General features: G+C 68.8%; 59 protein-coding genes. 35 read left to right on the forward strand and 24 right to left on the reverse strand.

The genetic code is table 11. The features are described 5' to 3' along the window. Positions 1-12: 12 nt before the first annotated feature. The 3 genes from IEY60_RS06410 to IEY60_RS06420 all read right to left on the reverse strand — a co-directional run bounded on the left by IEY60_RS06410 (position 13) and on the right by IEY60_RS06420 (position 1768). Complete coding sequence (locus tag IEY60_RS06410) at positions 13-360, reverse strand: hypothetical protein (protein WP_189025051.1); 348 nt, start codon at positions 358-360, stop codon at positions 13-15. An 86-nt stretch (positions 361-446) separates the two neighbouring features. Beyond that, on the reverse strand, positions 447-1544 hold the full coding sequence (locus tag IEY60_RS06415; protein ID WP_189027311.1) for an SPFH domain-containing protein: 1098 nt from the start codon (positions 1542-1544) through the stop codon (positions 447-449). Between the two features lie 2 nt (positions 1545-1546). Continuing rightward, a complete protein-coding gene (locus IEY60_RS06420; protein WP_189025053.1) occupies positions 1547-1768 on the reverse strand; it encodes an NfeD C-terminal domain-containing protein in 222 nt (73 codons plus the stop codon). A gap of 114 nt (positions 1769-1882) precedes the next feature. Between IEY60_RS06420 and IEY60_RS06425 the strand changes: the two genes are divergently transcribed. From IEY60_RS06425 to IEY60_RS06435, 3 genes are all read left to right on the forward strand, one after another. Then, positions 1883-2515 carry a type 1 glutamine amidotransferase family protein gene (locus IEY60_RS06425; protein WP_189025055.1) on the forward strand — a complete coding sequence of 211 codons (633 nt, stop codon included), beginning with the start codon at positions 1883-1885 and terminating at the stop codon, positions 2513-2515. Beyond that, complete coding sequence (locus tag IEY60_RS06430; protein ID WP_189025057.1) at positions 2512-2970, forward strand: MarR family winged helix-turn-helix transcriptional regulator; 459 nt, start codon at positions 2512-2514, stop codon at positions 2968-2970. Before IEY60_RS06425 ends, IEY60_RS06430 begins: the two co-directional genes overlap by 4 nt. A gap of 146 nt (positions 2971-3116) precedes the next feature. After that, the gene (locus IEY60_RS06435; protein ID WP_189025059.1) at positions 3117-3776 is read left to right on the forward strand and encodes a chymotrypsin family serine protease; all 660 of its coding nucleotides are present in this window, start codon (positions 3117-3119) and stop codon (positions 3774-3776) included. An 8-nt stretch (positions 3777-3784) separates the two neighbouring features. On the opposite strand, the gene IEY60_RS06440 is transcribed toward IEY60_RS06435, so the two are convergent. From IEY60_RS06440 to IEY60_RS06460, 5 genes are all read right to left on the reverse strand, one after another. Continuing rightward, positions 3785-4333: an FHA domain-containing protein gene (locus IEY60_RS06440; RefSeq protein ID WP_189025061.1), complete on the reverse strand. Its 549-nt coding sequence runs from the start codon at positions 4331-4333 to the stop codon at positions 3785-3787. A 338-nt stretch (positions 4334-4671) separates the two neighbouring features. Next, positions 4672-5220: a YceI family protein gene (locus IEY60_RS06445; RefSeq protein ID WP_189025063.1), complete on the reverse strand. Its 549-nt coding sequence runs from the start codon at positions 5218-5220 to the stop codon at positions 4672-4674. A gap of 35 nt (positions 5221-5255) precedes the next feature. Beyond that, positions 5256-5876 (reverse strand): FMN reductase, encoded by a 621-nt coding sequence (locus IEY60_RS06450; protein WP_189025065.1) that lies wholly within the window; start codon positions 5874-5876, stop codon positions 5256-5258. Further along, the gene (locus IEY60_RS06455; protein ID WP_189025067.1) at positions 5873-6964 is read right to left on the reverse strand and encodes an LLM class flavin-dependent oxidoreductase; all 1092 of its coding nucleotides are present in this window, start codon (positions 6962-6964) and stop codon (positions 5873-5875) included. The genes IEY60_RS06450 and IEY60_RS06455 overlap by 4 nt, the downstream gene beginning before the upstream one ends. A gap of 81 nt (positions 6965-7045) precedes the next feature. Then, the gene (locus IEY60_RS06460) at positions 7046-7804 is read right to left on the reverse strand and encodes an HAD-IIA family hydrolase (RefSeq protein ID WP_373291699.1); all 759 of its coding nucleotides are present in this window, start codon (positions 7802-7804) and stop codon (positions 7046-7048) included. Positions 7805-7968: 164 nt separating this feature from the next. Here IEY60_RS06460 and fgd point away from each other — a divergent pair, with 164 nt between their 5' ends. Continuing rightward, positions 7969-8979 carry a glucose-6-phosphate dehydrogenase (coenzyme-F420) gene (gene fgd, locus IEY60_RS06465; protein WP_189025071.1) on the forward strand — a complete coding sequence of 337 codons (1011 nt, stop codon included), beginning with the start codon at positions 7969-7971 and terminating at the stop codon, positions 8977-8979. A gap of 134 nt (positions 8980-9113) precedes the next feature. Here the strand turns inward: fgd and IEY60_RS06470 are convergent, their stop codons facing one another. Together IEY60_RS06470 and IEY60_RS06475 are read right to left on the reverse strand one after the other, a co-directional pair. Further along, positions 9114-9497: a MerR family transcriptional regulator gene (locus tag IEY60_RS06470; RefSeq protein ID WP_189025073.1), complete on the reverse strand. Its 384-nt coding sequence runs from the start codon at positions 9495-9497 to the stop codon at positions 9114-9116. Positions 9498-9575: 78 nt separating this feature from the next. Next, positions 9576-10082 carry a nitroreductase family deazaflavin-dependent oxidoreductase gene (locus tag IEY60_RS06475; protein WP_189025075.1) on the reverse strand — a complete coding sequence of 169 codons (507 nt, stop codon included), beginning with the start codon at positions 10080-10082 and terminating at the stop codon, positions 9576-9578. Positions 10083-10155: 73 nt separating this feature from the next. Between IEY60_RS06475 and pta the strand changes: the two genes are divergently transcribed. Both pta and IEY60_RS06485 read left to right on the forward strand, forming a co-directional pair. After that, the gene (pta, locus tag IEY60_RS06480) at positions 10156-12234 is read left to right on the forward strand and encodes a phosphate acetyltransferase (protein WP_189025077.1); all 2079 of its coding nucleotides are present in this window, start codon (positions 10156-10158) and stop codon (positions 12232-12234) included. Next, positions 12231-13427 (forward strand): acetate kinase, encoded by a 1197-nt coding sequence (locus IEY60_RS06485; protein WP_189025079.1) that lies wholly within the window; start codon positions 12231-12233, stop codon positions 13425-13427. Before pta ends, IEY60_RS06485 begins: the two co-directional genes overlap by 4 nt. Here IEY60_RS06485 and IEY60_RS06490 read toward each other — a convergent pair. From IEY60_RS06490 to IEY60_RS06500, 3 genes are read right to left on the reverse strand one after another with little or no spacing between them, the layout of a single operon-like run. Continuing rightward, entirely contained in the window at positions 13424-15919 is a 2496-nt protein-coding gene (locus tag IEY60_RS06490; RefSeq protein WP_189025081.1) for a tetratricopeptide repeat protein, read from the reverse strand. The two genes, IEY60_RS06485 and IEY60_RS06490, sit on opposite strands and share 4 nt — an antisense overlap. Before the next feature lie 5 nt (positions 15920-15924). Further along, positions 15925-16887, reverse strand: coding sequence for a glutamate ABC transporter substrate-binding protein (locus IEY60_RS06495; RefSeq protein WP_189025083.1), 963 nt, complete (start codon positions 16885-16887; stop codon positions 15925-15927). Next, positions 16884-18365, reverse strand: a complete 1482-nt coding sequence (locus IEY60_RS06500; protein WP_229739616.1) for a GlnX family signal transduction membrane protein — start codon at positions 18363-18365, stop codon at positions 16884-16886. The genes IEY60_RS06495 and IEY60_RS06500 overlap by 4 nt, the downstream gene beginning before the upstream one ends. A 129-nt stretch (positions 18366-18494) precedes the next feature. Here IEY60_RS06500 and IEY60_RS06505 point away from each other — a divergent pair, with 129 nt between their 5' ends. Next, complete coding sequence (locus IEY60_RS06505) at positions 18495-19127, forward strand: NUDIX hydrolase (RefSeq protein ID WP_189025085.1); 633 nt, start codon at positions 18495-18497, stop codon at positions 19125-19127. Positions 19128-19162: 35 nt separating this feature from the next. Here IEY60_RS06505 and thiE read toward each other — a convergent pair whose 3' ends face one another. Next, on the reverse strand, positions 19163-19864 hold the full coding sequence (gene thiE, locus IEY60_RS06510) for a thiamine phosphate synthase (RefSeq protein WP_189025088.1): 702 nt from the start codon (positions 19862-19864) through the stop codon (positions 19163-19165). A 78-nt stretch (positions 19865-19942) separates the two neighbouring features. Between thiE and thiO the strand changes: the two genes are divergently transcribed. The 6 genes from thiO (at position 19943) to IEY60_RS06540 (ending at position 24868) form a co-directional block, all read left to right on the forward strand. Next, positions 19943-21025, forward strand: a complete 1083-nt coding sequence (gene thiO, locus IEY60_RS06515) for a glycine oxidase ThiO (protein ID WP_189025090.1) — start codon at positions 19943-19945, stop codon at positions 21023-21025. Continuing rightward, positions 21022-21237 (forward strand): sulfur carrier protein ThiS, encoded by a 216-nt coding sequence (gene thiS, locus IEY60_RS06520; protein WP_189025092.1) that lies wholly within the window; start codon positions 21022-21024, stop codon positions 21235-21237. The genes thiO and thiS overlap by 4 nt, the downstream gene beginning before the upstream one ends. A gap of 49 nt (positions 21238-21286) precedes the next feature. After that, positions 21287-21991 (forward strand): thiazole synthase, encoded by a 705-nt coding sequence (locus tag IEY60_RS06525; RefSeq protein WP_229739739.1) that lies wholly within the window; start codon positions 21287-21289, stop codon positions 21989-21991. A gap of 83 nt (positions 21992-22074) precedes the next feature. Further along, positions 22075-23007, forward strand: a complete 933-nt coding sequence (locus IEY60_RS06530; RefSeq protein WP_189025096.1) for an ABC transporter ATP-binding protein — start codon at positions 22075-22077, stop codon at positions 23005-23007. Continuing rightward, entirely contained in the window at positions 23007-23762 is a 756-nt protein-coding gene (locus tag IEY60_RS06535) for an ABC-2 transporter permease family protein (RefSeq protein ID WP_189025098.1), read from the forward strand. Before IEY60_RS06530 ends, IEY60_RS06535 begins: the two co-directional genes overlap by 1 nt. A 344-nt stretch (positions 23763-24106) precedes the next feature. Beyond that, positions 24107-24868: an adenylate/guanylate cyclase domain-containing protein gene (locus IEY60_RS06540; RefSeq protein ID WP_373291700.1), complete on the forward strand. Its 762-nt coding sequence runs from the start codon at positions 24107-24109 to the stop codon at positions 24866-24868. Positions 24869-24874: 6 nt separating this feature from the next. On the opposite strand, the gene IEY60_RS06545 is transcribed toward IEY60_RS06540, so the two are convergent. Together IEY60_RS06545 and IEY60_RS06550 are read right to left on the reverse strand one after the other, a co-directional pair. Further along, entirely contained in the window at positions 24875-25189 is a 315-nt protein-coding gene (locus IEY60_RS06545) for a hypothetical protein (RefSeq protein WP_189025100.1), read from the reverse strand. Between the two features lie 50 nt (positions 25190-25239). Then, entirely contained in the window at positions 25240-25392 is a 153-nt protein-coding gene (locus tag IEY60_RS06550; protein ID WP_505826614.1) for a CG2302 family histidine operon protein, read from the reverse strand. 76 nt (positions 25393-25468) lie between these two features. Between IEY60_RS06550 and IEY60_RS06555 the strand changes: the two genes are divergently transcribed. The 10 genes from IEY60_RS06555 to IEY60_RS06600 all read left to right on the forward strand — a co-directional run bounded on the left by IEY60_RS06555 (position 25469) and on the right by IEY60_RS06600 (position 36316). Continuing rightward, positions 25469-27184 (forward strand): acyclic terpene utilization AtuA family protein, encoded by a 1716-nt coding sequence (locus tag IEY60_RS06555; protein WP_189025102.1) that lies wholly within the window; start codon positions 25469-25471, stop codon positions 27182-27184. Next, a complete protein-coding gene (locus IEY60_RS06560) occupies positions 27181-28332 on the forward strand; it encodes an acyl-CoA dehydrogenase family protein (protein ID WP_189025104.1) in 1152 nt (383 codons plus the stop codon). Before IEY60_RS06555 ends, IEY60_RS06560 begins: the two co-directional genes overlap by 4 nt. After that, on the forward strand, positions 28329-29927 hold the full coding sequence (locus IEY60_RS06565; protein WP_189025106.1) for an acyl-CoA carboxylase subunit beta: 1599 nt from the start codon (positions 28329-28331) through the stop codon (positions 29925-29927). The genes IEY60_RS06560 and IEY60_RS06565 overlap by 4 nt, the downstream gene beginning before the upstream one ends. A gap of 11 nt (positions 29928-29938) precedes the next feature. Next, a complete protein-coding gene (locus tag IEY60_RS06570) occupies positions 29939-31933 on the forward strand; it encodes an ATP-binding protein (protein ID WP_189025108.1) in 1995 nt (664 codons plus the stop codon). Between the two features lie 71 nt (positions 31934-32004). Continuing rightward, positions 32005-33165: an acyl-CoA dehydrogenase family protein gene (locus IEY60_RS06575; RefSeq protein ID WP_189025110.1), complete on the forward strand. Its 1161-nt coding sequence runs from the start codon at positions 32005-32007 to the stop codon at positions 33163-33165. A gap of 208 nt (positions 33166-33373) precedes the next feature. Then, the gene (locus tag IEY60_RS06580; protein ID WP_189025112.1) at positions 33374-34156 is read left to right on the forward strand and encodes an enoyl-CoA hydratase family protein; all 783 of its coding nucleotides are present in this window, start codon (positions 33374-33376) and stop codon (positions 34154-34156) included. A 4-nt stretch (positions 34157-34160) separates the two neighbouring features. Then, positions 34161-34784 carry a TetR/AcrR family transcriptional regulator gene (locus IEY60_RS06585; RefSeq protein WP_189025114.1) on the forward strand — a complete coding sequence of 208 codons (624 nt, stop codon included), beginning with the start codon at positions 34161-34163 and terminating at the stop codon, positions 34782-34784. A gap of 57 nt (positions 34785-34841) precedes the next feature. Continuing rightward, complete coding sequence (locus tag IEY60_RS06590) at positions 34842-35048, forward strand: type II toxin-antitoxin system VapB family antitoxin (RefSeq protein WP_189025116.1); 207 nt, start codon at positions 34842-34844, stop codon at positions 35046-35048. Next, positions 35039-35470 (forward strand): PIN domain-containing protein, encoded by a 432-nt coding sequence (locus IEY60_RS06595; RefSeq protein ID WP_189025118.1) that lies wholly within the window; start codon positions 35039-35041, stop codon positions 35468-35470. Before IEY60_RS06590 ends, IEY60_RS06595 begins: the two co-directional genes overlap by 10 nt. Before the next feature lie 66 nt (positions 35471-35536). Further along, positions 35537-36316, forward strand: a complete 780-nt coding sequence (locus IEY60_RS06600; protein WP_189025120.1) for an SDR family oxidoreductase — start codon at positions 35537-35539, stop codon at positions 36314-36316. A gap of 284 nt (positions 36317-36600) precedes the next feature. Here the strand turns inward: IEY60_RS06600 and IEY60_RS06605 are convergent, their stop codons facing one another. Both IEY60_RS06605 and IEY60_RS06610 read right to left on the reverse strand, forming a co-directional pair. After that, positions 36601-38676 carry a glycosyltransferase family 39 protein gene (locus tag IEY60_RS06605; RefSeq protein ID WP_189025122.1) on the reverse strand — a complete coding sequence of 692 codons (2076 nt, stop codon included), beginning with the start codon at positions 38674-38676 and terminating at the stop codon, positions 36601-36603. Continuing rightward, positions 38673-39950, reverse strand: coding sequence for a bifunctional glycosyltransferase family 2/GtrA family protein (locus IEY60_RS06610; protein WP_189025125.1), 1278 nt, complete (start codon positions 39948-39950; stop codon positions 38673-38675). Before IEY60_RS06610 ends, IEY60_RS06605 begins: the two co-directional genes overlap by 4 nt. 149 nt (positions 39951-40099) lie before the next feature. Between IEY60_RS06610 and IEY60_RS06615 the strand changes: the two genes are divergently transcribed. Then, complete coding sequence (locus IEY60_RS06615) at positions 40100-40591, forward strand: DUF6790 family protein (protein WP_189025127.1); 492 nt, start codon at positions 40100-40102, stop codon at positions 40589-40591. On the opposite strand, the gene IEY60_RS06620 is transcribed toward IEY60_RS06615, so the two are convergent. Then, on the reverse strand, positions 40588-41217 hold the full coding sequence (locus IEY60_RS06620) for a class I SAM-dependent methyltransferase (protein WP_189025130.1): 630 nt from the start codon (positions 41215-41217) through the stop codon (positions 40588-40590). The genes IEY60_RS06615 and IEY60_RS06620 overlap by 4 nt on opposite strands. A gap of 131 nt (positions 41218-41348) precedes the next feature. On the opposite strand from IEY60_RS06620, the gene IEY60_RS06625 reads away from it, so the two are divergent. Then, positions 41349-42074, forward strand: coding sequence for a TetR/AcrR family transcriptional regulator (locus IEY60_RS06625; RefSeq protein ID WP_189025132.1), 726 nt, complete (start codon positions 41349-41351; stop codon positions 42072-42074). Positions 42075-42195: 121 nt separating this feature from the next. Here IEY60_RS06625 and thiD read toward each other — a convergent pair whose 3' ends face one another. Further along, the gene (gene thiD / locus IEY60_RS06630) at positions 42196-43044 is read right to left on the reverse strand and encodes a bifunctional hydroxymethylpyrimidine kinase/phosphomethylpyrimidine kinase (RefSeq protein WP_189025134.1); all 849 of its coding nucleotides are present in this window, start codon (positions 43042-43044) and stop codon (positions 42196-42198) included. A 77-nt stretch (positions 43045-43121) separates the two neighbouring features. On the opposite strand from thiD, the gene IEY60_RS06635 reads away from it, so the two are divergent. Beyond that, the gene (locus IEY60_RS06635) at positions 43122-44270 is read left to right on the forward strand and encodes a GTP-binding protein (protein ID WP_229739617.1); all 1149 of its coding nucleotides are present in this window, start codon (positions 43122-43124) and stop codon (positions 44268-44270) included. 104 nt (positions 44271-44374) lie between these two features. Here IEY60_RS06635 and IEY60_RS06640 read toward each other — a convergent pair whose 3' ends face one another. Then, a complete protein-coding gene (locus tag IEY60_RS06640) occupies positions 44375-45520 on the reverse strand; it encodes an epoxide hydrolase family protein (RefSeq protein WP_189025136.1) in 1146 nt (381 codons plus the stop codon). Between the two features lie 89 nt (positions 45521-45609). Between IEY60_RS06640 and IEY60_RS06645 the strand changes: the two genes are divergently transcribed. The 9 genes from IEY60_RS06645 (at position 45610) to IEY60_RS06685 (ending at position 52511) form a co-directional block, all read left to right on the forward strand. Then, a complete protein-coding gene (locus IEY60_RS06645; protein WP_189025138.1) occupies positions 45610-46257 on the forward strand; it encodes a TetR/AcrR family transcriptional regulator in 648 nt (215 codons plus the stop codon). Positions 46258-46333: 76 nt separating this feature from the next. Further along, a complete protein-coding gene (locus IEY60_RS06650) occupies positions 46334-46756 on the forward strand; it encodes a VOC family protein (RefSeq protein ID WP_189025140.1) in 423 nt (140 codons plus the stop codon). 45 nt (positions 46757-46801) lie between these two features. Next, positions 46802-47608, forward strand: a complete 807-nt coding sequence (locus IEY60_RS06655) for an ABC transporter permease (protein WP_189025142.1) — start codon at positions 46802-46804, stop codon at positions 47606-47608. A gap of 97 nt (positions 47609-47705) precedes the next feature. After that, positions 47706-48452 (forward strand): ABC transporter ATP-binding protein, encoded by a 747-nt coding sequence (locus IEY60_RS06660; RefSeq protein ID WP_189025144.1) that lies wholly within the window; start codon positions 47706-47708, stop codon positions 48450-48452. Positions 48453-48478: 26 nt separating this feature from the next. Next, positions 48479-49474: an ABC transporter substrate-binding protein gene (locus tag IEY60_RS06665; protein ID WP_189025146.1), complete on the forward strand. Its 996-nt coding sequence runs from the start codon at positions 48479-48481 to the stop codon at positions 49472-49474. A gap of 157 nt (positions 49475-49631) precedes the next feature. Beyond that, a complete protein-coding gene (locus tag IEY60_RS06670; RefSeq protein WP_229739618.1) occupies positions 49632-51152 on the forward strand; it encodes an MFS transporter in 1521 nt (506 codons plus the stop codon). 79 nt (positions 51153-51231) lie between these two features. Next, on the forward strand, positions 51232-51663 hold the full coding sequence (locus IEY60_RS06675) for an SRPBCC domain-containing protein (protein ID WP_189025154.1): 432 nt from the start codon (positions 51232-51234) through the stop codon (positions 51661-51663). Further along, positions 51653-51982 carry an ArsR/SmtB family transcription factor gene (locus IEY60_RS06680; RefSeq protein ID WP_189025156.1) on the forward strand — a complete coding sequence of 110 codons (330 nt, stop codon included), beginning with the start codon at positions 51653-51655 and terminating at the stop codon, positions 51980-51982. The genes IEY60_RS06675 and IEY60_RS06680 overlap by 11 nt, the downstream gene beginning before the upstream one ends. A gap of 16 nt (positions 51983-51998) precedes the next feature. Then, positions 51999-52511 carry an SRPBCC family protein gene (locus IEY60_RS06685; protein WP_189025158.1) on the forward strand — a complete coding sequence of 171 codons (513 nt, stop codon included), beginning with the start codon at positions 51999-52001 and terminating at the stop codon, positions 52509-52511. Here the strand turns inward: IEY60_RS06685 and IEY60_RS06690 are convergent, their stop codons facing one another. From IEY60_RS06690 to IEY60_RS06700, 3 genes are all read right to left on the reverse strand, one after another. Next, positions 52512-53306 carry a thioesterase family protein gene (locus IEY60_RS06690; RefSeq protein ID WP_189025160.1) on the reverse strand — a complete coding sequence of 265 codons (795 nt, stop codon included), beginning with the start codon at positions 53304-53306 and terminating at the stop codon, positions 52512-52514. Between the two features lie 89 nt (positions 53307-53395). Further along, a complete protein-coding gene (locus tag IEY60_RS06695) occupies positions 53396-54421 on the reverse strand; it encodes a linear amide C-N hydrolase (RefSeq protein ID WP_189025162.1) in 1026 nt (341 codons plus the stop codon). Between the two features lie 92 nt (positions 54422-54513). Continuing rightward, positions 54514-54726: a hypothetical protein gene (locus IEY60_RS06700; RefSeq protein ID WP_189025164.1), complete on the reverse strand. Its 213-nt coding sequence runs from the start codon at positions 54724-54726 to the stop codon at positions 54514-54516. Between the last annotated feature and the right edge of the window lie 67 nt (positions 54727-54793).

Below are 54793 nucleotides of genomic sequence, written 5' to 3' on the forward strand. Positions count from 1 at the left end.
GTTTCGGTGGCGTCAGGAAGGCGGTGTGGCGGCGAGTTTCGCGATCACCTCGTCGATCTTGTTGACGACGAAGAGTTCGGTGCCTGTGTCGGTGTCGATGCGCAGGCGGGTACGGAGGCCGCCGCTGAATATGCCACCGTCCGGACTTTGCTGCCCGACGGCGCGCAGCTGGGCCAGTGGAGTTTCCCAGCGCTTGCCGCCGGTGATCGCATCGATGTGGGTGGGCACGAAGAGGAGACGGGTCTCGGTCAGGTAGAGGCAGCCGCCCACGGCTCGGCTGCCCTGTGTTCGATTGGCGAGCTTGCGCCAGACGATGTTCTCGGATGCGCCCAGCGCGGGGCTACCGATCCACAATCCCATCAGTCATTCCTTCTCGATCTCGGCGTTCGTCACAGTGGATCGACACCCGGCCGAGCATCGTTAATCGTGCCCGGCCGGGTACCGGATCAGACCTTGTCGGCCTCGCCGTTGGACAACGCTTTCTGCAGCGAGTTGAAGACCGTGAGGCCCTGGCCGACCATGCCGTTGACGAGTTCGCCGACGCCGTCGGGGCCGTTGAGGACGGTGAGGTTGGCTCCTGCGAGGCCGTTGGAGGCCTGCTTGACGATTTCGGGGAGCTGTTCGATGAGCAGCTGGTCGAGGGCGATGCGGTTGTTGGAGGCGGCGGCTTCGGCTTGGATGCGGGTGCGGTCGGCTTCGGCCTCGGCGAGGATGCGGACACGTTCCGCTTCGGCCAATGCAGGTTTCACGACTTCGGCCTGGAGTTCCTGCTCGCGCAGTTCGGCGTTCTTGCGGGCCTGCTCGGCCTGGGCGGTGAGGACCGCCTGCCTGGCGATGGCGTCGGCGAGCGGACCCGCCTGTGCCGCTTCGGCATTGGCCTTGTCGATGTCGCGCTGATACTGCGCCTTGAGGATCGAGGTCTCGCGTTCGTATTCGGCGCGGCGGCGCAGCGACTCCTGTTCGGCCTCGGCGGCGCGCTGGGCGGCCTGGGCCTGGGCGATCTGGGCGTCGCGCTGCACGGCCGCATTGTGCGGTGCGGCAAGGGCATTGATGTAGCCGAGGTTGCCGTCGTCGATGGACTGGATCTGGAACGAGTCGACCCACAGGCCGATATTGCTCATCTCCACCTTGGAGGCGATGAGCACCTCGTCGGCCAGCTTCTGGCGCTCGCGGATGATCTCCTCGACCGTCATCGAGCCGACGATCGAGCGCAGGTGGCCGGAGAAGATGCGGCCGGTGAGTACCGACATCTCCTGCTCCTGCTCGGACAGGAACCGTTGTGCTGCATTGACGATCGACTGGGTGTCGTTGGCGACCTTGAACGCGATCACCGCGCGCACGTCGAGCTGGATGGCCTGCTTGGTGACGCAGCGCTCCCTGATCTCGGACTCGAACATGGCCAGCGAGAGGTAGCGGACCTTGCGGAACAGCGGCACCACCCAGGTGCCACGGCCGATGACCACCTTGAACGGCGCGTTGTCCTTGGTCTTGGCACCGCTGACCAGCATGGCTTCGTCGGGATCGGGAACGTGATAGCCCAGCATGTTCATTTCTCCTCTGTGAGCGGAATCCAGGCGACGACGTCGACCAGCCGGCCCGGATGGACCGCGACGATCAACACGGTCGAGCCGGCGGCGAGCGGTTCGTCGGCGCGGGCGAGGTAGGTCTCGGTGCCCCCGCGGATTGCGACGAGGACCTCGCCCAGCGCACCGGCCGCCCGGATCGGTGAGGTGAGGGTTCCCGTCAGGCCGTGCACGGGGTCGATCATCGCGCTGAGTCTCCTTGTCTCGCACCGAATGACGTCAGCGTACGACGCGCGGCCTGTCGGCGGGTTTCGATTTCCTTATTGACAGCATTCTGTCAAATATGACAGGATGCTGTCATGTCGATCTCAACAGTTCACGTAGCCGTCTACGACACTCTCGCCGACTGGGAGGTGGGCGCCGCCACCGCGCACATCGCCAACGGCAACTGGCACCGCGAGCCGGGAAAGTTCCAGGTGAAGACGGTCGGGCTGAGCGCCGAACCGATCACCACGATGGGCCGGATGCGGGTGACGCCCGACCTGGCGGTCGCCGATCTCGACCCCGCCGACAGCGCGATGCTGATCCTGCCCGGCGCCGACCTGTGGGTCGGTGAGGAGCTGATTCCCCTCGCGCACAAGGCAAGGCAGTTCGTCGAGGCAGGCGTGCCGATCGCCGCGATCTGCGGCGCCACCTTCGGGCTGGCAAGGGAGGGGTTGCTCGACGACCGCGCGCACACCTCCAATGCGGCCGAATACCTCGTCTACAGCGGATATTCGGGCGCCGATCGCTATGTGGAGGTGCCTGCCGTCACCGATCGCGACGTCATCACCGCCGACGGTATGTCCCCGTTCGAGTTCGCGCGGGAGGTCTTCGCCCGCCTCGACCTGTACGAACCGCGCGTCCTCGACGCCTGGTACCAGTTGTACGCACAGAAGGACCCGGCCGGGTACGCCGTACTCGCCGACTACGAAGGGAGCCTCGCCGGTTGAACGAGGAACAGGACTTACTCGACGGCGCCGCGCTCACCGTCTACCGGCTCAACGGCCAATTCCTCACCATCGGTGACGGATTGGCCGCGCCGGCCGGGATCTCCGTCGCCTGGTGGCAGGTGATGGCGGCCGTGCAGGAGCAACCGCTGCCGGTCGCCGGGATCGCCCGCGCCATGGGCATCACCAGGCAGAGCGTGCAGCGGGTGGCCGACCTGCTCGTCGCCAAGGGGATGTGCGAATACCGCCCCAACCCGGCGCACAAGCGGGCCAAGCTGGTGGCGATCACCGCGGCGGGGGAGGCGGCCATCCGGCGCATCGATCCGCAGCACGCGGTGATGGCGTGGCGGCTCGCCGACGCCCTCGGACCTGCGGCGTTCGCCGAGACCGTCGCGGTGCTGACGCGCCTGTCCGCCGCCCTCGACATGATCATCGCCGCCGACGAGTCGGCTGGTTGAACATCGCGACACACCCGCGGTCGAAGTCGAGCAGGTTCCCCGCCGCGGCGACCTTGGTGTGATGTTGACTTGCTATGGTTTCGATCTAGCAAACGCGCAGCGTTTCGCGCCAAAGAGATAGCCGCGTCCAACGGAACGGATCGGATATGTCAAGAGCAATCGCAGCAATAGGCGCAGTACTGGCAGCACTCGGCGTGACGATGGCCGGGCAGATCGGGACGGCGAACGCCGCGGATCCAGCCGTCCTCGGTGGCGGTTCCGGCATCGGCGTGAACGACGCCACCTGCACGCTCACCACGATCGGACACGATTCCGGCGGTCGGCTGGTCGGGCTCACCGCCGGGCACTGCGGTCCCCTCGGCGCCGACATCACGGCCGAGGCCAATCGCGGTGCGGGCGTCGTCGGCAAGGTCGCCGTCCTCAACGAGAACATGGACTACGCCGTGATCACCTTCGACCCGAACATGGTCGTCCCGGTGAACCGTGTAGGCAACACCACGATCACCGGGATCGGCGGACCAGCACAGTTCCCCGCCATCGCCTGCAAAGAAGGCCGCACCACCGGCCAGACCTGTGGCATCACCTGGGGTGACCCGCTGCAATCCAAGATCGCGACCGTGACGCAGATCTGTGTCATCTCCGGCGACTCCGGTGGCCCTGTCGTGGTCGGCACCACCCTGGTCGGCATGGTCAACGGCTACATATACGTGCCGTGCATCGGACCGGAGGTCGGCATGAACATGACCGACATCCTCGGCGACATCGACGCACGCGGTGGCGTCGGAGCGGGCTTCCGCCCGATCTGACCGGGATGTCAGTCGGCGACGCCGGGCTTGCGATCGGCCAGCACGCCACTGGCGAGGGCCCGCTCGACCAGCTCCACCCGCTTCTGGTTCTGCGGGAAATCGTCGACCTGGAACGTTCGGCACAGTGCCCGCAGATGGGTCTTCACGGTGGCGATGCTGAGGCACAGATCCTGTGCGATCCGGCAGTTCGACGCCGGGTAGCAATGCGCGAGCTCACCCTCGCGCGACCCGCACAGTGCCTCCAGAACCAGGTATTGCGCATCGGTGAGTGAACTGCGTGATACCCGCAGGACGGGCGTCGTCGGCACCTCCTCCACCGGCGAGTGGCCGTCCTCGCTGAACGTGAACACCGTTTGCCCGACTTTGAGGGTGTCGCCGGATTCGAGGGTCCGGCGACCGCCGATCCGCTCCCCATTGACAAATGTCCCATTTGTCGACATTCCGTCGTCGACGACGACCCAGCAGTCACAGATCTGCTCGATGACGGCGTGCAGTCGCGACACCGTCGAATCGTCGGAAACCACGATGTCGGCGGCATCCGAGCGCCCGATGGACACCGTGCCCCCGTAGTGATCAAGACGGTACTCGCGGCGACTCCCGTTCCCGAACGCCGAGGTCAGCGTGCAAACACCGGGCGGTCGCGGCCACACATGCCAGTCCACCGCCGTACTCACGTTGTTCCCGAGTGCCCTCGCCCCGCTCGCTCTGGCCATGACCTGCCCTCATTCTGCTGCCATGAATCCAGTGTGCGCCGCCGCGCAAACGATCACATGAGTAGTCGACCACTCGAATGTGCCGCCGCGAGGGATGAGGGTGGCAGTCCCGGGCTCGGGTAGCCGGACAGCACGAAGCCCGCGCCGACCGGTAGGTGGCGCGGGCTGCGTGGGTGTGTGGGTCAGCTCTGGAGGGCGACCTCGATTTCGAGGGTGAGGGTGATCTTGTCGCCGATGACGGCGCCGCCGTCGGGCAGCGGCATGTCGATGTCGAGGCCGAAGTCGCGGCGGGAGACCACGGTCTTGGCTTCGAAGCCGGCGACCGGGCCGTTGCCCATGCCCGGGTTGACGCCGAGGAACTCGACCTCGAGCGAGACCGGCTTGGTGTTGCCGCGCACGGTGAACTCGCCGTCGACGACGAAGTCGCTGCCATCGCCCCGGAATCCGGTGGACTTGAAGGTCATCACCGGGAACTGCTCGGCGTGGAAGAAGTCGGCGGTGCGCAGGTGACCGTCGCGCTGGGCGTTGTCGGTGGTGAGGGAGTCGACGCGGATCTCGGCGTGCGCGGAGGCCGTGCCGTCTTCGCCGATGACGAGGGCGCCGTCGAAGTCGGTGAAGCGGCCGCGGACCTTGCTCACCATCAGGTGGCGTACGGAGAAGCCGACGGTGGAGTGGGTGGGGTCGATGGCCCAGGTGCCCGCGGTGAGGCCGGTGGCGAGTGCGGTGGTCATGGGAACTCCTTATGGGGGTTGGTGTTTCGGAGGGTCTAGCGGGGGAGGTTGGCGGCGAGCAGATCCGCGAACGGGGTCGGCTCGTCGTACGGGTCGGCAGGTCCGGTGGCGGGCTTGCCGAGGATCTGGGTGGCGAATTCGCCTGCGGCGCGGTCTATCCGGTTGTTCAGCGCCTGGTCGGCGCCGCGGGCGCCCCAGTCCGACGATGCGGCGTACACGGCGGTGGGTACGACGATCGAGCGCAGGTAGGCGAACAGCGGACGCACCGCGTGCTCGAGCGCCAGCGAATGACGTTCGGTGCCGCCGGTGGCACCGGCCAGCACCGGTTTGCCGGCGAGCGAATCCGGTTCGAGCACATCGAAGAACGTCTTGAACAGGCCGCTGTAGGAGGCGCTGAAGATCGGTGTCACCGCGATCAGACCGTCGGCGCCGACGACCTGATCGATCGCGGTCCGCAGCGCCGGTGCCGGAAACCCGGTGAGCAGGTTGTCGGCCAGGTCGCGGGCGTGGTCGCGCAGGTCGACGAAGTCCAGTTCGACCTCGGCGCCCGCGGCCCGCAGCTCCCGCGCGGTGGCGGTGGCCAGCCGGTCGGCCAGCAGCCGGGTCGACGAGGGCTGCGACAGCCCGGCCGACACCACCGCGATACGAGTGGTCATGCGGTCACCTCCGTCGCGGTCTTGGCGGCGAGGAGCGAGGCGTGAGTCGGCGCGTCCGGCACCTGTGCGGGGCGTCGGGCCGCGAATTCCTTGCGCAGCACCGGAATCACTTCCTCGCCGAGCAGATCGAGCTGTTCGAGCACCGTCTTCAACGGCAGGCCGGCGTGGTCGACGAGGAACAGCTGGCGCTGGTAGTCGCCGAAGTGCTCGCGGAAGGTGAGCGTCTTCTCGATGACCTGCTCCGGGCTGCCCACGGTCAGCGGGGTCTGCTCGGTGAACTCCTCCAGCGACGGGCCGTGTCCGTAGACGGGCGCGTTGTCGAAGTACGGCCGGAATTCCCGGACCGCGTCCTGAGAGTTCTTGCGCAGGAACACCTGTCCACCGAGGCCGACGATGGCCTGGTCGGCGCTGCCGTGGCCGTAGTGCTCGTAGCGACGGCGGTACAGGTCGATCAGCCGCTGGAAATGGTCGGTGGGCCAGAAGATGTGGTTGGCGAAGAAGCCGTCACCGTAGTAGGCGGCCTGCTCGGCGATCTCCGGGCTGCGGATCGAGCCGTGCCAGACGAACGGCGGGACGTCGTCGAGCGGACGCGGCGTCGAGGTGAACGACTGCAGCGGCGTGCGGAACTTGCCCTCCCAGTCCACGACGTCCTCGCGCCAGAGCCGGTGCAGCAGATGGTAGTTCTCGATGGCCAGGGGAATGCCGTCGCGAATGTCCTTGCCGAACCAGGGATAGACCGGGCCGGTGTTGCCGCGGCCGAGCATCAGGTCGACCCGGCCGTCGGCCAGGTGTTGCAGCATCGCGAAGTCCTCGGCGATCTTGACCGGGTCGTTCGTGGTGATCAGCGTGGTGGAGGTGGACAGCAGGATGTTGTCGGTGCGGCCCGCGATGTAGCCGAGCATGGTGGTCGGCGAGGACGGGACGAAGGGCGGATTGTGGTGCTCGCCCATCGCGAACACGTCCAGACCCACTTCCTCGGCCTTCTGCGCGATCGCGACCATCGCCTTGATCCGCTCGGCCTCGGTCGGGGTGCGGCCGTTCGTTGGATCGGTGGTCACGTCACCGACGGTGAAGATTCCGAACTGCACGGGCCCTCCTTTGGTTGCCATGGCAACTATAACCGGCGAAGGGTGGAACCTATTCCGGTGAGGCGCAGCTCACATCTGGAGTCAGTCCAGGAACGGGGTGCGGGTCCGGCCGATCAGGTCGGCGACCGAGTCGACGACCAGGGTGGGGCGGAACGGGTACTTCTCGACCGAGGCCTTCGTGGAGATGCCCGAGGTGACCAGGACCGTGCGCATGCCCGCTTCCAGGCCCGCGATCACGTCGGTGTCCATCCGGTCGCCGATCATCACGGTGGACTGCGAATGCGCGCCGATGCGGCGCAGGGCCGAGCGCATCATCAGCGGGTTCGGCTTGCCGACGTAGTACGGTTCCTTGCCGGTCGCGCGGGTGATCAGCGCGGCGACCGAGCCGGTGGCCGGCAGCACCCCGTCGCGCGAGGGCCCCGTGGCGTCGGGGTTGGTCGCGATGAACTTGGCGCCACGGTCGACCAGGCGGATCGCGGTGGTGATGGCCTCGAAGGAATAGGTGCGGGTCTCGCCGAGCACCACGTAGTCGGGGTCGCTGTCGGTGAGCACGTAGCCGATCTCGTGCAGGGCGGTGGTGAGCCCGGACTCGCCGACCACGTAGGCGGTGCCGTTGGGGCGCTGGTCGTCGAGGAAGGTCGCGGTGGCCAGCGCCGAGGTCCAGATGGACTCCTCGGGGATGTCGAGGCCGGTGTGGCGCAGACGGGCCTGCAGGTCGCGTGGGGTGCGGATCGAATTGTTGGTCAGGACGAGGAACGGGGTCTCGTTCTCACGCAGTTCGGCCAGGAACTCGTCGGCGCCGGGGATCAGCTGATCCTCGTGCACCAGCACGCCGTCCATGTCGGTCAGATACGACAAGATCTGGTCATCCTTGGCGGTCACCAGCTAATCATCCGCTAAAACCCGTGCGGGTGCGAGTTACCGCTACCGGACAGTCGCCCGGGGCGTTGGTTAGTGTCGATGCGGCAGGGGCTGCGACGAAGCGAACGACAGGAGTGGCTGAGATGGTTGATCTCAAGCTCGGATACAAGGCATCGGCAGAGCAGTTCGGGCCGCGCGAGCTCGTCGAGCTGGCGGTGGCCGCCGAGGAGCACGGTCTCGACAGCGCGACCGTCAGCGATCACTTCCAGCCGTGGCGGCACAACGGCGGGCACGCGCCGTTCTCGCTGGCCTGGTTGGCCGCCGCCGGTGAGCGCACCGAGCGGATCATGCTCGGCACGTCGGTGCTCACTCCCACCTTCCGCTACAACCCGGCGGTGATCGCGCAGGCCTTCGCCACCTTCGGCTGCCTGTACCCGGGCCGGGTGATGCTCGGTGTCGGCACCGGCGAGGCGCTCAACGAGATCGCCACCGGGTACAAGGGCGAATGGCCCGATTTCAAGGAGCGTTTCGCCCGGCTGCGTGAGTCGGTGCAACTGATGCGTGAGCTGTGGACCGGTGATCGCGTCGATTTCGAGGGCGAGTACTACCACACCGTCGGGGCCTCGATCTATGACGTGCCCAAGGGCGGCATCCCCGTCTACATCGCCGCGGGTGGCCCGGTGGTCGCCAGGTACGCGGGCCGCGCGGGTGACGGTTTCATCTGCACCTCCGGTAAGGGCATGGACCTCTACACCGAGAAGTTGCTGCCCGCCGTCGCCGAGGGCGCGGCCAAGGCCGACCGTGACCTCGCCGCCATCGACAAGATGATCGAGATCAAGATCTCCTACGACACCGATCCCGAACTGGCGCTGCAGAACACGCGCTTCTGGGCCCCGCTGTCGTTGACCGCGGAGCAAAAGCACGACATCACCGATCCGATCGAGATGGAGGCCGCCGCCGACGCGCTGCCGATCGAGCAGGTCGCCAAGCGGTGGATCGTGGCCAGTGATCCGGACGAGGCCGTCGCCCAGATCAAGCCCTACCTGGACGCTGGTCTGAATCACCTGGTCTTCCACGCTCCCGGGCACGACCAGCTGCGGTTCCTCGATCTGTTCAAGCGGGATCTGGCGCCGCGTCTGCGCGCGCTGGGCTGACCGCGAACGTAACTGCCCGGCGGGCTCCGACAGTTCGCCGGGCGGTTTGCCTGTCGCCGTGGGAACCATTGAGCGACAAGCACTTCCAGGTGTATGCGCGGGCCGGTGCCGGGTCGGTATCGCCGGTCGAGGGATTATCGGAGCGAGCAGGCGGGGTCGCTGGATTCGGCGGCGAGCGCGTCGACAAGCTGAGCGGCCAGCTGCCGCCGGATCGCGGCGAGCCGCTCGGCCGCCGCGTCGACCTCGTCGAGTTTGCGACGTAGTTCTTCGACGGAGTCGGGACAACCGTCACCCGAACCGTCGCCCGCGCGCAGGCAGGCGACGAACGGATGCATGTCGGCCAGCTCGAACCCGACGGTGCGCAGCGCGTGGATCTTGCGCACGACGCGCAGTTCGACCTCGTCGTAGATCCGGTAACCCTTGGCGTCGCGCCGCGGCTCCACCAGCCCGTGCTGCTCGTAGTAGCGCAGCGCCCGGGCACTGGAACCGGTGCGTTCAGCCAGTTCGCCGATCAACATGCGACCTCCTCGATGACCGTGGCCGTCAAGGTAGACCTTGCCGTCGGTGTCAAGGCAAGAACGCCGTGCGGGCGCTCGCTATGCCCGGCGCAGGGCGAACATGCGCAAGTTGCGCGCCGTGCGGTCGCGGTAGGCGGCGTAGGCGCCGGTGATCTCGATGAACCGGGCGAACAGCGCGTCCTTGTCCGCCTCGGGCACCGGGGTGGCGACAACGGGGATGCGCTCGCCCGCGATGGCCACCGTGGCCGACGGGTCGGCGAGCAGATTCCCCGTCCACGCCGGGTGGTGGTCTTGGCCGAAGTTGGAGCCGACCACATACAGGGTGTCGCCGTCGTGGACGTAGAGCAGCGGCTGGGTGCGCGCGACACCGGATTTGCGGCCGGTGGTGGTCAGCAGGATGACCGGTGCGCCGATCGGGCCGAGCACGGTGTACTTGGCGTCGGTGCGCTCGAGCAGGGCCCGGTCCAGCGGTGTCACCGTGCGGATCAGCCAGGAACCCGGCTTCGTCGCAGCGAATCGATTGGCGGCGCGGGACAGGAGATTGGTGCGGGAGCCCCACTGCCGATCCGGGAACTGCGAAGTCATGGCCGGACTATAACGCGGCCGATCGCGCCACACCGAACTCCGGAATCGCCGTCGATTAACTAAGCTCGCGACCATGGTCGAACATGCCCCGTCCACCGTGTACATCGCCTCACCCGAGGGTGACACCGGAAAATCCACGGTGGCGCTCGGCGTTCTCCAGATGTTGTGCGCCACCACGGCCAGGGTCGGGGTGTTCCGCCCGATCACCCGCTCGACCGCAGAGCCCGACTACATCCTGGAACTGCTGCTCGAGCACAGCACCGCCGACATCGGGTACGACCAGGCCGTCGGCGTCACCTATGAGGACGTGCACCGCGACCCCGACGCCGCGATCAGCGAGATCGTGATGCGGTTCCACGACGTCGCCAAGGCCTGCGACGCGGTGGTGATCGTCGGCAGCGACTACACCGACGTCGCCAGCCCGAGCGAGCTGCGCTACAACGCCCGCATCGCGGTGAACCTCGGCGCACCGGTGCTGCTGGTGGTGCGCGGCGCCGACCGCACGCCAGCCGAGGTCAAGCAGCTGGTGGAGCTGTGCTCGACCGAGCTGGCGGCCGAGCACGCCCAGCTGGTCGCGGTCGTCGTCAACCGGTGCGCGCCGGACGAGACCGACGAGATCTGTTCCAGCCTGGACGGTTTCGACGTGCCGTCGTGGACGCTGCCCGAGGTGCCGTTGCTGATGGCGCCCACCATGGGTGAGCTGTGCGGCGCCATCGACGGCGAGATCTACAGCGGCGACCCGGAACTGCTGCAGCGCGAGGCGCTCAGGATCATGGTCGGCGGCATGACCGCCGAGCACATCCTGGAACGACTCTCCGACGGTGTGGTCGTGATCGCGCCGGGTGACCGCTCCGACGTTTTGCTCAGTGTGGTGAATGCCCATGAGGCCGAAGGGTTTCCGTCGCTGGCGGGCATCGTCATGAACGGCGGTATCCGGCCGCATCCGGCGATCGCGCGCCTGATGGAGGGCCTGCGTCCGAAGCTGCCGATCCTCACCACCGAGCTCGGCACCTATGACACCGCGAGCGCCGTGCACCGCACGCGTGGCCGGATGTGGGCGGGCAGCCCGCTCAAGGTCGACACCGCGCTGGCGCTGATGGAGGAGCGGGTCGACGCGCCTGAGCTGCTGAAACGAATCCAGGTGCCGCCGTCGCATGTGGTCACCCCGCAGATGTTCGAGTACCAGCTGATCGACCGGGCTCGCGCCGATCGCAAGCGAATCGTGCTGCCCGAGGGCGACGACGACCGCATCCTGCGCGCCGCGGGCCGGGTGCTGCAGCGCAAGATCGCCGACCTCACCATCCTCGGCGACGAGACCGCCGTGCGGGCCCGCGCCGCCGAGCTCGGTGTCGACATCGCCGCCGCGCAGGTGCTCGATCCGCGCAGCTCCGGCTACCTCGACGAGTTCGCCGCGGAGTACACCGAATTGCGTAAGCACAAGGGCATGACGCTCGAGCGCGCCCGCGAAACCATAGCCGACATCTCGTATTTCGGCACGATGATGGTCTACAAGGGGATCGCCGACGGCATGGTCTCCGGCGCCGCGCACACCACCGCGCACACCATCCGGCCCTCGTTCGAGATCATCAAGACCGTGCCGGGCGTCTCGACGGTGTCGAGCGTGTTCCTGATGTGCCTGGCCGATCGTGTCCTCGCCTACGGCGACTGCGCGGTGGTGCCGGACCCGACCTCCGAACAGCTCGCCGATATCGCGGTGTCCTCGGCGGAGACCGCGGCCCGTTTCGGCATCGATCCGCGGGTGGCCATGCTGTCGTACTCGACAGGGGCGTCGGGCACCGGTGCCGATGTCGACAAGGTCCGTGCCGCAACGGTATTGGTGCGCGAGCGCGCGCCGCAGCTGCCGGTGGAAGGCCCGATCCAGTACGACGCGGCGATCGAGCCTGCCGTGGCCAGCGCCAAACTGCCGGATTCCGAGGTGGCGGGCCGGGCGACGGTGTTCGTCTTCCCCGACCTCAATACCGGCAACAACACCTACAAGGCCGTGCAGCGCAGCGCGGGCGCGGTCGCGATCGGCCCGGTGCTGCAGGGTCTGCGCAAGCCGGTCAACGACCTGTCGCGTGGCGCGCTGGTCGCCGACATCGTCAACACGGTGGCCATCACCGCGATCCAGGCTCAGGGAGACGACGCGTGAGCGACTTGGTGCTGGTGCTCAATTGCGGCTCCTCTTCGATCAAATATCAACTGCTGCACGCCGACTCGGCGCAGGTGCTGGCTTCGGGGCTGGTCGAGAAGATCGGTGAGGCGCACGGCGGCCGGATCGTGCACGAGTGCGGTGACCGAAAGCTCGTGCACGAGGGGACGATCGCGGATCACCGGGCCGGACTGCGGCAGGCGTTCGAGATGTTCCGTGAGACCGGCATCGACCTGACGACGATCGGGATCGGCGCGGTCGGGCATCGGGTGGTGCACGGCGGCGAGGTGTTCTGGCGGCCGACGCTCATCACCGACGAGGTCGTGCGCACCATCGACGAACTGTCGGTCCTCGCGCCGCTGCACAATCCGGCCAATGTGATCGGCATCGAGTCGACCAGGGAACTGCTGCCCGGCATCCCGGAGGTCGCGGTGTTCGACACCGCCTTCTTCCATACGCTCCCCGAGGCGGCGAAGACCTACGCGATCGACGCGAAAGTGGCTGCCGCGCACGGCGTCCGCAAGTACGGCTTCCACGGCACCTCACACCAGTACGTGTCGGAGAAGGCCGCGGAATTCCTCGGCAGGCCCACCGAGGAGCTCAACCAGATCATCTTCCACCTCGGCAACGGCGCGTCGGCATCGGCGGTCGCCGGCGGCGTCGCGGTCGACACCACCATGGGCATGACCCCGCTCGAGGGCCTGGTCATGGGGACGCGACCGGGCGATCTCGACCCCGGAATCATGCCGCACCTGATGAATGTCGCCGGGCTCGATCTGCCCGCCGTCGAGCAGCTGCTCAACCGCAATTCCGGAATCAAGGGCCTGTCCGGGGTGAACGACTTCCGCGAGCTGCAACAGCTCATCGACAACGGCGACACCGCCGCAAAACTGGCCTACGACGTCTACATCCACCGCCTGCGCCGCTACCTCGGGGCCTACCTGGTGGAACTCGGCACCGTCGACAGCATCGTCTTCACCGCCGGTGTCGGCGAGAACAGCGCGTCCGTACGCGCCGACGCCCTGGCCGGACTACAGAACCTCGGCATCGAGGTCGACCCGGTCCGCAACGAGACGAGAACCCCCGGCATCCGCGCGATCTCGCCGGAGTTCGCGCCGGTGACGGTGCTGGTGGTGCCGACCAACGAGGAACTCGCGATCGCCCGCGCCGCGCACAAGCTGGCTACCGCCTAGAACCAGGACTTCGCGCGCAGCGAGTTGGCCAGGTCGACCAGGGCGTAGCGGTGGGTTCGGTCCGGGGCGTTGCGGGCGAGGGCGCGGAGGCCCGATTCGGTGCCGTCGCGGAGGTCTCGTTCGTCGAAGGGGCGGCCGAAGAGTTTGGCGTCCTTGCGTTTCGGGGTGTTGCCTGCCTGCAGCCAGGCCAGCGCTGTGCCCTGGACCAGGGTGCGCATGAGGGTGGACCGGTGCTCGCCGGGCGGGATGGACTGGGCGCGGGAGGCGGCCAGGCGCAGGACCTGTTCGTCGAGGTCGGCGACGGGGGCGCTGGTGAGCAGCAGCAGGACTGCGGTGGTCTGGGCGGTGGTGAAATGGCGGGACGCCGCGGGGACATCGTCGAGCGCGTGCACCGCCTCGCCGACACGGCCGGCCACCGCCAGCTGCCTGGCCAGGCCGAAGGCCGCGCTCACCACGGCGCGGTCGGTGCGCCACACGGTGTCGTAATAGCGTTCGGCGAAGGATCGCCACTGTTCGGGCGCGTCGGAATCCCAGTGCTGCAGAATGAGTTCCGCGGTAGCGGCCAAGGCCAGCTTGGGCGCGATTTCTCCCGGCAGCACTCGCAGGACGGCCTCGAAGGAGGCGAAGGCGGCCTCGTAGTCGAGTTCGAGCAGGTGTGCCTGGCCGGTGAACCAGTCGGCGCGCCAATCGGATTCGCCTTGGACGCGGTCGAGCAGGTGTAGCACCGCCGCCGATTCGCCGAGATCGAGGCGGGCGCGTACCTCGGCGAAGACCAGCTCGCCGGCAAGGGTTTCCGGTGCGTTGTCCGGGTCGGCCTCGGCGCGCTCGCGGGCGTCGTGCAGTGCTTCGAGTACGCGCTCCGGCTCCAGGTTCGCGGTCGCCGCCAGCAGCGGGGCGGACGGGTCGGCCGGATCGATCAGTGGAATCGGCAGGGCTGCAACCACATCGTGGGAGTCCAGCAGTGGGGAACGGCCGACGCCGTCGAGGTAGGCGTCGGTCTGGCTGATCAGTTCCTCGGTGCCGAAGCTGGTGCGCTGCGGACTGAAGACGGTGGACAGCTGGGGATGTTCGGTGCCGGTGTCATAGGCGAGGACCTCCCGCAGGACACCTGCCAGCTGGGCCGACATCGCTCGCGCCGACGGAAACCGCTGTGCCGGATCGGGATCGGTGGCGGTGAGCAGGAAACGGTGGAAGAACTCGTAGCGGGCCAGCAGCGGCTCGTCGGCGGGATCGGGGATGCCGTCGAGGTAGCGGCCGTGTTCGCTGGGCAGCGCCAGGGTGAGCGCGGCCAGCGTCCGGCCGACCGTGTACACGTCGGAGGCCGGTGTGGGGCCGGTCTTGGCGATCTCCGGCGCCTGGAAACCCTTGGTGCCGTATAGGTTTCCGTACGCCTCGATGGTGGCGACCGCGCCCAGGTCGATCAGCTTCACCTGGTCCTCGGTGACCATCACATTGTCGGGCTTGAGGTCGTTGTAGGTCAGGCCGATCGAGTGCAGATGGTCCAGCGCGGGCAGGATCTCCAGCACGTAGGCGATGGCCTCGGCCAGCGGCATCCGCTCACCGGACGGCCTGGCGTCGAGAATGTCGCGCAGCGACTGGCCGCCGACGTACTCCATGACGATGTAGCCGATGCTCGACCCGTCGGGCGCCGTGTGCTCGACGAAGTTGTGGATCTTGACGATGCTCGGATGCGCCACCTCGGCCAGGAACTGCCGCTCGGCCACCGCCACCGCCTGCGCCTCGGCGTCACCGGCGTGCAGCAAGCCCTTGAGCACCACCCAGCGATCGCTGACATTGCGGTCGATGGCCAGATAGATCCAGCCGAGGCCGCCGTGCGCGATACAGCCCTGGATCTCGTACTGCCCGGCGACCATGTCGCCCACGTGCAGCGACGGCCGGAAATCGTAGGCGGCGCCGCAGGTTTCGCACTTGCCCTCCGACGACGCCGCGCGGGCCGGGGTGGACCGGCCCACCGGGTTGGCGCAGCGCCAGCAGAATCGCCTGCCCTCCGACACCACCGGATCGGCCAGCACGGCCGCGCGCGGATCGGCGGGGGAGACGGTCGGGATCGGCACCAGGCCCGCGCCGAGTCTGCGGGTGGGGCGCGACCTGGCGGTGCGCACGCTGCGGCCTGACCGCGCGGTGCTCGGACCGGTTTGCGGTGTGGAAGACCAGGAATCGGGCGGCGACGCCTGGGTGCCGGGTGGTTCGGTGAACCGGTGGGCGAGCTCGGTGGCGGCGGTGTGCTGGGTGGCGGGCGGCCCGGCGACGCCCTGGGTGGCGGGCGGTTCCGCCGGCCTGCTCGCGGCGATCTCGGTGGCCGCGTGCTGGGGAAGAATGGGCAGCGGCAGGGTCTCGTCGTCGGCCGGTGCGGGCGGCAGCGTCCACCCGCCGGGCAGCTCGCCCTCCTCGCGCCGGGTCAGCTGCGTCGGCTGCTGCCGCTCCGGATCATCCTGTGCTGGTTCGCCGTTCGGCGGTTGTGTCGTGCTCATGGCGATCAGTCCCGGTACGTCGGTGCGGGCGGGCTCGGCGTCTCGCCGAGGGAGGCGAGCCAGCGGCGGTGGATGCGGACCCAGGTGCCGTCGTTGCGGATGCGCTCGAGCGTGGCGTTGACGAAGCGGACCAGATCGTCGTCGCCCTTGGGGATGCCGATGCCGTACGGCTCGGCGCTGATGCTCTCGCCGACCACCTCGGTGTAGGGGTCCTGCGCGGCCAGACCGGCCAGGATCGCGTCGTCGGTGCTCACCGCGTCCACCTGGCGTTGCTGCAGCACCACCAGGCAGTCGGCCCAGGTCGGCACGGTCAGGATGGTGGCGGCGGGCTGGTCGCGGCGGATGTGGTCGAGCGAGGTGGTGCCGCGCGCCACGCACACCCGCTTGCCCGCCAGATCGGCCAGGCCGTTGATGCCCGAGTTCTTCACCGCGAGCACCCGCTGGTCGGCGCGCAGGTACACGGTGGAGAACGCGACCCGTTCCTTGCGCTCGCAGGTGATCGTCATCGTCTTGGCGATCAGGTCGACGGTGTGCTCCCGCAGCGCCCGCTCGCGTTCTTCCGAAGCGAGACTGCGATATTCGATCAGATCGGGGTTGCCGAGCAGGTCGCGCGCGATCTCGCGGGCGATGTCGGCGTCGAAGCCGACGATGCGCCCGGTCAGCGGGTCGCGGAAGCTGAACAGGTTGCTGCCCGCGTCCAGACCGACGATCAGCCTGCCGCGCGCGCGGATGGCGTCGACCGTCGGACCGCCTGAGGTGCTCGGCCGCAGGCTGGCCGTCGGGTCACCGCACTGCTTGTCTTCGGGGGTGGGCAGCGGTGTGTCGGTGCCGATCGGAATCGCCTTGGCGGGCAGGGGCGGTTCGGAGTAGACGGCGCGGTTGTCGGGCGCCGGGGTGCTGTCGGAACAGCCGCCGAGCAGCGCCGCCGCCGCGAGCAGCAGCGCCGCGGTGACGCGCCCCGGCCTCACCGGTACTCCCGCAGCCGGGGCCACAGGCCGAGCGCGACGCACACGGCGGCCACGATGCCGAGGACGAACGCGCCGGGAGCCAGGAAGGCCAGCACGTCGATGGCCTGGGAGACCCTGTCGCGCAAGGTGTCCCGGGTGGCCGCGGAGGCCTTGCCGAGGGCCCGGTCGAGCGCGTCGACATGGGCGGCCGCGTCGGCGGCGCTCGGGCCGGTGGCGACGGCGGCGGCGCCGGTGAAGTCGCCGCGGGCGAGGGTGTCGTTCATCCGCTGATGCGCCGACTGCCAGCGAGCCAGCGCGGCGCGCGCGTCGCCGACCTCGCTGCGGGCGGGCGCGTCCCCGGGATAGCCGTCGAGCAGTTCGGTCAGCCGGGCGGTGTTGGTATCGAAGGTGCGGTCGTAGTCGCCGGTCGCGTCGCGGCGCACCAGCTTCACCATCTCCGCCGCCCTGGCCTGCTGCACCAGGATGCGGCTCTCGGCCAGCCGGGCCGCGGGGACCGCGCCCTGGTCGCGGCAGCGGATCATCGACACCGCCGACACCGAGCCTGCCGCCACGGTCCAGATCAGGGTCAGCGCCAGCGCGCCGGTGCCGATCAGCAGGCCCATGTTGAACACCCGCCGCGACCGGCGGGCCAGTTCCACCTGGACCCAGATCAGCGCGCCGAGCGCCACCATCAGCAGCGCGATCGCGGGCCACGGCGGCAGCACATGCCGGTCCTGTGCGGCGGTGATGGCGTCGAGCCGGTGGCTCTCCAGTTCCTCGGCCATCGGCAGCAGCGTGGTCTGCATCTGATGCGAGGCCTCGCTGAGATAGGCAGCGCCGACCGGGTAGCCGTTGCGGTTGTTGGCGCGCGCGGTCTCGATCAGGCCGGTGTAGACGGGCAGGCCGGTGGCGATGCCGGTGCGCAGTTTGCGGTCGGTGCCGGACGGGTCGGCGGCTTCCTCCACGGAGATGTGGCCCGCCTGGGTCACCAGCTCGGCGGCGGCCTCACCGATGGCCTGGGTGTAGCGATCGCGCACGGCAGCCGGTTCGAGTCCGCCGGCCAGGAATGCGGTGCCCGCGGCGGCGTCGGCGATCGAGAGGGAGGTGTAGAGGAGATTGGCCGAGTGCGCGTCGGGTTCGGTGTCGTCGAGCAGGACGCCGAGAGCTTGCTGGCGATCGCTGACGGTCGCCGAGGTCACCGCGCCCGCCGCCACGCACAACACCATCAGCACCAGTCCGGCCACCATCAGCCTGCCCGGCGAAGACTGCACGAAACCACGCAGACGCGCCGGATCGAACAGCGCACGCAGCGCCTTCACATCCGGTGCGGGCGGCCGGTCGGCGACGATCGCGGGCCGCCGCAACGGCGCGCGCCTGCTCGCCTCCGGCTGGACGACTACCCTCTCCGCGCCGTGCGCACCGCCCGTGGCCTGCGGTGACGGGCCGGAACGGACGGCCGCCACTTCGGTCGAGGCATCGCGATTCCCCGAGTCGACCATCGTTCACCTCCCCGTGCTGTCCGCGCACCACTTGTGGTGCGGAGTTTATTGTGGTCCTACCGGTGGCGCAGCCCCTCAGACACCCCCGAAGCGGTTGCTGCTCGGCTGCTACGGAGGAAAGAGTATTGGATGCGCGGTGACGGAGACGGCTGGTCGAACAGCCCGGGCGGAGTGCGGCACTGGGGCAAGTACGGTGCGGCGGGCCTGTTGGTGCGCGCGCCGCTGCCCCGCGGTGGTTCGGCGGTGCTCCTACAGCACCGTGCGCCGTGGAGCCATCAGGGCGGCACCTGGGCCATTCCCGGTGGCGCGCGGGATTCGCACGAGAGCGCCGAACACGCCGCGGTCAGGGAAGCGTGGGAGGAAGCGGGTATCACCGGCGACCTGCTGCGGGTGCGCGGCGAACGGCTGACGATGACCGCGCCGAGCGGCTGGACCTACACCACCGTGGTCGCCGACGCCGAGAGTCCGCTGGCCACCATCGCCAACAGGGAGAGCTCCGAGCTGGTCTGGGTGCCCGAGGACGAGGTCACCGACCTGCCGCTGCACCCAGGTTTCGCGCTGGCCTGGATCACCCTGCGTGCGGTACCGGTGCGCATCCGCTTCGCAGACGCTCCCGTGCCTGATCTGCCGCGCACGGTCGAGATCGCCGATCGGGGATTCTTCTGGCTGCACACGCAGGCCGACGGCCCCGGCGACGAGGTGACCATCGGCCCCGACCAGCCCGGCGAGCTCGCCGCCGCGCTCACGAAGCTGCTGTCCTGAACGCATGCCCGTGCTGTGGGCACGCGCGGCCAGGCTCAGTCGGTAGCCGCGAGCAGGGCCTGCTTGAGCTCGCGCGCTGCGGCTTCCGGGTCGGCCGCTTCGGTGATCGCACGGACCACGACGACCCGCCGCGCACCAGCGGACAGTACCTCGGGCAGCCGTTCGACATCGACACCGCCGATCGCGAACCACGGCATCGTCGGGTGTGCCTCGGCGGTGGACCGCACCAGGTCGATGCCCGCGGCCTGACGGCCCGGCTTTGTCGGCGTGGTCCAGATCGGGCCGGTGCAGAAGTAGTCCAGGTGGCCGTCGATCGCGGCGAGACCGGCCTGGGCGCGGTTGTGGGTGGACCGGCCGATCACCACGTCGGGGCCGAGGATGCGGCGCGCGTAGGCGGGCGGTAGGTCGCCCTGGCCGAGATGCAGGACGTCGGCGCCCGCGGCCAGCGCGATGTCGGCGCGGTCGTTCACCGCGAGCAGCGCGCCGTGCCTGCGGGTGGCCGCCTTGATCTCGGCCAGCGCGCCTAGCTCGGCCTTGGCCTCCAGCGGGCCGAATTCGGCCTCACCGGGCGACCCCTTGTCTCTGAGCTGCACGATGTCGACGCCACCCGCGAGCGCGGCATCGACGAACCTGGCCAGATCACCCTTGTCCCGGCGCGCGTCGGTGCACAGATACAGCAGCGCGCTGGACAAGCGCTCCCTGGGCGGGACGGATCGATTCGGATGGGAGGGCTGCACGGTGTCGACGGTAGTCGCGCTACCGTGGAGAAGCGACGCCGAGGCGTTCGACAGGCGGAAAAAGACAGGTGGAACGTGATGCGGACTCTGGCGGTCGTTGGCGGCGGCGCCGTCGGACTCGCCGTCGCATGGCAGGCCGCCGAGGCGGGCTGGACCGTCACCGTTTTCGATCCGGCGCCCGGTTCCGGCGCGTCCTACGTGGCGGGCGGGATGCTCGCGCCGCTGTCGGAGGGCTGGCCCGGTGAGGACCGGGTGCTGGCTTTCGGCGCCGCCGCGCTCGACGCCTGGCCCGCGTTCGCCGAGCGACTGCGCGCGGTCACCGGCGAATCGGTGTTCGTCGCCGACGAGACACTGACCGTCGCCCTCGACGGCGCCGATGCCGCCGACCTGCGCACCGTCGCGGACTGGCTGGCCGGTTTCGGGCACGACCTGCAAGTACTGGATCGCGCCGGGGTGCGTGCGGTGGAGCCCGTGCTGGCCCGCACCGTGCGGGCCGGTCTGCTGGCCACCACCGAGCCCGCGATCGACAACCGCCGGGTGCTGCGCGCCCTGCGTGCCGCCTGCACTGCCGCCGGTGTCGAGATTCGCGCGGAAGCCGTTGTCGCACTGGACGATCTACCGCACGACCGGGTGGTGCTCGCCGCGGGCGCGCATTCCTCGGACCTGTGGCCCGGCCTGCCGGTGCGGCCGGTGAAGGGCGAGATCCTGCGGCTGCGGCAGCGGCCCGGCGTGAGTCCGGCGCCGAGCCGGGTGATCCGGGCGCGCGTGCACGGCAGGCAGGTCTACCTGGTGCCCCGCGAGGACGGCATCGTCGTCGGCGCCACCCAATACGAAGCCGGTTTCGACACCACCGTCACCGTCGGCGGTGTCCGCGACCTGATCGCCGACGCCGAGGTGATCCTGCCCGGCATCTCGGAATACGAACTGGCCGAGGCGAATGCGGGCTCCCGGCCCGGCACCCCCGATAACCTGCCGCTGCTCGGCCCGCTCGACGACCGGGTCGTCGCCGCCACCGGCCACGGCCGCAACGGCATGCTCACCCTCGCCCTCACCGCGACCCTGGTCCCGCGGCTGCTCGACGACGAGTCGCCCGCGATCGCGGAAGTCGCCTCACCACAACGCTTTCCGGCGTTGCAGCTGTTCCAAGGAGGAGTTCGATGACCTCGACCATTCCGATCGGCGTCACCGTCAACGGTGTCGACCACGAGTTCGCCGAGCCGCTGAGCATCCGCGAACTGCTCACCCGGCTCGAATTGCCGTGCCAGGGCGTGGCATTGGCGGTCGACGGCGCGGTGTTCCCGAAGTCGCGCTGGGACGAGCCGGTCGGCCGCGGCTGGACCATCGAGGTGCTGACGGCGGTGCAGGGTGGCTGAGCCGGCACCACTGCGCATCGCGGACAAGGAGTTCGGCTCGCGCCTGATCATGGGCACCGGCGGCGCCGAGAACCTGGCCGTCCTGGAAGAGGCCCTGGTCGCCTCCGGCACCGAGCTCACCACCGTCGCCATGCGCCGGGTCGACGCGGCGGGTGGCACCGGCGTCCTCGATCTGCTCAAGCGCCTCGACATCACCCTGCTGCCCAACACCGCAGGCTGTCGCACCGCCGCCGAGGCTGTGCTCACCGCGCAGCTGGCGCGCGAGGCGCTCGACACCAACTGGGTCAAACTCGAGGTCGTCGCCGACGAACGCACCCTGCTGCCCGATCCGTTCGAGCTGCTCGACGCCGCCGAACAACTGGTCGACGACGGTTTCGTCGTCCTGCCCTACACCAACGACGACCCGGTGCTTGCCAAGCGCCTCGAGGATGCCGGCTGCGCCGCGGTCATGCCGCTGGGTTCCCCGATCGGCACCGGCCTCGGCATCGGCAACCCGCACAACATCGAGATGATCGTCGCCGCCGCCGGCGTGCCGGTCATCCTCGACGCCGGCATCGGCACCGCCAGCGACGCCGCCCTGGCCATGGAACTCGGCTGCTCGGCAGTATTGCTGGCCACCGCGGTCACCAGAGCCCGCGAGCCGGAACTGATGGCCTCGGCGATGGCGGCGGCCGTGCACGCCGGTTACCTCGCGCGCGAGGCGGGCCGGATCCCCAAGCGGTTCTGGGCTCAGGCTTCTTCCCCAGCCAGGTAAGGGTCGGGGTCATCCTCGAGGATGACCCGACTCGCGACCTCACGGCGACGCGCTCGCCATCTTTGTCGGGCAAGCTGGGGCCCATGATCGAGCTGAGGGGCCTGACCAAGCAATTCGGCCAGACCGTCGCGGTGCAGGATCTCTCGTTCACCGTCCACCCAGGACAGGTGACCGGGTTCCTCGGACCCAACGGTGCCGGTAAATCGACGACCATGCGGATGATCCTCGGCCTGGACCGGCCGACTTCGGGCACCGCGCTGATCGACGGCAAGCGCTACGAGGATCTGGAGCGTCCGCTGACCCAGGTCGGCGCGCTGCTCGATGCCAAGTGGGTGCATCCGAACCGGTCGGCGCGCGCGCACCTGGAGTGGCTGGCCGTATCCAACGACCTGCCCAAGTCGCGGGTCGAGGAGGTGCTGCGGCTGGTCGGCCTGTCCGAGGTGGCCGGCAAGAACGCCGGTGGCTTCTCGCTGGGTATGTCGCAGCGGCTCGGCCTGGCGGGCGCCCTGCTCGGCGATCCCAAGGTGCTGCTGTTCGACGAGCCGGTCAACGGTCTCGACCCCGAGGGCATCCTGTGGATCCGCCGCTTCATGCAGCGCCTCGCCGCCGAGGGCCGCACCGTGCTGGTGTCGAGCCACCTGCTCTCGGAGATGGCCCAGACCGCCGAGCATCTGATCGTCATCGGCCGTGGTCAGCTCATCGCCGACACCACCACCAAGGACTTCATCGACCGCGCCTCCGAGCAGTCGGTCCGGGTCCGCAGTCCCCAGCTGGACCAGCTGCGCAGCCTGCTCACCTCGCACGGCATGACCGTGCGGGAAGAGGGCGATGCCGCGCTGATCGTCGCGGGCGTGACCAGCGACGAGGTCGGCAAGGTGGCCGGAACCAACAACGTCACGCTCTACGAGCTGGCTCCGCAGCAGGCCTCCCTCGAGGAGGCGTTCATGCGGATGACCGGCGGCGCCGTGGAGTACCACGGAGCAGGCCTCGACCAGGTGATGGGAGGTGCGCTCTGATGGGCGTGCTCGCTGCGGAACGAATCAAGCTCACCTCGACCCGCTCGCCCTGGTGGTGCTCGGCGATCGTGGTTCTCCTCGGCATCGGCCTGGCCGCGCTGATGGCGGTGATCACCAATATCGACGCGGAGCCGGGAGAGGGCCCGCCCGCGCTCACGCCCAGCCTCGCGGCCTCCGGTGTGACCGGTTTCGGCGTGATGGTGCTGATGATCATGGCCGCCCTGACGGTCACCAGCGAGTACCGCTTCGGCGTGATCCGCTCCAGCTTCCTCGCGGTGCCGAACCGGTCGAAGGTGATCGTGTCCAAGGCCGGTCTGGTCGGTGTGTACGCGGCGGTGCTGACCGGTGTCCTCGCGCTGGTCGCGTTCGTCGTCGCCAAGCTGATCGCCGGTGACGGCGCCCCGATGCTGGTGCTGGACGGCAACTGGCGAGCGATCTACGGCATCCCGATCTACGCGTTCCTTTCGGTGCTGCTGGCGATCGGTGTCGGCGTGCTGGTGCGCCAGTCCGCGGCGGCGATCTCGCTGATCGTGCTGTGGCCGCTGCTGATCGAGGGTTTGCTCGGCGCGTTCGGCAGCTTCGGTCGCGCTGTCAATCCGTGGCTGCCGTTCGCGAACGTGAACCGGTTCCTGAGCGTCGAGGAAGTGTCGGGCAACTGGCACTGGGGCGTGTGGGGCAGCCTGATCTACTTCGCCGTCTTCGTGGCGATCGTGTTCGGTGGTGCGCTCGTGGTGGTCAACCGCCGCGACGCCTGACAAGCCAGCCCGGGCTGCCCTCGCAAGAGCCCGGGCCGCGAGGGCCGCGACCTTGTCGGGAGGTCGCGCGACCCGGCCTTCGGCTTCCGCTGCCCGGTTGCCGAAGGTACGACCGCCGGTCCGCTGTACACAAGCAGCGGACCGGCGGTCGTCGTTGCGTGATATACCCTCGGGGCGTGAGTGAAACGCCTTCTGGCGGGGTGGATCCGCGGCAGCGCGACGCTGCTGCGGAGGTGGTGATCCCGTTGGAGCCCACCGGGAGTGGGCAGTCCGATGCGTCGCAGGCGGAAGCCGATGACGCCGGGGCGCGATCCGGTCGGCGGCGCGTCCAGATCTCGTCGAAATTGCAGGCGGCCAACCGTCGCGCCGATGTGATCGGCGCGGTGCGCAAGGCCAGGCATCAGCTCCCCGGCGACCCGGCGTTCGGCGATCCGCTGTCGGTGTCGGGCCCAGGTGGCGCTCGCGCGGTGGCCAGGGCCGCGGACAGGATCGTCGGCGGCAGTCCCAGCGCGGCCAGGGAGATCGGGTTCGGCGCGTTGCAGGTCTGGCAGGCCGCGCTCGAGCGGATCGGTCGTGGCCGTGGCACCGAGGAGGTGACCATCGTGTTCACCGACCTGGTGGCGTTCTCGAGCTGGTCGCTGTCCGCGGGCGACGAGCGCACTCTGGAACTGCTGCGCAAGGTCGCCAAGGCCATCGAGCCGCCGATCGCCGAGCGTGGCGGTCAGGTGGTAAAGCGCATGGGCGACGGCCTGATGGCGGTCTTCTCGTCCCCCGACCGCGCGGTCCGCGCCGCGATCGCCGCCCGCCGCAACCTGGCCGAGGTCGAGATCGACGGCTACAAGCCCCGCATGCGCGTCGGCCTGCACACCGGCTCGCCGCGCGAGATCGGTGGCGACTGGCTGGGCGTCGACGTCAATATCGCGGCCCGCATGATGGAGGCGGGCGGCAACGGCAACATGATGCTCTCCAGCACCACCCTGGCCGCCCTGCGGCCGGAAACCCTCGCCGAACTCGGCGCCACCGTCAAGCCCTACAAACGTAATTTCTGGGCCGCCCCGCTCAACGGCGTCCCCGAGGACGTCCGGATCTTCAAGCTCAGCGTGTAGCCGGCCTCAGCCGCGCTGCTGTTCGCGCTGGTAGGCGCGCCAGGCCTGCTGGGTGGGGGTGGGCCTGGTGGTCAGCGCGGCCCAGTTGGTCGACTTGACGAAGTTGATCGCGAGCAGCACCGGCAGGATGAACGCCTGGAAGAAGATCAGGTAGCTGCCGCCGTCGAAGACGAACGCCAGGTAGCCCGCGTAGCCGAGGAACCCGATGCCGAAGACGGCGTTGAGGGCACGGGCCAGATCGCTCTGCCCGTTCCCGACGTTGGCCATGAAGATCATCGCGATGCCGCTGACGGCCAGCAGGCCGACGTACCAGGTGAACATGTCCCAGAGCTAACTGCGCCCGCCTTGCCCCGGGCTTGCGAAAACCTTGGCTACTGCAACCAGAGCACCGCGCCGACCGCGGCGAGGACAGCGGCGGCGATCAGGGCGATCGACATCGCGCGGTTGTTCTTCCAGGTCGTGTAGGCGCCGCCGAGCAGGAATCCGGCCAGGGCGAAGAGGAGGACCGATGACATGGGTTCCATCTTGCCTGGTCGATTGCCCGCAATTAACAAGCACGCATGCTTGCTTTTTTTCTGAACCGGTGTGATCCTGGGGTTCATGAGTGCACTCTCGGCGGACCCGGACCTGATCCGGATCGGCAACTGCTCCGGCTTCTACGGCGACCGGCTCAGCGCGATGCGCGAGATGCTGGAGGGCGGCCGGCTCGACGTGCTGACCGGCGACTACCTCGCCGAGCTCACCATGCTGATCCTGGGCCGCGACCGGATGAAGGATCCCAGCCTCGGCTACGCCAAGACGTTCGTGAAGCAGATCGAGGACTGCCTCGGTCTCGCGCTGGAGAAGAACGTCCAGATCGTCACCAACGCGGGTGGCCTGAACCCGGCCGGGCTGGCCGAGCGGCTGCGCAAGGTCGCCGCCGACCTCGGCCTGGACGCCAAGATCGCGCACGTCGAGGGTGACGACCTCGTCGCCCGCGCCGGCGAGCTAGGCCTGGGCCAGCCGCTCACCGCCAATGCCTACCTCGGCGCGTGGGGCATCGTCGAATGCCTGAACTCCGGCGCCGACATCGTCGTCACCGGCCGGGTCACCGACGCCTCGGTGATCGTCGGGCCCGCCGCGGCCCACTTCGGCTGGGGGCGCACCGATTACGACGCCCTCGCCGGCGCCGTCGTCGCGGGCCACGTGATCGAGTGCAGCACCCAGGCCACCGGCGGCAACTTCGCCTTCTTCACCGAGCTCGGTGACATCGGCCGCCCCGGCTTCCCGATCGCCGAGATCCGCCGCGACGGGTCGAGCGTCATCACCAAGCACGACGGCACCGGCGGCGCGGTCACCGTCGACACCGTCGAAGCCCAGCTCATGTACGAGATCCAGAGCGCGCGCTACGCGGGTCCGGACGTCACCACCCGGCTCGACAGCATCACCCTCAGCCAGCAGGGCAAGGACCGGGTGCTGATCAGCGGTGTCACCGGTGAGGCGCCGCCGCCGCAGCTCAAGGTCTCGCTCAACACTCTCGGCGGTTTCCGCAACGAGATGGAGTTCATCCTCACCGGACTCGACATCGAGGCCAAAGCCGCACTGGCGCGACGACAGCTGGAAGCCTGGCTGCCCGCCAAGCCCGCCGAGCTGTCCTGGACGCTGGCCCGGCTCGACCGTCCCGACGCCGACACCGAGGAGCAGGCCAGCGCGCTGCTGCGTTGCGTCGTGCGCGATCCCGATCCGAACAAGGTCGGCCGCCAATTCTCCAATGTCGCGGTGGAATTGGCGCTGGCCAGCTACCCGGGCGCGACCTTCACCACGCTGCCGGGCAACGGCGCGCCCTACGGCGTCTTCACGCCTGGCTTCGTCGACGCGCACGAGGTGCCGCACACCGCGGTCCTGGCCGACGGCACCCGGGTCGCCATCGAGCCCGCCGCCGAAACCGCTGTCCTCGAACCGGTTTCCGAGCCGGAGCTGCCCGTCGACCTGCCGCCGTCGGAGACCCGCCGGGTCCCGCTCGGCACCATCGCCCTCGCCCGCAGCGGTGACAAGGGCGGCGACGCGAACATCGGCGTCTGGGTCCGCACCGACGAGCAGTGGCGCTGGCTGGTGCACACGCTCACGGTCGAGAAGCTGCGGGAACTGCTGCCCGAGACGGCCGAGCTGACCGTCACCCGGCACGTGCTGCCGAACCTGCGGGCCGTCAACTTCATCATTTCCGGCCTGCTCGGCAAGGGCGTCGCCTACCAGGCACGTTTCGACCCGCAGGCCAAGGGGCTCGGCGAATGGCTGCGCTCCCGCCACATCGATATGCCGACGGAGCTGCTCGCATGACGTCTGTTTGGGACACACCGGAACGAAAAGAGCTGCGCGCCAGCGTGCGTGGATTCGTCGAGCGGGAGATCCTGCCCGACCTCGACACCTGGGAACGCGAGGGTGCGCTGCCCCGCGAGCTGCACAAGAAGGCCGGTGAACTCGGCCTGCTCGGCATCGAATACCCGGAATCGGCGGGCGGCGAGGGCGGCAGCATCATCGACACCGTCATCGTCGGCGAGGAGATCCACCTCGCCGGCGCCTCCGGCGGGCTGTGGGCGTCGCTGTTCACCTGCGGAATCGCGTTGCCGCACATCATCGCCTCGGGCAATCAGGCCCAGATCGAGCGGTGGGCCAAGCCGACGCTGCGCGGCGACCTGATCGGCTCGCTGGCCATCACCGAACCCGGCGGCGGCTCCGATGTCGGCCACCTCACCACCACCGCGGTGCGCGACGGCGACGACTACATCATCAACGGCGCCAAGACCTTCATCACCTCGGGGTGCCGCGCCGACTTCGTCGTCACCGCGGTCCGCACCGGTGGTGCAGGCGCGGCGGGTGTCTCGCTGATCATCGTGCCGACCGATACGCCGGGCTTCACCGTCAGCCGCAAGCTGGAGAAGATGGGCTGGCTGGCCTCCGACACCGCCGAGCTGTCCTACGTCGACGTGCGGGTGCCCGCGTCGAACCTGGTCGGTGGCGAGAACACCGGTTTCGCGCAGATCGCCAACGCCTTCGTCAGCGAGCGGGTCGGTCTCGCGGTGCAGGCGTACGCGCTGGCCCAGCGCGCCCTCGACCTCACCGTGCAGTGGTGCCGCGACCGGGAGACCTTCGGCCGCCCGCTGATCAGCCGCCAGAAGGTGCAGATGACGCTGACCGAGATGGCCCAGCGGGTCGACGTGTCGCGCACCTACACCCGAGCCCTGGTCGAGCGCTTCGTCGCCGGTGACCAGAACCTGATCGCCCAGGTGTGCTTCGCCAAGAACACTGCCGTCGAGACCGCCGAGTGGGTCGCCAACCAGGCGGTTCAGCTGCACGGTGGGATGGGCTACATGCGCGAGTCCGAGGTGGAGCGCATCTACCGCGATGTGCGCATCATCGGCATCGGCGGCGGCACCAACGAGATCCTGACCATGCTGGCGTCGAAAGTATTGGGGTACCAGTCGTGACGACCTTCCGTTCCATCATCGACACCGCGTCGCCGGAGTACACCGCGGCGGCGGAGGCGATGGCCGCCAAGCTCACCGAGGTCGAGGCCGAGTTCGCCAAGGCCATCGCCGGTGGCGGCCCCGAGAAGGTGGCCCGGCACCACAAGCGCGGCAAGCTCACCGCGCGTGAACGCATCGAACTGCTGCTCGACGAGGACTCGCCGTTCCTCGAGCTGTGCCCGCTGGCGGCCTGGGGCAGCGACTTCCACGTCGGCGCGTCCACGATCGCCGGTATCGGCATCGTGGAGGGTGTCGAGTGCATGATCGTCGCGCCCGATCCGACGGTGCGTGGTGGCACGTCCAACCCGTGGACGCTGCGCAAGACGTTGCGTATCAACGAGATCGTCAAGCAGAACCGCCTGCCGGTGATCTCGCTGGTCGAGTCCGGCGGTGCGGATCTGCCGACGCAGAAGGAAGTCTTCATCCCTGGTGGCGCGATGTTCCGCGACCTCACCCAGGCCTCGGCCGCCGGAATCCCCACCATCTCGCTGGTTTTCGGCAACTCGACGGCCGGTGGCGCCTACATCCCCGGCATGTCCGACTACGTGGTGATGGTCAAGGAGGGCGCGAAGGTCTTCCTGGCGGGCCCGCCGCTGGTGAAGATGGCCACCGGTGAGGACTCCGACGACGAGACCCTCGGTGGCGCCGAGATGCACGCCCGCACGTCGGGTCTGGCCGACTACATGGCCGCCGACGAGCAGGACGCGATCCGGATCGGCCGCAATATCGTGCGCAGGCTGAACTGGAAGAAGCAGGGTCCCGAGCCGCGCGCCGAGGTCATCTCGCCGCTCTACGATCCCGAGGAACTGCTCGGCATCGTGCCCTCGGATCTGAAGATCCCGTTCGACCCGCGCGAGGTCATCGCCCGCGTCGTCGACGGTTCCGACTTCGACGAGTTCAAGCCGCTCTACGGCTCCAGCCTGGTGACCGGCTGGGCCGAGATCAACGGCTTCCCGATCGGCATCCTGGCCAACGCGCGCGGCGTGCTGTTCTCCGAGGAATCGCAGAAGGCCACCCAGTTCATCCAGCTGGCGAACAAGAAGAACACGCCACTGCTGTTCCTGCACAACACCACCGGCTACATGGTCGGCAAGGAATACGAGCACGGCGGCATCATCAAGCACGGCTCGATGATGATCAACGCGGTCGCCAACTCCACGGTCCCGCACATCTCGCTGCTGGTCGGCGCGTCCTACGGCGCCGGGCACTACGGCATGTGCGGGCGCGCGTTCAACCCGCGCTTCCTGTTCGCCTGGCCGAGCGCGAAGTCCGCCGTGATGGGCGGCGCGCAGCTGGGCGGCGTGCTCACCATCGTGCAGCGCGGCGCGGCCGAGGCCAAGGGCCTGCCCTTCGACGAGGAGGCCGCCGCCGGGCTGGCCGCGATGGTCGAGGCGCAGATCGAGGCCGAGGCGATGCCGATGTTCCTGTCGGGCAGGCTCTTCGACGACGGCATCATCGACCCCCGTGACACCCGCACCGTGCTGGGAATGGCGCTGTCGGCCATTCATTCAGCTCCGATCCAGGGCGCCGAGGGCTTCGGCGTCTTCCGAATGTGAGGCGCGACAACATGGCTATCACGAATCTTCTTGTCGCCAACCGTGGTGAGATCGCGCGCCGCGTGTTCGCCACCTGCCGTCGGATGGGCATCGGCACCACCGCGGTGTACTCCGACGCGGACGCCGCGGCCCCGCACGTGTCCGAGGCCGACGCCGCCATCCGGCTGCCCGGCAACACTCCCGCCGAGACCTACCTGCGCGGTGAGCTGATCATCGAGGCCGCGCTGTCGGCCGGTGCCGACGCCATCCACCCGGGTTACGGATTCCTCTCGGAGAACGCCGAATTCGCGCGCGCTGTGCTCGACGCGGGTCTGGTGTGGATCGGTCCGCCGGTCGCTGCCATCGAGCAGATGGGCTCGAAGGTCGAGTCGAAGAAGATGATGGACGCCGCCGGTGTTCCCGTCCTCGTCGAGCTGGATCCCGCCGAGGTCACCGAGGCGCACCTGCCGGTGCTGATCAAGGCCTCCGCCGGTGGCGGTGGTCGCGGCATGCGCGTGGTACGCGAGCTGAGCGAGCTGCGGGATCAGATCGCGGGCGCCCAGCGTGAGGCCGAGTCGGCCTTCGGCGATCCGACCGTGTTCTGCGAGCGCTACCTCGAGACCGGCCGCCACATCGAAGTACAGGTCATGTCCGATACTTTCGGCAAGACCTGGGCCGTCGGCGAGCGTGAGTGCTCGATCCAGCGGCGGCACCAGAAGGTTGTCGAGGAGGCGCCGTCGCCGCTGGTCGAGAAGATCGACGGCATGCGGGACCGGCTGTTCGAGGCGGCCCGGCTGGCCGCCGAGGCGATCGGTTACGAGGGTGCGGGCACCGTCGAGTTCCTGGCCGACGAGAAGGGTGACTTCTTCTTCCTGGAGATGAATACCCGTTTGCAGGTGGAACATCCGGTCACCGAGCAGACCACCGGCCTCGACCTGGTCCGCCTGCAGTTGCAGGTGGCCTCGGGTCTGCCGCTGCCTGCCACCCAGCCCGCCCAGCGCGGTCACTCGATCGAGGTCCGCCTCTACGCCGAGGACCCGGCCAACGATTGGCAGCCGCAGAGCGGCCCGGTGCACAAGATCGAGATCCCGTTCACCACGGGCGAATTCACTGTGCTCGACCAGCCCGGCGTGCGCCTGGACACCGGTGTCGTCGACGACTCAGTGGTCGGCGTGCACTACGACCCGATGCTGGCCAAGGTGATCTCCTACGCCGAAACCCGCGCCGAGGCAGCGCATCTGCTCGCCACGGCCTTGCAGCGGGCCAAGATCCACGGTCTGGTGACCAACCGCGACCTGCTCGTGCGGGTGCTGCGGCACCCGGCGTTCCTGGCCGGTGACACCGACACCGCCTTCTTCGCCACCCACGACCTGGCCGCGCTGTCGGCGCCGCTGGCCTCCGATGCCGACGAAGCGCTGTCCATCGTGGCCGCGGCCCTCGCCGATTCGGCCGCCAACCACGCCGCGAGCCGCTACACCCGGCTGGCGCCCAGCGGCTGGCGCAACCTGGCCTCGCTGCCGCAGACCAAGTCCTACGAGAGCCGCACCTCCGGCACGCACGAGGTGCGCTACCGCTTCACCCGCACCGGTGTCGCGGTGGAGGGCCACGAGGGCCTGGAGCTGATCTCGGCGACCCCGGAGCGCGTCGTGCTGGCCGTGCCGGGCGAGCGTGGCCCGGTGCGCAGGCAATTCGAGATCGCCCGCTACGGCGACCTCGTCGCGGTCGATTCCCCGCTCGGTCCGGTGGCCGTGCGCAGGCTGCCGCGTTTCACCGATCCCGCCGAGCAGGTCGCGGCCGGTTCGCTGCTCGCGCCGATGCCGGGCAGCGTGATCCGCCTCGGTGCCGCCGAAGGCGATCACGTGCGGCAGGGTCAGCCCATTCTGTGGCTCGAGGCGATGAAGATGGAACACACCATCGCCGCACCGGCCACCGGCATTCTCAGTGCACTCAACGTGACCGTCGGCCAGCAGGTCGAGGTCGGAACCGTCCTCGCCGTCGTCGAGGAAGAAGAGCAGGAGCCGTCCTGATCCGGTCAAGCCCGGAGGCGGTAGCGGAGCGTGACCACGGAGGGCTCCGGGTCAGGACAGAAAGGTACAGCATGAGCTTCATCGAAACCGAAGAGCAGAAGGCGCTGCGCGCGGCGGTCGCCGCGCTGGCGTCGAAGTACAACTACCGCGACTACGTGCTGCCGCTCTCGCGCAAGAACGAGCCGCTCACCGAGCTGTGGGACGAGGCGGGCAAGCTCGGCTTCCTCGGCGTGAACCTGCCCGAGGAGTACGGCGGCGGTGGCGCGGGCATGTACGAGCTGGCGCTGGTGCAGGAGGAGCTGGCCGCGCAGGGCGCCGGGCTGCTGCTGATGGTCGTCTCCCCGGCGATCTGCGGCACCATCATCACCAAGTACGGCACCGACGCGCAGAAGCAGACCTGGCTGACCAAGCTGGCCGACGGCTCGTCGAAGATGGTCTTCGCGATCACCGAGCCCGATGCAGGCTCCAACTCGCACCAGATCACCACCACCGCCCGTCGCGACGGCGGCGACTGGATCCTCAACGGCCGCAAGATCTTCATCTCCGGTGTCGACCAGGCCGAGGCGATCCTGGTGGTCTCGCGCACCGAGGACCACAAGACCGGCAAGCTCAAGCCCGCGCTGTTCATCGTGCCGGTCGACGCGCCCGGCCTGGTGAAGAACGTCCAGGAGATGGACATCATCGAGCCGGACAACCAGTTCACGCTGTTCTTCGACGATGTGCGGCTGCCCGCCGACGCCCTCGTCGGCTCCGAGGACGCCGCCATCGCGCAGCTGTTCGCCGGCCTGAATCCCGAGCGCATCATGGGCGCGGCCATGGCGGTCGGCCTCGGCCGCTACGCCATCGACCGGGCCGTGGAATACGCCAAGGAGCGCACGGTCTGGAAGTCGGCGATCGGCGCGCACCAGGGCATTTCGCATCCGCTGGCGCAGGTCAAGATCGAACTGGAACTGGCCAAGCTGATGATGCAGAAGGCCGCGACGCTCTACGACACCGGTGACGAGTTCGGCGCCGCCGAGGCGGCCAATATGGCCAAGTACGCAGCCGCGGAAGCCAGCATCAAGGCGCTCGACCAGTCGATTCAGACCCACGGCGGTTCGGGTCTGACCCGAGAGGTCGGCCTCGCGGCCATGCTGCAGGCCGCGCGCATCTCGCGCATCGCGCCGGTCAGTCGCGAGATGGTGCTGAACTTCGTCGCCCAGCACTCGCTCGGTCTGCCGCGCTCGTATTAGTTGGAGCGCTGGCGCGCTCGAGTCGCGGCCCCTAGGGGTCGCCGGTCAGGCACCGTTTCTTGCTCCTTCGTCGCCTACGAAACGGCGCCTGACCGGCGACCCGGCCGCGACCGGCCACTACGTGGCCGCCGCTCCTCGAGGCCGCGGGTGCGGGCTGGGTGTGCGGTCAGAGTTGAGTTTGATCTATTGAAAGGTTGAGGTGGGTTCGATGAGTGATCCTGAAGCTGCGCCCTATGTCCGCTACGAGGTCGTCGACGGGTTCGCGACGCTGACGTTCGATTCCCCGCACAACCGCAATGCGCTCTCGTCCAAGCTCGTCCGTGAGCTGCTGGCTGGACTTGACGCGGCGAACACCGATCCCGCGGTGCGCGGCATCGTGCTCGCGCACACCGGCGACACCTTCTGCGCGGGCGCCGACCTGAAAGAGGCGAGCACGGCCGATCCGGCGACCGCGGCCGATCAGCGCACCCGCGTGATGATCGACGTGCTGCGCGGCATCCTCGCCTCGCCCAAGCCGGTCGTCGCCCAGATCGACGGCAATGTCCGTGCCGGTGGCATGGGCATCATCGGCGCCTGCGATCTCGTCGTCGCCGGACCCGGCAGCAGTTTCGCGCTCACCGAGGTGCGCATCGGCATGGCGCCGTTCATGATCTCGCTCACGCTGGTGCCGCGGATGGACCAGCGCTCGGCGAGCCGCTACTTCCTCACCGGCGAGAAGTTCGACGCCGCGACCGCGCAGGAGATCGGGCTGGTCACCATCGCGGCCGCCGATGCCGCCGCCGAGGTGAAACGCCTGTGTGGCGAGCTGCGCAAGGGTTCGCCGCAGGGTCTGGCGGAGTCCAAGAAGCTGGTCAACTCGGTCCTGCTCGCGCGCTTCGACGCCGAGGCCGAGGAGCTCGCGCAGCGCTCGGCAGGCTTCTTCGGCACCCCCGAGGTGATCGAGGGCATGACCGCCTTCTTCCAGAAGCGCCCGCCCAGCTGGGCACAATAGTCCGATGGCGACACCCCACGAACCCAAGCAGGACCGCAGCCGGGCCACCCGGCAGCGCCTGCTCGAGGCGACCATCGACTGCCTGGTCGAATACGGCTGGGCAGCCGCCACCGTCTCGGTGGTCGCCGAGCGGGCCGGGGTGTCGCGCGGTGCGGCCCAGCATCATTTCCCCACCAGGGAAGACTTGATCACCGGCGCGCTCGAGTACATGTTCGACACCAGGATGGATCAGTCGGCCGCCGAGGCCGCCGCCATCAGCGCGGTCGCCGAGGGCGTCGGCCGCACCCGCGCTGTCGTGTCCGGTCTGGTCGAGTCCTACACCTCGCCGCTGTTCAAGGCGGCGCTGCAGGTGTGGACCCATGCCGCCGCCGACCCGGCGCTGCGTGAGCGGATCGTCCCGCTCGAGGCGCGGTTCGGCCGGATCGCGCACCGGCGCGCGGTCGAAGCGCTGGGGGTCGACGACTCCGATCCGGTCAACCATCACCTGGTTCAGGCGACCCTCGACCTTGCCCGTGGACTCGGCCTCGCCGATGTCCTCACGGATGACTCCGCGCGTCGCAAACTGATCGTCGAGCAGTGGGCCTCCACCCTCCACGCGGCCCTCAACACCCCCGATCAACCCTTGTGACCTGCGCTGTTTCGAGTATATACTCCGCTCATGGGGGATATATCGAGGGACTGTGACATGACCAAACGGCTTATCGAGATCGACGACGAACTACTCGAGTCCGCGCAGGCCGCACTCGGGACTTCGGGCGTCTCCGATACCGTTCGAGCCGCGCTGAACTCGGCTGTGGTGGCTCGTGCTCGTGCACGTGAAGTCGAGTGGTTGATCAACGGGGGTATGGCCGAGATGGCCGACAAGGATCGGCGCGACGACGTATGGCGATAACGGCGCGCTACCTGCTCGATACCAGCGCGTCCGCGCGGATGCGTCATCCCGAAGTCGCCGCCGAAATCGCTCCGCTGATCAAGGCGGGGTTGGTTGCCACCTGTGGCCCACTGGATTCGGAGGCGCTCTACAGTGCCCGAAATCCGGTCGAATACGAGGAGATCCGGTTCCGTCGACGGGCGGCCTACGAATATCTGCCCACCAACGACGAACACTGGCACAGCGCATTCGTTGTGCAACGGGAACTGGCACGTTCGGGTCGGCACCGATCGGTCGGCATCCACGATCTGCTCGCCTCGGTTCTGGCGGTCGAACATCGCCTGGTTCTGGTCCACTACGACGCGGACTTCGAGGCAGTCGCCTCGGTCGTCGACCTCAATCACCGCTGGGTAGCGCCACGGGGCAGCCTCGAAAAATCCTGATGTCACACTCCGCCAAGCTCCTTCGTCGTCTCTGTGAACGCGAAAGAAGCGACGAAGGAGCAGATCATGGGTGCGCAGAAGAAGATCGCGGTGGCGGGTGCGACCGGCCGGCTGGGCAAGCACGTCGTGGACGTGCTGACCGAGCGCGGCCAGGAGGTCGTGGCGTTCTCCCGCGCGAACGGCGTCGACATCGAGACCGGCGCCGGCCTCGACGAGGCGCTGACCGGCGTGGACATCGTGATCGACGCCTCCAGCACCCCCTCGGCGGACCAGCAGGTGGCGACGGAGTTCTTCACCGCCTCCGCCCGCAACCTGCACGCGGCCGGCGAACGGGCAGGCGTGGAGCGCCTGGTCGTCGTCTCCATCATCGGCATCGACGGCTCCCTCGCCGGTTACAACGCCGCCAAGCTCGCCCACGAGCAGGAACTGCTGAAAGGCTCTGTGCCCGTGCAGATCCTGCGTGCCGCGCAGTTCCACGAACTCGTCGAGGTGATGGTGCAGTGGGGCACCCAGGGCGAGGTCGCCTACCTCCAGGGGATGCGCACCCAGCTGGTCGCCGCCCGTACGGTCGCCGAGGCACTGGTCGACCTCGCCACGAATCCGATTCCGGCCGAGGATGTTCCGTTCCCCGAGATCGCGGGCCCGCAGCCGGAGACCATGGCCGCCGCTGCCACCATCCTGCTCGCGGCCCGCGGCGACGCCCTCCAGGTCATCGAGGTCTCCGACAACGCCAACCCGGATCGCGAGCAGTTCGAGAACGGCACCCTCCTGCCCTCCGCCCACGCCACCCTGGCGGGGCCGACCTTCGCCGAATGGGTCGCCGCTGCCGTGCCTTCCGGTCGGTGACTGTGCCCTTCGCGTGAGAATCATTGCGCCGCACGGTGACCGTTCGTTCAGTGGCGGAGGCGGTGTCAACCTAGGCCGAGGGGCATCTCCGGCCGTGGGCGGCTATGCCGGGCGGGCCGACCGGGATCTCGACGGTAGCGGTCGGAATTCGGCGCCGCCCGCACCCGCCGCGTGGCTGGATGGATAAACGGACGCCGACTCGGCGACACGAACAGGCCTGGTGGACCGGGGTGATCCACCAGGCCTGTTCGCTGGGGCCTGGCCGCTCCAGAGTTTCGTGGCGACTACGACTTCGGTTGGGTCAGGTCGTAGAGCGTCACTCCGTCGACCGTGGTCGCGGTGTAGTTCGCCGTCACCCAGGCGGTGATCGCCGAGCTGGTCGACTCGCTGGTCCCACCGGGTCCACCCCGGCCGCCTGCCACGAAGTAGTGGATCTTGCCCTCGGCGACATAACGCTGGAACTGTTCGAGGGTGGGGGACGGATCGCTGCCGTTGAAGCCGCCGATCGGCATTACCGGCAGCTCGGTGGCCAGTTGGTATCCGGCGGCGCTGTTGGAACCGACGGTGGCAGCGACCCAGGTGTAGTCGCTTCCGTTCTGTTCGAGCAACGTGACGATCTGCTCGCTCGGGCGTGAGCCACCGAGCAAGCCACCCGCACCGCCCGTGCGATCACCCTGCATGGCACCGTCCGGCTGCGACGCGCTGCCCTGACCCGCCGAACCGTCCGGTGGCAGGAGGCCACCCTGCCCGGCGGAACCGTCCGGCGGCATGGCGCCGCCTTGGGCGCCGTCTAGCGGTGTGGCGCCGGTTCCGGTGTTGCCGGGCGCCGCGCCCATCCGTCCGTCGCCTTCGTCGGGACGCATGCCCGGTCCACCCATCCCGCGCATCCCACCGGCACTCGGCCCGGCGGACGGGATCGCACCGGAGTGCGCGGTGGCGATGGTGTCGATCGAGTAGGCGACCGGCCCGGCGAGCCCGATGAAGGCGGCGGCGAGCGCGGCGACCACCGATTGCCTGCGCGCGAGGGGGAAGGCGGTCGCGATAGTCGCGAGCACGCCGACCACCAGGATCGTCCAGCGCAGCCATGGCTGGAAGGAAGCGCTGCGCGACAACAACGCCCATGCGGTCGCGGCGGTGAGGCCGAGGGCGAGCGCGCAGGTGAGGCGCACCCACAGGCGGTCCCGCGCAGCCCAGAGCTGCACGGCGCCGATGCCGACCAGCGCGGCGACGGCGGGGGCGAGGGCCACCGTGTAGTACTGGTGGAAGATGCCAGCCATGAAGCTGAACACCAGGCCGGTGACGAGCAGCCAACCGCCCCACAGGATCAGCGCGGCGCGGCGGCGATCGGTGCGCGGGGCCCGGCCGCGCAGGACGAGTCCGGCGACCAGGGCGACCAGGGCGACCAGGATCAGCCAGGCGATCTGACCGCCCTGCGCGGGTTCGAACAGCCGGGTGATGCCGGTGCTGCCCCACATGCCGTTGCCGCCCGCGGGCAGTTCACCGCCGGGTCCGACGCTGCCGCGCTCGTTGCCGTTCAACCGGCCGAGCCCGTTGTAGCCGAGGGTGAGTTCGATGATCGAATTCTCGTGCGACCCACCGATCCACGGACGCTGATCGGCAGGCCAGAGCTCCACCGTCAGCAGCCACCAGCCCGCCGCGACAACCATCGCCGCACCCGCGGCGAACAGTTGCGCGATGCGCTTGCCCAGCTTGGGCGGGCCCGCGAGCAGATAGGTCAGCGCCAGCGCGGGCACCACCAGCAGCACCTGCAACTGCTTGGCGAGGAAGCCGAAGCCGATCAGGCCACCGGTGAGCAGCAGCCAGCGCCACCGGCCGTCCGCGACGGCGCGCGTCATCGCCCAGGCCGCCGCGGTCATCAGCAGCACCAGCAGGGCATCGGGGTTGTTGAACCGGAACATCAGCACCGCAACGGGGGTCACCGCGAGCACGGCCCCCGCGATCAGTCCAGCGGCGGGTCCGAACGACCGTCGCACCGCCGCCCACAGCGCCGCGACCGAAGCCACGCCGAGCAGCACCTGCGGAACGAGCATGCTCCAGCTGTTGAGCCCGAACAGCCGCACCGACAGCTCCATCACCCACAGCGAGGCGGGCGGCTTGTCCACGGTGATCGAGTTGGCCGCATCGGAGGAGCCGAAGAAGAACGCCTCCCACGATTGCGAACCCGCCTGCACGGCAGCGGCATAGAAGTCGTTGGCCCACCCGTTGGCGCTCAGGTTGATCAGATAGGCGATGGTCGTGACTGCCAGCAGCACCGCCAATCCCGGTAGTTCCCAACGTGTTCGAGCCACAGCCGCCGTCTCGGCGCCGGTGGAAGTCGGTCGTTCGATGATGGCAGTCATCGACGCACCTCCAGTGTGCTCAGGCGCGCTGTCGAATCCGTGCCCTCGGTGGTCGCGGTGCGGTCGGAGCCTGCGTGCCGGAAAACCCAGCGCAGGCCGACGAACCGAGCCAGTGTCGCAACGAGATTGGCGGTGACGAGGACGCCGAGTTCCACCGCGACGGGTGCGTCAGGTGCCCAGCGGTGCAGGGCGAACAGCGAGCCGCTGGTGATCGCCAGCCCGAACCCGAAGATCGCCAGGCCCTGGAACTGGTGCGACACCGCGTCCCTGCGCCCGCGCACACCGAAGGTGAACGTCCGGTTGGCCGCGGTATTGCCCACCGCGGTCACCAGCAGCGCCACCAGATTCGCGCCCTGCCCGCCGAACAGCGGTTGCAGCAGCAGATACAGCACGATGTAGGCCAGTGTCGAGCTCACGCCGACGATCGCGAATCGCACCAGCTGGCCGACCATCCCGAGCGGCACCCCGGCCACCAGCGGTTCCCTGCCGACGGCGGCGCGCAGTTCGTCCAGTGGCAGCGCGCCGGTGGTCAGTGCCCTGGTCAGCCGCCAGATTCCGCGCAGGTCCTTGCGGGCGGTGTCGAGGATGTCGACCCGGCTGTCGGGGTCGTCGATCCAGTCGACGGGCACCTCGTGGATGCGCAGTCCGGCGCGCTCGGCGAGGACGAGCAGTTCGGTGTCGAAGAACCACTCGCCGTCGCGCACCAGCGGCAGCAGCTCACGGGCGACCTCGCCGCGCACCGCCTTGAAACCGCACTGCGCGTCGGAGAAGTGCGCGCGCAGCGTGGTTTTCAGCAGCAGGTTGTAGCAGCGGGAGATGATCTCGCGCTTGGGCCCGCGCACCACCCTGGCGGCCGCGTCGAGCCTGGTGCCGATCGCCAGATCGGAATGCCCGGACACCAGCGGCGCGACCAGCGGCAGCAGCGCGTCCAGATCGGTCGACAGGTCGACGTCCATATACGCCACCACCGCCGCGTCGGACCCGGTCCACGCGGCGCGCAGCGCCCGCCCGCGGCCCTTGGCGTCCAGGTGCAGGACCCGGACGCCGTCGAGTTCGGTCGCCAGCAGCTGCGCCACGGCCAGGGTGGCATCGGTGCTGGCGTTGTCGGCGATCGTGATCCGGGCGGTGAACGGGAATCCCGCGCGCAGATAGGCGTGCAGCCTGCGGACGCACACCCCAAGATCGGTCTCTTCGTTGTAGACGGGAATCACCACGTCGAGCACCGGCGCGCGGGTGCTCTGCGTGGTCTGTGGCTCGGCCTCGGTCTGGGTCATGGCACCCACCCTCGGCGGCGGCGCTGCCACCGGGCTGGGACCGAGCTGGGAGGTTGCTGGGGATCCTGCGAGTCGCCGAGCTGGCTAAACTGGGTGGGTTCGACGACATGCTGGAACAGTGATCGCCGGGAAGCATGGAGGCATGTCCGATGCCAACGATCATCGCGGTGCTGGTCGCCCTCGTCGGCGCGTTCGTGCAGAGCCGACGACAGCCGGGCCGCCCGGCGGCCGACATCCACATGGTGTGGTGGATGGTGGCTGTTGTCGGCGTCGCGTCCGTTCTCGGCGCGGCCGCGCACATCTTCGACGGCGCGAATGTCGCCGAACAGATCGGCTACACCCGTGGCGACGGCGGCTTCCAATGGGAGAACGCGATGGGCGACCTGGCCATCGGCGTGGTGGGCATCATGGCCTACTGGTTCCGTGGCCACTTCTGGTTGTGCACGATCGTCGTCCTGACCATCCAGTACTGGGGCGACGCGGCCGGGCACATCTACTTCTGGGTGGCCGAAGACAACACCAAGCCCTACAACATCGGGATCCCGCTGTGGACCGACATCCTCCTGCCGATCGTCATGTGGGTTCTCTACGTGCTGTCGCGACGCGGCAACGGCGACGCGGTGCCGAAGGCCGATCGCTAGCCGCGGCGCAGGCGCAGCACGCTGTCGGCGCGCTCGCCTTCCACTCCGTCCGGGCTGGTCGACGGGCTGTAGACGAGCTCGGCCGTCTCCACCTGCCACTCGGGCCCGAGCGCCAGTTGCTCGAGCACCTGCTCGATGGTCGGGAACGACACGTGCTCGTGCGGGGGCGTCGTCACCCAGGTCGGCCAGCTCGCGTGCCCGCCGATCACCAGCACGCCACCGGGCGCGACGGCGGCCGCCGCCTTGCGCAGGATGGTCGCGCGCTCGTCGGGCTGCTCGACCGGCGAGTGCAGGAACTGGGCGGAGACGAGGTCGAAGCTGCCCTCGGGGAAGTCCGCGTGCAGGTCGTGGCGGGCCCAGGTGATCTGCACGCCCGCGGCGGCCGCGTGCTGGGCGCCGCGCTCCATCGCGGTCGTCGAGATGTCGACGGCGGTCACCTGCCAGCCCTGCTTCGCCAGCCAGATCGCGTCGCCACCCTCACCGCAACCGAGGTCGAGGGCGGTACCGGCGGGCAGCCCGCTGACCTCGCGGACCAGAGTCTTGTTCGCGTTGCCGGTCCAGATCTGCTCGCGCTCGCGATAGAAGTCCTCCCAGAACTCTTCTGCGGTGGGCGCGGTCTCGGTCATCGAAGCTCCATTCGATCGGGGATGTTGTCCATGGTGTGGCGTCGTGGCGAAAACGCGCAAGAAAGCTTGCCGTTCCGGCAAACAGCGCCCCGCGAACAGCGCAGACCGCCCGCGCCAATAAGCTTCTGCCCGTGACGCGGGGTTACCGGAAGGCAGACGAGATGCCGGGCCGTCGTGTCGATGCGCGGACCGAGCGGTGGCGCGAACACCGGGTGCAGGTGCGCATCGAATTCGTCGACGCCGCTTTCCGTGCCCTGGATCGGGTCGGCCCCGATGTGAGCATGGGCGATATCGCCAAGGAAGCGGGCGCGGCCAAGCCGAAGCTCTACCGGCATTTCGAGGACAAGACCGACCTCTACAACGCGATCGTCGACCGGGTCCGCGACATGCTGTGGGAGCGCATGCTCAGCGGGGTGAATCTCACCGACGATTCCGTCGCCGACCTGGTCCGCCGTGCCGCCGCCGAATACGTGGCGGTGGTCTCGGAACACCCGAATGTCTTCCGGTTCATGCTGCACAGTCATTTCAGCCAGCAGGCCAAGGAGACGGAACGGGCCTTGGTCGCCGCCAGGCAGTCCGCGCGGCGCGCTGCCGAATTCTTCGCCGGTCTGCTGCCGACCGAATCGATCGACGTGGCCGGGATCGAACTGGTGAACTATTCGATTTTCGGTGCGGTGGCCTCGGCCACGGACTGGTGGCTCGGCGCGAATCAGCGCGAAGTCTCGGCAATGCCGGTCGAGCGATTCGTCGAGTATCTGGCCGAGAGCATCTCGGCGCTGGCACAGGCGCACGCGCGCTTCAACGGAGTCAGGATCGACCCGTCGCAGCCGCTGCGCGACGCATTCGTCGTCGACTGAACGCTTCGTTCTGCCGCGCCCGGCACGAACTCCGTTGTTCTCGCCGGCTACGTCGTTGGGGCCGGTGGGGGTGCGGCGAATTCAGTATGAACCCGCCCACCGACAAGTTCGCGACGCCACGCTAGGCGTCGGTGTGCAACCGCCACAGCGGCGAAACCGGCCCGTGGCCTGCGCCGAGATCGTAGGACGCGGCCAGGCAGCGATAGGTCCACTCCTTGGCGAAGGCGACCGCGTCGGGCACCGAATACCCGTTGGCCAGTGCGCTGGCGATGGCCGCGGCGAGGGTGTCGCCACCGCCGTGATCGTTGCCGGTGGCGATGCGCGGCGCGCTGAACTCGCGGAAGGTGTCGCCGTCGTAGAGCAGATCGGTGCTGTACTCCGAGGCGCGCAGATGTCCGCCCTTCACGATCGCCCACTGCGCGCCCAGCGCGTGCAGCGCCTCGGCGGCCTTGCGTGCGGTGGCGTCGTCGACGACCTCGATGCCGGTGATCAGGCGGACCTCGTCGAGGTTCGGGGTGACCACCGTCGCCAGCGGGATGAGGGTGTTGCGCACCGCGTCCAGCGCCTCGGCGTGCAGCAGCGGATCGCCGTGCATCGAGGCGGCGACGGGGTCGACGACGAGCGGAACCGCGGCGTCGCGCCCGATCCCGACCTCGCGGCACACCCCGGCGACAGCCTCGATGATCGCGGTGGAAGCCAGCATGCCGGTCTTGGCCGCCCCGATTCCGATATCGCGGACGACCACCCGCACCTGATCGGCCACGATCTGCGGCGGTATCTCATGAAACCCGCTGACGCCCACCGTGTTCTGCACGGTCACCGCCGCCACCGCGACGCAGGCGTGCACACCGCACAGCGCCATGGTCCGCGAATCGGCCTGGATGCCGGCGCCGCCCCCGGAATCGGTGCCCGCGATGGTGAGCGCGCGGACGGGGGTCTGGCCATCGGGGGTCAGCGGCAACATCTTCACGCCCCAACCCTACGACCGGCCGTCCGGTTCCGAGACCCCACCTACGAACAGCAAATGAAAACCATTATCATTAATTGGTGACCAACTCCGCCGCCACCGCACACCTGCCCGTCACCGTCCTGTCCGGCTTCCTCGGCGCGGGCAAGACCACGCTGCTCAACCACATCCTCGCCAACCGGGACGGCCGCCGGGTCGCGGTCATCGTCAACGACATGAGCGAGGTCAATATCGACGCCGCGCTCGTCGCCGGCCAGGGTCATCTCGACCGCACCGAGGAGAAACTGGTCGAGCTGACCAACGGCTGCATCTGCTGCACGCTGCGCGAGGACCTGATCGAGGCGGTCGCCCGGCTCGCCCGCGACGGGCGGTTCGATCAGCTGGTGATCGAGTCGACCGGCATCTCCGAGCCGATGCCGGTGGCCGCGACCTTCGACTGGGAGTTCGAGGACGGCTTCCGCCTCGGCGACCTCGCCCGCCTCGACACGATGGTGACCGTCATCGACGCCTCGACCTTCCTGGCCGAGCTGGTCAAGGGCCAGGCGCTGGCCGAGCGGGAACTCGAAGCGGGCGAGGGTGATTCGCGCACCATCGCGGATCTGCTGGTCGACCAGGTGGAGTTCGCCGACGTGCTGCTGATCAACAAGACCGACCTGGTGAGCGCGAACGCCGTCGCCACCGTGGAGGCGACGGTGCGCAGGCTCAACCCGCGTGCGCATGTCCTGCGCACCGAGAAGGGGGTCGTCGCGCTGGACGAGGTGCTCGGCACCGGCCGCTACAACCCGGTGGTGGCCGCCGAGGCCGAGGGCTGGGCCGAGGAACTGGCGGGCGGTCACACTCCCGAAACCGAGGAGTACGGGATCAGCAGCCTCACCTACACCGCCGACCGGCCGTTCCATCCGGAGCGGCTCGGTGATGCGCTGTCGGGACTGCGGGGGATGTTGCGCAGCAAGGGGTTCTGCTGGATCGCGAGTCGTCCCGAGCTCGCCGCGATCTGGTCGCAGGCCGGTCCGAATCTGACCTTCGAGCCGGGGGCGTGGTGGTCGTCGCTCGAGGTGCCTGCGGGACAGGAGATCGTCTTCATCGGCGTGCGCCTCGACAAGGCCGCGGTCCGGTGCGCACTCGATGCCGCGCTGCTCACCGAGGCGGAGTTCGCGGCGGGTCCGGCGGGATGGACCAGCTACGCCGATCCCTTCCCCGCCTGGGGTGACCTGCACGAGCATCACTGATTGCCGCCTTTGGGGCGCGTATCACACTGTGCTGGTGCATGATTCGAATGGGTCGCGACCCACGCACCGATGAGGGGAGCGTGGGCCGCGGCACCGAAGCCGAATCAGGCGAGGCCGGCGAAGAACCGGCGGATATCGCCGACCAGCACCTCGGGTGCCTCATGCGCGGCATAGTGCCCGGCCGCGTCGTTCGCGCCGCCGGATGCCGCGGCGGTGTCGTAGGAATTCCAGCTCACGATGTTGCTGTGGTCGCGCTCGGCGAACCGGCGGATCGACTGGAAATCGCCGGCGAACATCGCCAGCCCGGTCGGCACGACGGTCGGCTCGGTCGGGTGTTCGGTGGCGTGCGCGTCCTCGTAGTAGAACCGCAGCGAGGAGCCCGCGGTCCCGGTGAGCCAGTACAGCGCCACATTCGCGACGATGAACTGCGCGTCGAGCGATTCACCGAACAGCTGGGCGTTCCAGCCGAGCAGGCCGATCGGGGAGTCGGCGAGGGCGTAGGCCAGGGTCTGCGGCTGCTGGCTGTGCAGGGTGTTGAAGGACATCTTGTTCTCGTGGAACCACTGCAGGTGCTGCAGCGCGGCCATATCCGCCTCGGACAGGCCCTCGAATTCCGCCGGGTCGCCGGACGGGAACGAGAACAGCTGGGTGACGTGCACGCCGATCACCTGCTCCGGCGCGATCCGGCCGAGCTCCGGCGAGACCATCGAGCCGCCGTCGTTGCCGATGGCGCCGTAGCGCTCGTAGCCGAGGCGCGCCATCAGCTCCGCCCAGGCGCGGGCGGTGCGGTAGCGATTCCAGCCGGTACTGCGGGTCGGGCCGGAGAAACCGAAGCCGGGCAGCGACGGGATGACCAGGTGGAAGGCGGGATCCTCGGCCGATTCCGGCTCGGTGAGCGGCGCGATGACATCGACGTATTCCAGGATCGAGCCGGGCCAGCCGTGGGTCAGGATCACCGGGGTCGCGTCGGGCCGCGAGGACCGGATGTGCAGGAAGTGGATGTCCTCGCCCTCGATCTCGGTGGTGAACTGCGGGAACGCGTTCAGCTCGGATTCCAGTGCACGCCAGTCGAACTGCTCGAGCCAGTACTGGGCGAGGGTGCGGACGCGATCGGCCGGGACGCCGTAGGAGTCGCCGACGCCGGGCAGCTCGTCCGGGTACAGCGCGCCACGCAGGCGGGCGGCGAGGTCGTCGAGACGGGCCTGGGGGACATCGATGCGGAAGGGGGTGATGGTGGCCGTGGTGGTCATGACGACTCCTTCTAGTGAAACGGAATGATTCGTTCTGTTCCAACCATAACAGAACGGATCATTCCGTTTCAAGTGGTAGGCTGATATTCATGCCGAAGCAGACCGAAACCGCAGCTCAGCCCCGCTTGCCCGGCCGCAAGGCGCAAGCCGCGCGCAACGATGGGCTGATCCTCGACGCCGCTCGCGCCGTGTTCCTCGATGACCCGACCGCGCCGATCGCGGCCGTCGCGGAACGCGCGGGCGTCGGGATCAGCGCCCTCTACCGGCGTTACCCGAGCAAGGAGGTGCTGCTGCGCACGCTGTGCCACGAGGGGCTGCGCCGGTTCAATGCCGAAGCCGATGCGGCGCTGGAGGATTCGGACGGCTGGCGCGGATTCGCCGGCTTCCTGGAACGGGTGGTCGAGGCCGACGTGCACTCGCTGACGGTGAAGCTCGCCGGCGCCTTCACCCCCGACGACTCGATGCTGCCCGACGTCGTGCACTCGGGCGAGGCGGTCGCGGAGCTGGTGCGCCGAGCCCATGCGAGTGGACGCCTGCGAGCCGATTTCGACGCGCAGGATGTCGGGCTGCTGCTGGAAGCCTGCGCCGCGGTCACGATGCCCGATCCGGTGCGGACGGCCGAGTTGCGACAGCGAGTGCTCGCGCTGTTGATCGACGGAATGACAGCCGAGGGTGACTTGCCCGGCCCACCACCCGCCGTAGGCGAATTCGCCTGGCGATGGCAGCGCAGGCCATGAGCGGGTCGTTCGGCCGCGACGAGGCGTGGCTGGTGGCAGACTTGGCGCGACCGTCCGACACCGCAGGAGGCACGTCGTGAACTGGACCTTGGAAGTGGTGATCGTCCCGGTGTCCGATATCGATCGGGCCAAGGATTTCTACGCGAATCGACTCGGCTTCGTCGTCGACCACGACACCGTGATCTCCGACGATGTGCGCATCGTGCAACTCACCCCGCCCGGCTCCGGCTGCTCGATCGTCATCGGCAAGGGCGCGGTGCCGGAGATGCCGGCCGGGTCGCTGAAGGGTTTGCAGCTGGTGGTGCCCGATATCGAGCAGGCGCACGCCGAATTGGTGGCCCGCGGCGTCGAGGTCACCGATGTGCAATCGCTGGGGCAGAACCCGTCGCCGACACCGCATCCGCTCGACAATGTCGGCTTCGTCTTCTTCAGCGATCCCGACGGCAACGGCTGGGCCGTCCAGCAGATCTCCAGCCGAGCCGACAAATCCTCGAGCTGATTCGAACCCTGTCGGCGGACCGGTCCCGGCGGGCACCATGCACGAATGCTGTTGGCGAGCCCCACCGAAACCGACGAGCGACGGACCCCGCTGTACCGTCGCCCAGGCTTCCTGCGCGCGCTCTCGCCGATCGTGCTGCTGCTCGTCTGGCAGATCGGCAGCACCAGCGGCTGGATCCCGGCCAAGAAGCTGCCCGCGCCGTCGGTCGTCCTCGACGCGGGACTGGAGACCTTCCGGTCCGGCCAGCTCGGGGAGGCGCTGCTGGTCTCCGGCCAGCGCGCGCTGTACGGCTTCGTGCTCGGCGCGGCGCTCGCGCTGGTCCTCGGCGTCCTGGCCGGCCTGAGCAAGATCGGTGAGTACGCGGTCGACCCGCCGTTGCAGATGATCCGCACCATCCCGCTGTTCGGCCTGATCCCGCTGTTCATCATCTGGTTCGGCATCGGCGAGGAACCGAAGGTCTACCTGATCGCGCTCGGCGTGTTCTTCCCGCTGTACCTCAACACTTTCGCGGGAATCCGCCAGCTCGACCCCAAACTGCTCGAGCTCGGCAGCGCCCTGCGCCTGGGACTTGGCGAGCGACTGCGGCTGCTGATCCTGCCCGGCGCGCTGCCGCAGATCCTGGTCGGCGTGCGGCAGAGCCTCGGCATCGCCTGGCTCTCGCTCATCGTGGCCGAACAGATCAACGCCAGCGCGGGTCTGGGTTTCGTCGTCAACAATGCCCGCGAATTTCTGCGCACCGACATCGTCGTGTTCGGCCTGGTGATCTACAGCCTGCTCGGCCTGTTCACCGACTCGATCGTCCGCCTCCTCGAACGCCGCGCCCTGCGCTGGCGACCGGCGGTGCACCGCTGATGTCCGTCGTCCCCACCACCGCCGACCTCCGGACCCACCCACTCCCGGTTGTCGGCAGTCCGGCCATCCGCCGCCGCTCGATCGCGAGGTTCACATCATGACCGCTGCTGCCGCCACTCCTATCGCCTCGCGGTCGGCCCGCACGGCCGCCGCGCGAATCACCGGTCTGAGCAAGCGATTCGGTGAGCGCACCGTGCTCGACGGTATCGATCTCGAGATCGGCGCTGGGGAGATCGTCGCGCTGGTCGGGCGCAGTGGGTCGGGCAAGTCGACCCTGTTGCGCATTCTCGGTGGGCTCGATTCCGCCAGTCGCGGTGAGGTTTCCGTCGATGGCAGGCCGACGATCGTGTTCCAGGAGCCGCGGCTCATTCCGTGGCAGCCGGTGGTGCGCAACGTCGCCCTCGGCAGGCCCAAGCCGCGCAATCGCCGCGCCGACGAGCGGGCCGCGCGCGACCTGCTCGCCGAGGTCGGCCTCGCCGGTCGCGCGGATGCGTGGCCGCTGACGCTGTCCGGCGGCGAGGCGCAGCGCGCGGCACTGGCACGCGCGCTGGTGGCCGAGCCGACGCTGCTGCTGCTCGACGAACCCTTCGGCGCCCTCGACGCGCTGACCCGCCTGACCATGCACGAACTACTGCTCGGCCTGCACGCCCAGCGCGCGTTCGGCGTGCTGCTGGTGACCCACGATGTGCTCGAGGCGATCACCCTCGCCGACCGCGTCCTCGTCCTGGACGAGGGGCGCATCGCCGCCGACGTGCCCATCGACCTGCCGCGTCCGCGCACCGCGGGCTCCCCGGAAATCGCCGACTACGCCACGCAGCTGCTCACGCTGCTCGGCGTCCACTGACCACCCGAAGCACGAAAGTTGTTCCCGTGAAACGCACTCCGAAGACCCGCCTGGCCGGGCTCGCCCTCGCCGTCGTCGCCGCGCTCTCGCTGAGCGCCTGCGGTGACGACGCGGCCACCGACGCCGCGCCGTCGGGGCCCGTCGACCTGAGCACGGTGACGCTGAAAGTCGGTGACCAGAAGGCGATCTCGATCGAGGTGCTGCTCAAGGCGTCGGGCCAGCTGGAGAACCTGCCCTACAAGATCGAGTTCTCCAGCTTCACCGCGGGCCTGCCGCTGGTCGAGGCGGCCAGCGCCGGTGGCATCGACATCGCCCAGACCCGCAACACCCCGGTCATCTTCGGCGCGGCGGCCGATGCCGACATCAAGATCGTCGGCGCACTCTCGGCCACCGGCAAGGGCGACGCGATCCTGGTCGGCAAGGACTCGGCGATCGGCTCGGTCGCCGCGCTGAAGGGCAAGAAGGTCGCCGTCTACAAGGGCAGCTCGGCCAACGCGAATCTCCTTCTGCAACTCCAGAAGTCGGGCCTGTCGCTCGGCGACATCGAGCCGGTCTACCTGGCTCCCGCCGACGGCTACACCGCGCTCACCCGCGGCGACGTCGACGCCTGGGCGACGTGGGACCCCTACACCGCCATCGCCGAGAAGGAGATCGGCGCGAAGTCGATCGCCACCGCCGATCACGCCGCCAACGGCTACAACTTCTGGGTCGCGGGCAACAAGGCCGTCGACGACGCGGGTAAGTCGGCCGCCATCGCCGACTTCTTCCAGCGCTACGCCGCAGCCACCAAGTGGTCGTCGGACAATCTCGACACCTGGTCGACCAGGTACGCCGAACTCACCCAGATCAGCGTCGACGCCTCCCGCACCACCTGGACCCGCTCGATCAAGGAACCGATCAAGCTCACCGACCAGGTGATCGCCTCCGAACAGGAGATCGCCGACGCCTTCACCAAGGCCAAGGCCATCCCGGGCAAGGTCGACTTCGAGTCCTTCGTCGACACCAGGTTCGACAAGGCCTAGTACTTTCCCGCTCCCACAGGCCGGCCCGGTGCCTCGTCACCGCACCGGCCTGTGGTCGTGCCGGACCTGCCGCGGGCATTACCCGGTGGGCGGGGTCGCACTCGGTAGCTTGTCGATAACGGACGTCGACGGCCGAGTAGCCGGTGAGGTGGCCAGCGTGAGCGAAACACAGGAGAAGACCTACGGCGCGATCCGGTGGGTGATGCTCGGAGTGCTGTGCGCCAGCCTGTTGCTGGTGGCGATGGACGCCACGATTCTCAATGTGGCGCTGCCGTCGCTGATCGACGACCTGCAGGTCGGGCCGCTCGAGCAGCTGTGGATCATCGACATCTACGGTCTGGTGCTCGGCGGGCTGCTCATCACCACCGGCGCGCTGGGCGATCGGGTCGGCCGAAAGTTGTTGTTCATCAGCGGTTTCGTGCTCTTCGGCATCGCCTCGGTGATCGCGGCGACCGCGGGCAGCGCGGCCCAGCTGATCGGCGGCCGCGTGCTGCTCGGCATCGGTGGCGCGATGGTGATGCCGTCGACCCTCTCGCTGATCCGCAATATCTTCACCGACGTGCGCGAGCGGACCATGGCCATCGGGATCTGGGCGGCGGTGGCAGGCGTCGGCGCTACGGTCGGGCCGATCGTCGGTGGGTTTCTGGTCGAGCATTTCGGGTGGTCGTCGGCGTTCTGGCTGAACGTGCCGGTGGTGCTGGTGACGGTGGTGGTCGGGCTGTGGGTGCTGCCGGAATATCGTGCGCCGCAGGCGGGCAGCCTGGACTGGTTCGCCGCGGGGCTCTCGATCGCGGGCATCGTCTGCCTGGCCTGGGGGATCAAGCACCTCGCGAAAGGCGAAGCGAGCGTTGTCGACTGGGCGATCCTGCTGGTCGGTATCGGCGCGCTGGCGTGGTTCACCCGACGTCAGCTCACCGCCGCCGACCCGCTGCTGGACGTGCGTTTATTCCGCAACGGCGCGTTCACCGCGGCCGCCGTGGCGACCCTGCTGGCCATGATGGCCATCGGCGCGGCGATGTTCCTGATCTCGCTGTGGTTGCAGTACGTCCACGGGTACAGCCCGTCGCAGGCCGGTATCCGGATGCTGCCCGCCGCGCTCACTCTGCTCACCGCCTCGCTGCTGACCCCGATGCTGATGGACAAGTTCGGTGTCCGCACCGTACTCGGCGTCGGCCTCGGCGCGGTGGCGCTGGGCTTCCTGGTGCTCGCGGTGAGCCAGGAACCGACGACCTATCCGGTGATCGCGCTGGTCCTGGTGTCCTTCGGGCTCGGTGACGGCATGGCGGTGACCGCGGCGGCCGCCGTCCTCGTCGGCGTTGTCCCCGCCGACCGCGCTGGCCAGGCCGGCGCGGTGGAGGAGACCAACTACGAGGTCGGCGTCGGGTTCGGTGTCGCACTGCTCGGCAGTCTGCACGCCAGGATCTTCAGCCAGCACATGGCCAACGTGCCGGTTCCCGCCGACAAGGTGGATCAAGCGACCGGATCGGTGGGCGGTGCGGCCGAGGTGGCCACGGAACTCCCCGAACCAGCCCGCACCCAGCTGGTGGGCGCCGCGAGCCACGCCTTCGATACCGCCCTCACCACCACCGCTTACCTCTCCGCCGCGGTGGTAGGGGTCGTCACCGTCGTCACGGTCTGGCTGGTGCCCAAAGGCTTTCGCGTTACCGGAGGCCACTGAGTCCAGCGACATCTTGACGCAACCGATTGGTTGCAATAGTCTGGGTTGCAACCAATCAGTTGCTATAGATGGAGGCGTCATGGGATTCCCTGATCAGATCGTGCGGACCGTCGAGCTCGCGCATCCGCCCGCCAAGGTCTGGGCGGCGATCACCACCGCAGAGGGGCTGGCGAGCTGGTTCGGCAATACCGCGGAGATCGACCTGCGGCCCGGCGGGGATATGCGGATGACCTGGAACGAGGGGTTCGCGGCGGACATGCGGGTGGAGCGGGTCGAGGAGCCGACCGTGTTCGGCTACACCTGGCCGATCAACGGCCTGCCCGACGAAGACCCGCGCCGCACCTATGTCGAGTTCACCCTCGAACCGGTCGGGGCGGGCACCCGGCTGACCGTCGTCGAGACCGGGTTCGCCCAGCTGCCCGACGACCTCCACAAGGAGGCGTTCGAGGGCAATGTCGGTGGCTGGAAGAGCGAGCTGGGCGAGCTCGTCGAGTACCTCGATGCGGCCTGAGCTGGAGGCCACCGCCGAACGGGTCTTCGTCGCGCTGGCCGATCCGAGCAGGCGGTCGGTGCTGGCCGCACTCGCCGCACACGGACCGTCCACCGCGACCGACCTCGCCGATCGCCTGCCGATCACGCGGCAGGCGATCGCGAAACACCTTGCCCTGCTGGCCGATGCGGGGTTGGTGATCCCGGAACCGGGCGAGCGGCGTCGCGTGCGCTATCGCCTGGACTCCGCGCCGATGCAAGTGGCACAACAATTTCTGGCTGCCCTCTCGCGCGACTGGGACGGCCCTCTCGACGCACTCCGCCGCCACCTCGACGGCTGAGCCGGAAGGAAACGCAATGAGTACCGACGATTTCACCGCGACCATCACCGTGGACAAGACACCCGACGAGGTGTTCGCCGCCGTCAACAATGTCTGGGGCTGGTGGTCGGAGACCATCGAGGGCGCCACCGGTTCGGTCGGCGACAGCTACCGCTTCGAGGTGCCCGGCATCCATCGCTGCACGATGACCACCACCGAATCCGTCCCCGGCCGCCGCCTGGTCTGGCACGTGAGCGACTCGCACCTCGCGTTCGTCGAGGACACCACCGAGTGGGAGAACACCGACGTCGTCTTCGACATCACCGAAACCGCCAACGGTACTGAAGTCCGTTTCACCCATGAGGGTTTGGTGCCCGCCGGCGAATGCTACGAGGTGTGCTCCAACGCGTGGGGCGCCTACATCACCACGAGCCTGCGCGGCCTGCTCACCACCGGCGAAGGCGATCCGTTCCGGCGCACCAGCACCGGAGAGTCGGAGCTACGCAAACACGGCAATACCGACCTCGTGAACCTGGACGCCCTGCGCTGATCAGTCGCGCGGCGCGATGAGCAGTGTCTGCGTGCTGCGCCCGATCGGCCCGGTCTCGTCGAACAACGCGGATTCGGCGAGGCCGATGCCGTGCGGCTGCGGATGGGTCACCGCGTCCAGGCACACCCACTCGTCGACCGGCTGCCGGTGCAGGGTGACGGTGAGGTCGGTATTGATGAACAGGTACTTCGACCAGTCGAGTACCGAGCTCACGCCGTTGCCCGAGTCGGCGGCGGCCAGCGTCCGCTCCAGGGGGCTCGGTGTGGTGCCCGCGACGATCGGATACTTCAACCGGATCCAGCAGACCGCAGGCCCCGGCCGCCCGAAAGAGCCGGAGGCGAAACGGTATTCGATACCGGTGTGGAAACCGATCCGCTGATCGGAGGGGAACACCTCGGGTTCCGTCGCCGTCGGCAGCGGACGCGTACCACTCGGCAGGAATTCGACCGGCAGATCGAGCGCGGGCTCACTGAGCTTGAGCCGCCACGCATTGGCCTGCATCACCGGCCCACGCTCCGACGACAACGTCGCCTGGATCAGCTCCACGCTCCGCCCCGACCGCACCACTTCGGCGGTCGCCGTCAACGGCGCCAGCGGTACGGGCCCGAGGATCTCCACCGCGACCCGCCCGACCTGGAACCCCGCCCGCGGCTCGCACCGCTCGATCACGTGCCCGAGCAGCGCCGAGGGCGGCCCCGCGTGCTGCGCGTCCGGCGACCACGGGCCGCGAGTGAGCTCGGTCGACTCGAACCGGTTCGGATCCGCCGGGTCGGGGAGATAGAACGCATCGGCCATATCGCCGACGCTACCGCAGGGGATTCGCGGCTACTCGCCGCCTCCGAGCAGTCACCCCTACGAAAGGGAAAGTTCGGCGGTGACGTCGGTCAGGGCGACGGTGTCACGTCGACGAACCAGGCCGCTCCGGTGTCGATGTGGGCCACGCCCGCCTGATCGAAGTCCAGTTTCGCCAAGTCGACCACGCACCAGACGGGGCTGTCGTAGTACCGGACGAAATAGCGGCGGTTGTCGGCGGCGAGACCGGTGATCGTCGACCATTCGGTGTATTCGATCGAATCGGGCCCGCTCTCACCGGAACGCACGAGACCTTTGGGGATGTCGAAACTGTCGAGGATGTGGGCGGCCACGATCGCGGAGCCGGTCGCGTCCGGGGCGGGTTCGGCGGCCTGGCTGAGCGTGACCGCGCGGACGAAACGGGACGGCGGAGTGAAATCGCCCGGCAGGCCGAGCATTCCGCTGCCCTGACCCAGCGCGCTCACGTCGTATCCCGACAACGGCAGGTCGGGGACATTGACGGCGGAGAGATTGACGTAGTTGCCGGTGTTGAGCAGATGCCACTCGAACGGCGGTGAATTCGTCAGGACGGAGAGCGGATTGTCGTGGAGCTGGAGTTCACCGTCGATGTATTCGGCGACCAGCGAATTGCCGCCCGCGTCGTGCAGTGTGTAGTGCAGATCGATGGGCTGGCCGGTGCTGGGATCGGGCTGGCCCCAGACCAGCACCCGCTCCAACGCGGCCGCCGCCTCGCTCGCCGACGCGCAGGTGGACAGGAGATAGTTGCCGACATCGTGGATCTGCGACATCGACTCGGATTCGCGTCCGACGGGCACCGATTGGTATTCGGTGAAATGGGGCAGATACAGCGCGCCGAAATACAGACCGGCTTCGTTCACCCCGTCGAGCAGGCATTCCCGGCCGAACAGATTCATGCCGACCGTGCCGTAGGCGCCGCGCCAGGAGTATCCGGGAACGGTCGGGTCCGGGCTCTTGGCCTGGTAGGACATTCCCCGCGGGAAAACGATCAACCGTGACTCGAGATCGAACGCGAATTCCATGGTTCGCCCGGCGGTGACCGAGCCGTCCTCGGCCGTGACGGTGAAGGAAGTGCACATGCAGTGATCCTTTCCGGTCGGTTCAGAAAGGCTGCCAGAGTGTGCTCTGTGCCGGGATCATGCTATCCGCGGAGGGCGCAGACGGCGGGAGGCTAGGCGGAGCCGCTGGTCACCAAGGTGAGCAGGTCGAGCAGCGGGCGGATGGGGCAGGGGTTGATATCGGTCGACGTGCAGCCGAGGGAGGCCGAACCGGAATCGGCGACCGGCAGCGGCGAGGCCGCCTGCGCGGTACCGAGCGGCGCGGCGAGAGACAGAGCGGCGGCAGCGACGGCCCCGGCGAAAATACGTTTCGTGCGTGCAGACATGCCAGCACCCTACTGATCGCCCGGAGTAGCGAAAGCCCCCGAAATCCAGGGGTGGACTTCGGGGGCT

The sequence above is a fragment of the Nocardia rhizosphaerihabitans genome (assembly GCF_014646295.1).
Classification (GTDB): domain Bacteria; phylum Actinomycetota; class Actinomycetes; order Mycobacteriales; family Mycobacteriaceae; genus Nocardia; species Nocardia rhizosphaerihabitans.

What these genes read in the sequence shown, in the direction of transcription:
- IEY60_RS06410 (WP_189025051.1), bottom strand. Translation starts at nt 360, where the DNA reads ATGGGATTGTGGATCGGTAGCCCCGCGCTGGGCGCATCCGAGAACATC.
- IEY60_RS06415 (WP_189027311.1), bottom strand. Translation starts at nt 1,544, where the DNA reads ATGCTGGGCTATCACGTTCCCGATCCCGACGAAGCCATGCTGGTCAGC.
- IEY60_RS06420 (WP_189025053.1), bottom strand. Translation starts at nt 1,768, where the DNA reads ATGATCGACCCCGTGCACGGCCTGACGGGAACCCTCACCTCACCGATC.
- IEY60_RS06425 (WP_189025055.1), top strand. Translation starts at nt 1,883, where the DNA reads ATGTCGATCTCAACAGTTCACGTAGCCGTCTACGACACTCTCGCCGAC.
- IEY60_RS06435 (WP_189025059.1), top strand. Translation starts at nt 3,117, where the DNA reads ATGTCAAGAGCAATCGCAGCAATAGGCGCAGTACTGGCAGCACTCGGC.
- IEY60_RS06445 (WP_189025063.1), bottom strand. Translation starts at nt 5,220, where the DNA reads ATGACCACCGCACTCGCCACCGGCCTCACCGCGGGCACCTGGGCCATC.
- IEY60_RS06450 (WP_189025065.1), bottom strand. Translation starts at nt 5,876, where the DNA reads ATGACCACTCGTATCGCGGTGGTGTCGGCCGGGCTGTCGCAGCCCTCG.
- IEY60_RS06460 (WP_373291699.1), bottom strand. Translation starts at nt 7,804, where the DNA reads ATGGACGGCGTGCTGGTGCACGAGGATCAGCTGATCCCCGGCGCCGAC.
- fgd (WP_189025071.1), top strand. Translation starts at nt 7,969, where the DNA reads ATGGTTGATCTCAAGCTCGGATACAAGGCATCGGCAGAGCAGTTCGGG.
- IEY60_RS06470 (WP_189025073.1), bottom strand. Translation starts at nt 9,497, where the DNA reads ATGTTGATCGGCGAACTGGCTGAACGCACCGGTTCCAGTGCCCGGGCG.
- IEY60_RS06475 (WP_189025075.1), bottom strand. Translation starts at nt 10,082, where the DNA reads ATGACTTCGCAGTTCCCGGATCGGCAGTGGGGCTCCCGCACCAATCTC.
- pta (WP_189025077.1), top strand. Translation starts at nt 10,156, where the DNA reads ATGGTCGAACATGCCCCGTCCACCGTGTACATCGCCTCACCCGAGGGT.
- IEY60_RS06490 (WP_189025081.1), bottom strand. Translation starts at nt 15,919, where the DNA reads ATGAGCACGACACAACCGCCGAACGGCGAACCAGCACAGGATGATCCG.
- IEY60_RS06500 (WP_229739616.1), bottom strand. Translation starts at nt 18,365, where the DNA reads ATGGTCGACTCGGGGAATCGCGATGCCTCGACCGAAGTGGCGGCCGTC.
- IEY60_RS06505 (WP_189025085.1), top strand. Translation starts at nt 18,495, where the DNA reads ATGCGCGGTGACGGAGACGGCTGGTCGAACAGCCCGGGCGGAGTGCGG.
- thiO (WP_189025090.1), top strand. Translation starts at nt 19,943, where the DNA reads ATGCGGACTCTGGCGGTCGTTGGCGGCGGCGCCGTCGGACTCGCCGTC.
- thiS (WP_189025092.1), top strand. Translation starts at nt 21,022, where the DNA reads ATGACCTCGACCATTCCGATCGGCGTCACCGTCAACGGTGTCGACCAC.
- IEY60_RS06525 (WP_229739739.1), top strand. Translation starts at nt 21,287, where the DNA reads ATGGGCACCGGCGGCGCCGAGAACCTGGCCGTCCTGGAAGAGGCCCTG.
- IEY60_RS06530 (WP_189025096.1), top strand. Translation starts at nt 22,075, where the DNA reads ATGATCGAGCTGAGGGGCCTGACCAAGCAATTCGGCCAGACCGTCGCG.
- IEY60_RS06535 (WP_189025098.1), top strand. Translation starts at nt 23,007, where the DNA reads ATGGGCGTGCTCGCTGCGGAACGAATCAAGCTCACCTCGACCCGCTCG.
- IEY60_RS06545 (WP_189025100.1), bottom strand. Translation starts at nt 25,189, where the DNA reads ATGTTCACCTGGTACGTCGGCCTGCTGGCCGTCAGCGGCATCGCGATG.
- IEY60_RS06550 (WP_505826614.1), bottom strand. Translation starts at nt 25,392, where the DNA reads ATGGAACCCATGTCATCGGTCCTCCTCTTCGCCCTGGCCGGATTCCTG.
- IEY60_RS06555 (WP_189025102.1), top strand. Translation starts at nt 25,469, where the DNA reads ATGAGTGCACTCTCGGCGGACCCGGACCTGATCCGGATCGGCAACTGC.
- IEY60_RS06560 (WP_189025104.1), top strand. Translation starts at nt 27,181, where the DNA reads ATGACGTCTGTTTGGGACACACCGGAACGAAAAGAGCTGCGCGCCAGC.
- IEY60_RS06570 (WP_189025108.1), top strand. Translation starts at nt 29,939, where the DNA reads ATGGCTATCACGAATCTTCTTGTCGCCAACCGTGGTGAGATCGCGCGC.
- IEY60_RS06575 (WP_189025110.1), top strand. Translation starts at nt 32,005, where the DNA reads ATGAGCTTCATCGAAACCGAAGAGCAGAAGGCGCTGCGCGCGGCGGTC.
- IEY60_RS06580 (WP_189025112.1), top strand. Translation starts at nt 33,374, where the DNA reads ATGAGTGATCCTGAAGCTGCGCCCTATGTCCGCTACGAGGTCGTCGAC.
- IEY60_RS06585 (WP_189025114.1), top strand. Translation starts at nt 34,161, where the DNA reads ATGGCGACACCCCACGAACCCAAGCAGGACCGCAGCCGGGCCACCCGG.
- IEY60_RS06590 (WP_189025116.1), top strand. Translation starts at nt 34,842, where the DNA reads ATGACCAAACGGCTTATCGAGATCGACGACGAACTACTCGAGTCCGCG.
- IEY60_RS06595 (WP_189025118.1), top strand. Translation starts at nt 35,039, where the DNA reads ATGGCGATAACGGCGCGCTACCTGCTCGATACCAGCGCGTCCGCGCGG.
- IEY60_RS06600 (WP_189025120.1), top strand. Translation starts at nt 35,537, where the DNA reads ATGGGTGCGCAGAAGAAGATCGCGGTGGCGGGTGCGACCGGCCGGCTG.
- IEY60_RS06605 (WP_189025122.1), bottom strand. Translation starts at nt 38,676, where the DNA reads ATGACTGCCATCATCGAACGACCGACTTCCACCGGCGCCGAGACGGCG.
- IEY60_RS06610 (WP_189025125.1), bottom strand. Translation starts at nt 39,950, where the DNA reads ATGACCCAGACCGAGGCCGAGCCACAGACCACGCAGAGCACCCGCGCG.
- IEY60_RS06615 (WP_189025127.1), top strand. Translation starts at nt 40,100, where the DNA reads ATGCCAACGATCATCGCGGTGCTGGTCGCCCTCGTCGGCGCGTTCGTG.
- IEY60_RS06620 (WP_189025130.1), bottom strand. Translation starts at nt 41,217, where the DNA reads ATGACCGAGACCGCGCCCACCGCAGAAGAGTTCTGGGAGGACTTCTAT.
- IEY60_RS06640 (WP_189025136.1), bottom strand. Translation starts at nt 45,520, where the DNA reads ATGACCACCACGGCCACCATCACCCCCTTCCGCATCGATGTCCCCCAG.
- IEY60_RS06645 (WP_189025138.1), top strand. Translation starts at nt 45,610, where the DNA reads ATGCCGAAGCAGACCGAAACCGCAGCTCAGCCCCGCTTGCCCGGCCGC.
- IEY60_RS06655 (WP_189025142.1), top strand. Translation starts at nt 46,802, where the DNA reads ATGCTGTTGGCGAGCCCCACCGAAACCGACGAGCGACGGACCCCGCTG.
- IEY60_RS06660 (WP_189025144.1), top strand. Translation starts at nt 47,706, where the DNA reads ATGACCGCTGCTGCCGCCACTCCTATCGCCTCGCGGTCGGCCCGCACG.
- IEY60_RS06675 (WP_189025154.1), top strand. Translation starts at nt 51,232, where the DNA reads ATGGGATTCCCTGATCAGATCGTGCGGACCGTCGAGCTCGCGCATCCG.
- IEY60_RS06680 (WP_189025156.1), top strand. Translation starts at nt 51,653, where the DNA reads ATGCGGCCTGAGCTGGAGGCCACCGCCGAACGGGTCTTCGTCGCGCTG.
- IEY60_RS06685 (WP_189025158.1), top strand. Translation starts at nt 51,999, where the DNA reads ATGAGTACCGACGATTTCACCGCGACCATCACCGTGGACAAGACACCC.
- IEY60_RS06690 (WP_189025160.1), bottom strand. Translation starts at nt 53,306, where the DNA reads ATGGCCGATGCGTTCTATCTCCCCGACCCGGCGGATCCGAACCGGTTC.
- IEY60_RS06695 (WP_189025162.1), bottom strand. Translation starts at nt 54,421, where the DNA reads ATGTGCACTTCCTTCACCGTCACGGCCGAGGACGGCTCGGTCACCGCC.
- IEY60_RS06700 (WP_189025164.1), bottom strand. Translation starts at nt 54,726, where the DNA reads ATGTCTGCACGCACGAAACGTATTTTCGCCGGGGCCGTCGCTGCCGCC.